At 72.2% G+C, this 50,538-nt stretch carries 49 protein-coding genes and 1 pseudogene; 24 read left to right on the plus strand and 26 right to left on the minus strand.

Annotation, left to right across the window (positions count from 1 at the left end; translation table 11 throughout):
* Positions 1–132: 132 nt before the first annotated feature.
* Positions 133–339: a DUF4177 domain-containing protein gene (locus ABZW17_RS32505; RefSeq protein ID WP_103353678.1), complete on the minus strand. Its 207-nt coding sequence runs from the start codon at positions 337–339 to the stop codon at positions 133–135.
* 99 nt (positions 340–438) lie between these two features.
* On the opposite strand from ABZW17_RS32505, the gene ABZW17_RS32510 reads away from it, so the two are divergent.
* The 3 genes from ABZW17_RS32510 to map all read left to right on the plus strand — a co-directional run bounded on the left by ABZW17_RS32510 (position 439) and on the right by map (position 4,030).
* Complete coding sequence (locus tag ABZW17_RS32510) at positions 439–1,293, plus strand: GNAT family N-acetyltransferase (protein WP_033261790.1); 855 nt, start codon at positions 439–441, stop codon at positions 1,291–1,293.
* 62 nt (positions 1,294–1,355) lie between these two features.
* The gene (locus ABZW17_RS32515; protein WP_354822753.1) at positions 1,356–3,149 is read left to right on the plus strand and encodes a penicillin-binding transpeptidase domain-containing protein; all 1,794 of its coding nucleotides are present in this window, start codon (positions 1,356–1,358) and stop codon (positions 3,147–3,149) included.
* A 23-nt stretch (positions 3,150–3,172) separates the two neighbouring features.
* A complete protein-coding gene (gene map / locus ABZW17_RS32520; RefSeq protein ID WP_354822755.1) occupies positions 3,173–4,030 on the plus strand; it encodes a type I methionyl aminopeptidase in 858 nt (285 codons plus the stop codon).
* Here the strand turns inward: map and ABZW17_RS32525 are convergent, their stop codons facing one another.
* From ABZW17_RS32525 to ABZW17_RS32545, 5 genes are all read right to left on the minus strand, one after another.
* Positions 4,031–4,834 carry an ABC transporter permease gene (locus tag ABZW17_RS32525; RefSeq protein WP_354822757.1) on the minus strand — a complete coding sequence of 268 codons (804 nt, stop codon included), beginning with the start codon at positions 4,832–4,834 and terminating at the stop codon, positions 4,031–4,033.
* Entirely contained in the window at positions 4,834–5,790 is a 957-nt protein-coding gene (locus tag ABZW17_RS32530; RefSeq protein WP_354822759.1) for an ATP-binding cassette domain-containing protein, read from the minus strand. The genes ABZW17_RS32525 and ABZW17_RS32530 overlap by 1 nt, the downstream gene beginning before the upstream one ends.
* Before the next feature lie 26 nt (positions 5,791–5,816).
* Positions 5,817–6,659 (minus strand): DUF4097 family beta strand repeat-containing protein, encoded by an 843-nt coding sequence (locus tag ABZW17_RS32535; protein ID WP_354822761.1) that lies wholly within the window; start codon positions 6,657–6,659, stop codon positions 5,817–5,819.
* A 55-nt stretch (positions 6,660–6,714) separates the two neighbouring features.
* Positions 6,715–7,206: a hypothetical protein gene (locus tag ABZW17_RS32540; RefSeq protein ID WP_354822763.1), complete on the minus strand. Its 492-nt coding sequence runs from the start codon at positions 7,204–7,206 to the stop codon at positions 6,715–6,717.
* An 81-nt stretch (positions 7,207–7,287) separates the two neighbouring features.
* The gene (locus ABZW17_RS32545; protein WP_354822765.1) at positions 7,288–7,971 is read right to left on the minus strand and encodes a FadR/GntR family transcriptional regulator; all 684 of its coding nucleotides are present in this window, start codon (positions 7,969–7,971) and stop codon (positions 7,288–7,290) included.
* Positions 7,972–8,019: 48 nt separating this feature from the next.
* Here ABZW17_RS32545 and ABZW17_RS32550 point away from each other — a divergent pair, with 48 nt between their 5' ends.
* On the plus strand, positions 8,020–9,237 hold the full coding sequence (locus tag ABZW17_RS32550) for an MFS transporter (protein WP_354822767.1): 1,218 nt from the start codon (positions 8,020–8,022) through the stop codon (positions 9,235–9,237).
* 7 nt (positions 9,238–9,244) lie between these two features.
* Here ABZW17_RS32550 and ABZW17_RS32555 read toward each other — a convergent pair whose 3' ends face one another.
* Positions 9,245–10,639, minus strand: a complete 1,395-nt coding sequence (locus ABZW17_RS32555; protein WP_354822769.1) for a mycothione reductase — start codon at positions 10,637–10,639, stop codon at positions 9,245–9,247.
* Positions 10,640–10,735: 96 nt separating this feature from the next.
* The gene (locus ABZW17_RS32560) at positions 10,736–11,578 is read right to left on the minus strand and encodes a M15 family metallopeptidase (protein WP_354822771.1); all 843 of its coding nucleotides are present in this window, start codon (positions 11,576–11,578) and stop codon (positions 10,736–10,738) included.
* A 165-nt stretch (positions 11,579–11,743) separates the two neighbouring features.
* On the opposite strand from ABZW17_RS32560, the gene ABZW17_RS32565 reads away from it, so the two are divergent.
* Genes ABZW17_RS32565 through ABZW17_RS32580 form a run of 4 tightly spaced genes read left to right on the plus strand, consistent with a single transcriptional unit; the run spans position 11,744 to position 14,447 of the window.
* Positions 11,744–12,568: a serine protease gene (locus tag ABZW17_RS32565; protein ID WP_354822773.1), complete on the plus strand. Its 825-nt coding sequence runs from the start codon at positions 11,744–11,746 to the stop codon at positions 12,566–12,568.
* A gap of 17 nt (positions 12,569–12,585) precedes the next feature.
* Positions 12,586–13,020, plus strand: a complete 435-nt coding sequence (locus ABZW17_RS32570; RefSeq protein ID WP_354822775.1) for a GNAT family N-acetyltransferase — start codon at positions 12,586–12,588, stop codon at positions 13,018–13,020.
* A 36-nt stretch (positions 13,021–13,056) separates the two neighbouring features.
* Positions 13,057–13,611, plus strand: a complete 555-nt coding sequence (locus ABZW17_RS32575; protein WP_354822777.1) for a TetR family transcriptional regulator — start codon at positions 13,057–13,059, stop codon at positions 13,609–13,611.
* Positions 13,608–14,447, plus strand: a complete 840-nt coding sequence (locus tag ABZW17_RS32580; RefSeq protein WP_354822779.1) for an NAD(P)H-binding protein — start codon at positions 13,608–13,610, stop codon at positions 14,445–14,447. Before ABZW17_RS32575 ends, ABZW17_RS32580 begins: the two co-directional genes overlap by 4 nt.
* Here the strand turns inward: ABZW17_RS32580 and ABZW17_RS32585 are convergent.
* From ABZW17_RS32585 to ABZW17_RS32595, 3 genes are all read right to left on the minus strand, one after another.
* Entirely contained in the window at positions 14,444–15,619 is a 1,176-nt protein-coding gene (locus ABZW17_RS32585) for an 8-amino-7-oxononanoate synthase (protein WP_354822781.1), read from the minus strand. The two genes, ABZW17_RS32580 and ABZW17_RS32585, sit on opposite strands and share 4 nt — an antisense overlap.
* 99 nt (positions 15,620–15,718) lie before the next feature.
* A complete protein-coding gene (locus tag ABZW17_RS32590) occupies positions 15,719–17,305 on the minus strand; it encodes a DEAD/DEAH box helicase (protein WP_354822782.1) in 1,587 nt (528 codons plus the stop codon).
* A gap of 323 nt (positions 17,306–17,628) precedes the next feature.
* A complete protein-coding gene (locus ABZW17_RS32595; RefSeq protein WP_354822784.1) occupies positions 17,629–18,594 on the minus strand; it encodes an RIO1 family regulatory kinase/ATPase in 966 nt (321 codons plus the stop codon).
* Positions 18,595–18,876: 282 nt separating this feature from the next.
* On the opposite strand from ABZW17_RS32595, the gene ABZW17_RS32600 reads away from it, so the two are divergent.
* Entirely contained in the window at positions 18,877–20,409 is a 1,533-nt protein-coding gene (locus tag ABZW17_RS32600) for an NAD(P)/FAD-dependent oxidoreductase (RefSeq protein ID WP_354822786.1), read from the plus strand.
* 6 nt (positions 20,410–20,415) lie between these two features.
* Here ABZW17_RS32600 and ABZW17_RS32605 read toward each other — a convergent pair whose 3' ends face one another.
* Entirely contained in the window at positions 20,416–21,303 is an 888-nt protein-coding gene (locus tag ABZW17_RS32605) for an MBL fold metallo-hydrolase (RefSeq protein ID WP_354822788.1), read from the minus strand.
* Between the two features lie 82 nt (positions 21,304–21,385).
* Between ABZW17_RS32605 and ABZW17_RS32610 the strand changes: the two genes are divergently transcribed.
* The 3 genes from ABZW17_RS32610 to ABZW17_RS32620 all read left to right on the plus strand — a co-directional run bounded on the left by ABZW17_RS32610 (position 21,386) and on the right by ABZW17_RS32620 (position 23,641).
* Positions 21,386–22,237 carry a LysR substrate-binding domain-containing protein gene (locus ABZW17_RS32610; RefSeq protein WP_354822790.1) on the plus strand — a complete coding sequence of 284 codons (852 nt, stop codon included), beginning with the start codon at positions 21,386–21,388 and terminating at the stop codon, positions 22,235–22,237.
* Between the two features lie 67 nt (positions 22,238–22,304).
* Positions 22,305–23,108: an SAM-dependent methyltransferase gene (locus tag ABZW17_RS32615; protein ID WP_354822792.1), complete on the plus strand. Its 804-nt coding sequence runs from the start codon at positions 22,305–22,307 to the stop codon at positions 23,106–23,108.
* A complete protein-coding gene (locus ABZW17_RS32620; RefSeq protein WP_354822794.1) occupies positions 23,108–23,641 on the plus strand; it encodes a TetR/AcrR family transcriptional regulator in 534 nt (177 codons plus the stop codon). Before ABZW17_RS32615 ends, ABZW17_RS32620 begins: the two co-directional genes overlap by 1 nt.
* Here the strand turns inward: ABZW17_RS32620 and ABZW17_RS32625 are convergent.
* Positions 23,638–24,192, minus strand: a complete 555-nt coding sequence (locus ABZW17_RS32625; protein WP_354822796.1) for a suppressor of fused domain protein — start codon at positions 24,190–24,192, stop codon at positions 23,638–23,640. The two genes, ABZW17_RS32620 and ABZW17_RS32625, sit on opposite strands and share 4 nt — an antisense overlap.
* An 83-nt stretch (positions 24,193–24,275) precedes the next feature.
* Between ABZW17_RS32625 and ABZW17_RS32630 the strand changes: the two genes are divergently transcribed.
* On the plus strand, positions 24,276–25,364 hold the full coding sequence (locus tag ABZW17_RS32630; RefSeq protein WP_354822798.1) for an FAD-dependent oxidoreductase: 1,089 nt from the start codon (positions 24,276–24,278) through the stop codon (positions 25,362–25,364).
* Here the strand turns inward: ABZW17_RS32630 and yaaA are convergent.
* Positions 25,351–26,097: a peroxide stress protein YaaA gene (gene yaaA, locus ABZW17_RS32635; protein ID WP_354822800.1), complete on the minus strand. Its 747-nt coding sequence runs from the start codon at positions 26,095–26,097 to the stop codon at positions 25,351–25,353. The two genes, ABZW17_RS32630 and yaaA, sit on opposite strands and share 14 nt — an antisense overlap.
* Before the next feature lie 55 nt (positions 26,098–26,152).
* Here yaaA and ABZW17_RS32640 point away from each other — a divergent pair, with 55 nt between their 5' ends.
* Complete coding sequence (locus tag ABZW17_RS32640; protein WP_354822802.1) at positions 26,153–27,106, plus strand: GNAT family N-acetyltransferase; 954 nt, start codon at positions 26,153–26,155, stop codon at positions 27,104–27,106.
* A gap of 6 nt (positions 27,107–27,112) precedes the next feature.
* Here ABZW17_RS32640 and ABZW17_RS32645 read toward each other — a convergent pair whose 3' ends face one another.
* Together ABZW17_RS32645 and ABZW17_RS32650 are read right to left on the minus strand one after the other, a co-directional pair.
* Positions 27,113–28,015 carry a 2-hydroxyacid dehydrogenase gene (locus tag ABZW17_RS32645; RefSeq protein ID WP_354822804.1) on the minus strand — a complete coding sequence of 301 codons (903 nt, stop codon included), beginning with the start codon at positions 28,013–28,015 and terminating at the stop codon, positions 27,113–27,115.
* Between the two features lie 291 nt (positions 28,016–28,306).
* On the minus strand, positions 28,307–28,660 hold the full coding sequence (locus ABZW17_RS32650; protein ID WP_354822806.1) for a VOC family protein: 354 nt from the start codon (positions 28,658–28,660) through the stop codon (positions 28,307–28,309).
* Between the two features lie 123 nt (positions 28,661–28,783).
* Here ABZW17_RS32650 and ABZW17_RS32655 point away from each other — a divergent pair, with 123 nt between their 5' ends.
* The gene (locus tag ABZW17_RS32655) at positions 28,784–30,532 is read left to right on the plus strand and encodes a proline--tRNA ligase (RefSeq protein WP_354822808.1); all 1,749 of its coding nucleotides are present in this window, start codon (positions 28,784–28,786) and stop codon (positions 30,530–30,532) included.
* 1 nt (position 30,533) lies between these two features.
* Complete coding sequence (locus ABZW17_RS32660; RefSeq protein ID WP_354822810.1) at positions 30,534–31,322, plus strand: hypothetical protein; 789 nt, start codon at positions 30,534–30,536, stop codon at positions 31,320–31,322.
* On the opposite strand, the gene ABZW17_RS32665 is transcribed toward ABZW17_RS32660, so the two are convergent.
* Entirely contained in the window at positions 31,319–35,290 is a 3,972-nt protein-coding gene (locus ABZW17_RS32665) for an NACHT domain-containing protein (RefSeq protein ID WP_354822812.1), read from the minus strand. The genes ABZW17_RS32660 and ABZW17_RS32665 overlap by 4 nt on opposite strands.
* Positions 35,287–35,757 carry a DUF4231 domain-containing protein gene (locus tag ABZW17_RS32670; RefSeq protein ID WP_354822814.1) on the minus strand — a complete coding sequence of 157 codons (471 nt, stop codon included), beginning with the start codon at positions 35,755–35,757 and terminating at the stop codon, positions 35,287–35,289. Before ABZW17_RS32670 ends, ABZW17_RS32665 begins: the two co-directional genes overlap by 4 nt.
* Positions 35,758–35,833: 76 nt before the next feature.
* Between ABZW17_RS32670 and ABZW17_RS32675 the strand changes: the two genes are divergently transcribed.
* Positions 35,834–36,508, plus strand: a complete 675-nt coding sequence (locus ABZW17_RS32675; protein WP_354822816.1) for a hypothetical protein — start codon at positions 35,834–35,836, stop codon at positions 36,506–36,508.
* Here ABZW17_RS32675 and ABZW17_RS32680 read toward each other — a convergent pair.
* Both ABZW17_RS32680 and ABZW17_RS32685 read right to left on the minus strand, forming a co-directional pair.
* Positions 36,486–38,609, minus strand: coding sequence for a DUF2156 domain-containing protein (locus ABZW17_RS32680; protein WP_354822818.1), 2,124 nt, complete (start codon positions 38,607–38,609; stop codon positions 36,486–36,488). The two genes, ABZW17_RS32675 and ABZW17_RS32680, sit on opposite strands and share 23 nt — an antisense overlap.
* 111 nt (positions 38,610–38,720) lie before the next feature.
* A complete protein-coding gene (locus ABZW17_RS32685; RefSeq protein WP_354822820.1) occupies positions 38,721–39,416 on the minus strand; it encodes a haloacid dehalogenase-like hydrolase in 696 nt (231 codons plus the stop codon).
* Positions 39,417–39,521: 105 nt separating this feature from the next.
* On the opposite strand from ABZW17_RS32685, the gene ABZW17_RS32690 reads away from it, so the two are divergent.
* The gene (locus tag ABZW17_RS32690; RefSeq protein WP_354822822.1) at positions 39,522–40,514 is read left to right on the plus strand and encodes an ABC transporter permease; all 993 of its coding nucleotides are present in this window, start codon (positions 39,522–39,524) and stop codon (positions 40,512–40,514) included.
* On the opposite strand, the gene ABZW17_RS32695 is transcribed toward ABZW17_RS32690, so the two are convergent.
* From ABZW17_RS32695 to ABZW17_RS32705, 3 genes are read right to left on the minus strand one after another with little or no spacing between them, the layout of a single operon-like run.
* Positions 40,452–40,862 carry a secondary thiamine-phosphate synthase enzyme YjbQ gene (locus tag ABZW17_RS32695; protein ID WP_354822824.1) on the minus strand — a complete coding sequence of 137 codons (411 nt, stop codon included), beginning with the start codon at positions 40,860–40,862 and terminating at the stop codon, positions 40,452–40,454. The two genes, ABZW17_RS32690 and ABZW17_RS32695, sit on opposite strands and share 63 nt — an antisense overlap.
* Before the next feature lie 17 nt (positions 40,863–40,879).
* Entirely contained in the window at positions 40,880–41,524 is a 645-nt protein-coding gene (locus ABZW17_RS32700) for a response regulator transcription factor (protein WP_354822826.1), read from the minus strand.
* 9 nt (positions 41,525–41,533) lie between these two features.
* Positions 41,534–42,823 (minus strand): sensor domain-containing protein, encoded by a 1,290-nt coding sequence (locus ABZW17_RS32705; protein ID WP_354822828.1) that lies wholly within the window; start codon positions 42,821–42,823, stop codon positions 41,534–41,536.
* Positions 42,824–42,898: 75 nt separating this feature from the next.
* On the opposite strand from ABZW17_RS32705, the pseudogene ABZW17_RS32710 reads away from it, so the two are divergent.
* Positions 42,899–43,295: pseudogene (locus ABZW17_RS32710) on the plus strand (transposase); the annotation flags it as partial.
* Positions 43,296–43,598: 303 nt separating this feature from the next.
* On the opposite strand, the gene ABZW17_RS32715 reads toward ABZW17_RS32710, so the two are convergent.
* Genes ABZW17_RS32715 through ABZW17_RS32725 form a run of 3 tightly spaced genes read right to left on the minus strand, consistent with a single transcriptional unit; the run spans position 43,599 to position 45,992 of the window.
* Positions 43,599–43,799, minus strand: a complete 201-nt coding sequence (locus tag ABZW17_RS32715; RefSeq protein ID WP_354822830.1) for a hypothetical protein — start codon at positions 43,797–43,799, stop codon at positions 43,599–43,601.
* A 7-nt stretch (positions 43,800–43,806) separates the two neighbouring features.
* Complete coding sequence (locus ABZW17_RS32720) at positions 43,807–44,913, minus strand: acyl-CoA desaturase (protein WP_354822832.1); 1,107 nt, start codon at positions 44,911–44,913, stop codon at positions 43,807–43,809.
* An 11-nt stretch (positions 44,914–44,924) separates the two neighbouring features.
* Positions 44,925–45,992: an FAD-binding oxidoreductase gene (locus tag ABZW17_RS32725; protein WP_354822834.1), complete on the minus strand. Its 1,068-nt coding sequence runs from the start codon at positions 45,990–45,992 to the stop codon at positions 44,925–44,927.
* Between the two features lie 94 nt (positions 45,993–46,086).
* Between ABZW17_RS32725 and ABZW17_RS32730 the strand changes: the two genes are divergently transcribed.
* The 5 genes from ABZW17_RS32730 (at position 46,087) to ABZW17_RS32750 (ending at position 50,403) form a co-directional block, all read left to right on the plus strand.
* Positions 46,087–46,746, plus strand: a complete 660-nt coding sequence (locus tag ABZW17_RS32730; protein WP_354822836.1) for a TetR family transcriptional regulator — start codon at positions 46,087–46,089, stop codon at positions 46,744–46,746.
* A 123-nt stretch (positions 46,747–46,869) separates the two neighbouring features.
* Entirely contained in the window at positions 46,870–47,982 is a 1,113-nt protein-coding gene (locus ABZW17_RS32735) for a Re/Si-specific NAD(P)(+) transhydrogenase subunit alpha (protein WP_354822838.1), read from the plus strand.
* A complete protein-coding gene (locus ABZW17_RS32740; protein ID WP_354822840.1) occupies positions 47,979–48,290 on the plus strand; it encodes an NAD(P) transhydrogenase subunit alpha in 312 nt (103 codons plus the stop codon). The genes ABZW17_RS32735 and ABZW17_RS32740 overlap by 4 nt, the downstream gene beginning before the upstream one ends.
* Complete coding sequence (locus tag ABZW17_RS32745) at positions 48,287–49,675, plus strand: NAD(P)(+) transhydrogenase (Re/Si-specific) subunit beta (RefSeq protein ID WP_354822842.1); 1,389 nt, start codon at positions 48,287–48,289, stop codon at positions 49,673–49,675. Before ABZW17_RS32740 ends, ABZW17_RS32745 begins: the two co-directional genes overlap by 4 nt.
* Entirely contained in the window at positions 49,672–50,403 is a 732-nt protein-coding gene (locus ABZW17_RS32750; RefSeq protein ID WP_354822844.1) for a lipoate--protein ligase family protein, read from the plus strand. The genes ABZW17_RS32745 and ABZW17_RS32750 overlap by 4 nt, the downstream gene beginning before the upstream one ends.
* The last annotated feature ends 135 nt before the right edge of the window (positions 50,404–50,538 follow it).

Here is a 50,538-nt window from a genome sequence, read left to right on the forward strand (position 1 = left end):
CGCCCCTCCCCCCGCCCCGGCCCGCCCGGCCGTCCCCGGCGGGGCCCGCTGGGTGTTTTGGGTTCCGGGGCTTTTCCGGCCGCCTTACCACTCACGACCGGCGTCGGGCTGCCGGGCGCGGGCGGCGGCGCCCTACTGCACCGGGCGCTCGAAGGTCACCAGCAGGCCGTCGACCCCGCCGGGCCCGACCCGCCCCTTCACCTCCGTCGCCGTGATCGCCTTCAGCTGCCAGCCGTCCTCGGCGTGGTCGTTCAGCAGCTTCTCCAGCTTGCCGCCCGACATCTTGCCGCCGAGCAGCTTCTCCCGGACCTCGACGACCTTGTACGTGTACCGCTGCATGCCCACCATCCTGCCCGCGGTCCCGACCTGGGCGCTTCATCTCACCGTGTCGACAGCCTCGCGTTCCGTTTACCGCCCGGATCTGGCACCCTGGAGCCCGTGTTGCGGCTTGCAGGTGCACGGCTGCTCGATGATCGGGACTATCCGGCGGTCCGTGCCGCTCTGGCCGCGGACCCCGTGGGCAGCTGCATGGTCAGCGCCCGGGTCGAGGCTGCCGGTCTCGATCCGTGGCGGCTCGGTGGTGAGCTCTGGGCCGCCGACAGCCGTCCGGTGCGCGCCGGACGGCTCCAAGGGCTGTGCTTCTCCGGGCCCAACCTCATCCCGCTGAAGGGCAACGCCCCCGCCCTGCGCTCCTTCGCCGACCGCGCCCTCCGGCGGCAACGCACCTGCTCTTCGCTCGTCGGCCCGGCCGAGCAGGTCCTCGGCCTGTGGGACGAACTCGAAGACGAGTGGGGCCCGGCCCGCGAAGTCCGCGACGACCAGCCGCTGATGGCGCTGGACAGCACCCCGCTCGTGGCCGCCGACCCGCTGGTCCGGCCCGTCCGGCCGGACGAACTCGAGCGGTACCTGCCCGCGGCCGTTGCGATGTTCATCGAAGAGGTCGGCGTCGACCCGCGCAGCGGGGACGGCGGCGCCAGCTACCGCGCCCGCGTCACCGAGCTCATCGGCGCCGGGCGCGCGTTCGCCCGCTTCGAGAACGGCGAGGTCGTCTTCAAGGCCGAGATCGGGGCCATGTCGGCGACCGTCGGGCAGATCCAGGGCGTCTGGGTGCACCCGGACCGCCGGGGTGACGGGCTCGGCACCGCCGGCACCGCCGCGGTGGTCAACCGACTCGTCCGCGGTCTGGGCCGCACCGCCAGCCTCTACGTCAACGCCTTCAACACCCCGGCCCTCGCGGCCTACCGCAAGATCGGCTTCAAGCAGGTCGGCCAGTACGCGACGGTGCTGTTCTAACCACTCTTCCGTGGCGGTGTTTCGAGGCCGGGACACCCGCTCTGACCAGGCATCATCCGGCCATGAGTGCACGTCGACGCCGCGGTGCGCTCGCGGTGCTGCTGCTCCTCGCCGCGACCACGGCCGGGTGCTCGGGCGACGGTCCCGAGGACGCCCTCTCCGCCTTCCTGGACGCCGTCGCGTCCGGGGACGTCGCCGCGGCGGCGGCGAACACCGACTCGCCCGAGGCCGCGAAGACCGTCCTGAGCCAGGTCCGCGGCGTGCTCGACCCCGAGTCGCTCGACGTCGACGACGAAGAGGTGAAACAGCCCGAGGGTGACGTCGTGACCGCGGGCTACCGGCTGACCTGGCACCTGCCGCACGGCCGCACCTGGTCCTACCGTGCCGACGCCCAGCTGCGGGCGGCCGAGGACGGCTGGCAGGTGCACTGGCAGCCGACGGTCGTGCACCCGCAGCTGGCCGTCGGCCAGACCCTGGGCATGCTGCCGCAGCTGCCGGAGACGGCGCCGGTGCTCGACCGCGACGGCGTGCCGCTGATGCGCCCGCAGACCGTGATCGGCGTGGTCGTCGACCCGCAGAAGACCGGCAACGCGAACGCCGTCGCCGGGTCGCTCGCCAAGGCGCTGCACCGGTACGAGCCGTCGGTGACCGGCCGGTCGGTGCTGGACGGGATGAGCAGGACCAAGCCCGGCGACGCCTACCCGGTGATCACCCTGCGCGCCGGGGACTACCAGCGCGTCAAGCCGGTGATCTACGACCTGCCCGGCGTCCGGTTCGCCAGCCAGGAGCGGCTGCTGCCGGTGACCCGCGGGTCCGGGCAGCAGGTGCTGCCGGGCATCCGCGCGCTGGTCGAGCAGCAGCTGGCCGGTGCGGCGGGCTGGCGGATCGTCACCCGCGACGTCACCGGCGGCGAGGTGTCCGAGCTCAAGGCCGAGGCGCCGAAGGTCTCGCCGGCCGTCACGAGCACGCTCAGCGCGAAGGTCCAGGCCGCCGCCGAGAAGGCCCTCGAACCCGAGCCGTACTCCGCCGCGCTGGTCGCGATCCAGCCGTCGAGCGGGGACATCCTCGCCGTGGCGCAGAACGACGCCGCGGACGAGGAGGGTTCGCTGGCCTTGTCCGGGCGCTACCCGCCCGGGTCGACGTTCAAGATCGTCACGGCGGCGGCCGCGCTGGCCACCGGGGACGTCGACGCCGGCAGCCCCGTGGACTGTCCCGGCTCCACGACGGTCGAGAACCGGGTCGTGCCGAACGAAGGCCACTTCGACCTGGGCCGGGTGCCGTTGAAGACGGCGTTCGCGCGGTCCTGCAACACGACCTTCGCCCGGCTCGCCGCCGGCCTCCCGGCGCCGGCCCTGACCGACACCGCCCGTTCGTTCGGCATCGGCGCCGACTTCGTGGTCCCGGGCCTGACCACGGTCACCGGTGACGTCCCGGCCAGCGATTCGGCCGTCCAGCGCGCCGAAAACGGCTTCGGCCAGGGCCGGGTGGTGGTCAGCCCGTTCGGCATGGCGCTGGCCGCGGCGACCGTGCAGGCCGGGAAGGTGCCGACGCCGTCGATCGTCAAGGGGCTGCCGGCGAGCACGCAGAACGTCGGCGACGCGCCTTCGGGCGAGGTGCTCGACGCGCTGCGCGGGATGATGCGCGAGGTCGTCACGGCGGGCACCGCGACCGGGCTGCGGGACATCCCCGACGTCGCCGGCAAGACCGGCACCGCCCAGTTCGGCGACGGCTCGCACTCGCACGGCTGGTTCGTCGGCTACCGCGGCGACCTGGCGTTCGCCGTCCTCCTGACCGACGCCGGTTCGTCCAAACCGGCGGTGCAGGCCGCGCACCGGTTCCTGACGGGGATCGGCTGAGCGGGCCGTCGTAAGGTGGAGGCATGTCCGTTCGTGCCCCGCTCGTTCCCGGCGTCCAGACGCCGCGCCGCGCCGTCCCCACCTCCATCGCCCGTCCCGAGTACGTGGACAAGCCGGCGCCGAAGCGGGACACCGGCAACGGCGTGCGCACGCCGGAGGTGATCGAGGCGATGCGGGTGGCGAGCCGCATCGCGGCCCAGGCCCTGGAAGAGGGCGGCAAGGCCGTCAAGCCGGGCGCGACCACGGACGACATCGACCAGGTGGTGCACGAGTTCCTGCTCGACCACCACGCCTACCCCTCGACGCTGGGCTACCGCCGCTTCCCTAAGTCGTGCTGCACCTCGCTCAACGAGGTCATCTGCCACGGCATCCCGGACTCGACGGTGATCGAGGACGGCGACATCTGCAACATCGACGTGACGGCCTACATCGGCGGCGTCCACGGCGACACGAACGCGACGTTCCTGGCCGGCGACGTCTCCGAGGAGGCCCGCCTGCTGGTGGAGCGCACCCGCGAGGCGACGCTGCGGGCGATCAAGGCGGTCCGGCCCGGCCGGCAGCTGAACGTGATCGGCCGGGTCATCGAGGCCTACGCGAAGCGCTTCGGCTACGGCGTGGTCCGCGACTTCACCGGCCACGGCGTCGGCCCGGCGTTCCACACACCGCCGACGATCCTGCACTACGAAGAGCCCTCCGTCGACACGATCATCGAGGAGGGCATGACCTTCACGATCGAGCCGATGATCACCCTGGGCACCATCGACTACGACATCTGGGCCGACGACTGGACCGTCACCACGAAGGACAAGAAGTGGACGGCCCAGTTCGAGCACACCCTCGTGGTGACGGCCGACGGCAGCGAGATCCTCACGCTGCCCTGATCAGTGGCTGGTGGCCTTCTTGTAGCAGCGCACCGAAAGCGGCACGAAGATCGCCAGCAGCAGCGCGATCCACAGCACCGACGCGAGCACGGCGTGCTGCATCGGCCAGGCGTCGTGCACCGGCATCGCCGCGCTCGTGTTGCCGAACAGCTCGCGTGACGCCTGCGTGATCGCCGAGACCGGGTTCCAGTCCGCGATCACCCGCAGGGGCGTCGGCAGGCGGCCGCTGTCGACGAAGGTGTTGGCCAGGAACGTCAGCGGGAAGATCGCCACGCTCGAGACGTTGTTGAACACCTCGGGCTTGCGCACGGCCAGGCCCAGCGTGCCCATCACCCACGAGAGTGCGTAGGCGAACGCGAGCAGCAGGAGCACGCCGGCCAGCGCTTCGAAGACGCCGGTGTGGATGCGCCAGCCGACCAGCAGCCCCACGAGCCCCATGATCAGCAGGCTCGTCACGTTCAGGATGAGGTCCGCGGTGGTGCGGCCGATCAGCACCGCCGCCGGGGACATCGGCAGCGATCTGAACCGGTCGATGATGCCCTTCTGCAGGTCGTCGGTGAGGCCGTAGCCGGTGACGATGCTGCCCATCGCCACCGCGAGGACGAAGATCCCCGGCAGCATGAACTCGCGGTAGGACATCCCGGGAATGTCGATCACGCTGCCGAACACGTAGCCGAACAGCAGCACGAACATCACCGGCATGAACACGATGGACCCGAGCAGGTCCAGCGACCGGACGATCTTGATCGAGTTGCGCTTGGCGACGGTCACGCCGTCGGTGACGGCCATCTGCACCGCGTTCATCACACGGCCTCCTTCACGGTCTCGGCCACCTCGTGACCGGTCAGGGACAGGAAAACGTCGTCGAGGGTGGGGCGGCGGACCCCGACGTCACGAACGTCGACGCCGTCCGCGGCCAGCAGGGCCAGGGCTTCGGTAAGCGCTTTCGCGCCGTGGGTCACGGGCACGGTGAGCCGGAACGCCTCGGCCTGCGGCTCGCCGCTGGCCAGCCGGGAAAGGGCGCGCCGGGCCACCAGGACGTCGTCGTGCGTGCCGACGGTCAGCTCGATCCGCTCGCCGCCGACGAGGTCCTTGAGCTCGTCGGCCGTGCCGCGGGCGATCACGCGGCCGTGGTCGACGACGGCGATGCTGTCGGCCAGCCGGTCCGCTTCTTCCAGGTACTGCGTGGTCAGCAGCAGCGTGGTGCCGCCCGCGACCAGCTCGGTGATGACGTCCCACAGCTCGGTGCGGGCCCGCGGGTCGAGCCCGGTGGTGGGCTCGTCGAGGAACAGCACCGGCGGGTTGGCCACGAGCGCGCCCGCCAGGTCGAGGCGTCGCCGCATGCCGCCGGAGTAGCCCTTCACCGGGCGGTCGGCGGCGTCCTCGAGGCTGAACCGGGCGAGCAGCTCCCGGCCGCGGGCCTTGGCCCGCTTGGTGCCCAGGTGGTACAGCCGCCCGACCATCTCGAGGTTCTCGGCTCCGGTCAGCTCCTGGTCGACGGCGGCGTACTGCCCCGAAGCGCCGATGTGCGAGCGCAGTTCGTGCGCGTCCTTCACGACGTCGAACCCGGCGACGGTCGCGTGGCCCGCGTCCGGCTTCTGCAGTGTCGTGAGGATCTGGACGGTGGTGGTCTTGCCGGCCCCGTTCGGCCCGAGCACCCCCAGCACCGTGCCCTCGGGTACCCGCAGCGACAGCTCGTCGAGCGCGGTGACCTTCCCGTACTTCTTGACCAGTCCCTCGGCCACGATGGCGTCCGGCATGGATTTCCCCTTGTCTCGTGGAGTGTTCAGGCCCGGCGGATGACGATGTCGCCGGTGTAGGAGTGGGCCTTGACCTCGACGGTCTCGGTGGTGCCACCCGGCCCGTCGGACGGCGTGAGCGTGTTGTGCACGGAACCGACCAGCGAGTTCAGCTCGAGCCACGCGGCACTGCCCTCGCGGATGCCGATCTCGATCTCCCCGACGGCGGTCTCGAGGACGACCCGGTCGCGCACGACCTCGCCGAGCCGGATGTCGCCGGCGGCGGTCTTGGCGTGCACGCCCGCGTGGGCGACGTCGACGAGGATGTCGCCGTTGGCGGTGTTGACCCGCAGGTCGCCGGTCACTTCGCCGACGCGGGTCTCGCCGTTGGAGTTCTTCAGCACGGCGCTGCCGTCGATCTCGCGGATCCGCAGCTGCCCGGAGCCGGTGCCGACCTCGGCGTGCCCGGTGGCCCGCTCGATGGTGACGTCACCGGTGGCGGTGCTCGCCTCCAGCCGGGCGCCTTCGTCCAGGTGGATGTCGCCGACGGAGGTCTTGAAGCGGCTGGGCCCGACCCGGCCGGTGACGCGGAAGTCGCCCATCGCGGCGGTGCCGGTGATCTGCGACCCGGCCGGCAGTGCGACGGTGACGTGCAGGGCACCGCCCTTGCCCCAGAGCTTGGTGACGTACTTCGGGCCCTTGACCAGCAGCTCGCCGGCGGCGAACTCGACGCGGGTCTTCGCGACGGCCTTGACGTCCTCGTTGTCGCCCGGGTCGGCCGGCATGATCTCGACGGTCGTTTCCGCGCTCTCGCCGGCGACGATCCGGACGTCGGCGACGCTGACGTCGATGGTGGCCGCGATCGGCTCGGGCGTGGGGAAAACAGGCATGGCTGCGCCCTCCTGGGGTGCTGGGAAAGTGTTCGAGCTGGTCAGAGCGGGTGGGTCAGTGGACCCAGCCGGTGTACTTCTCGCCGTAGGCGGACCGGCGGTGCGTGGTCCGGCTCGCGGCGGCGCCGAGTGCGTTGTTCGCGGCCCGGACGAGCCAGGCGTTGATCGAGAGCCGTTCCCGGCTCGCCGCTTCCTCGACCCGCTGCTTCAGCTGGTCGGGGAGCCGCAGGTTGATCCGGGAGACGGCGCCGTCGTCGGCCTCGGGCGGCGGCGGTGGTGCTTCGGCGGGTGCCGGTTCGGGTGCCGCCGGCACGGAAACCGCGAACTCCGCTTCGCGGCGGCGAAGGCGGACTTCGACGGAACCGGGAGCGAGGTCGCGGGTGATCTCGTCGGCCGCGGCCGACAGCGCGTCGAGCAAGGTGAGCCGGATGGCGGACTCCAGCGGGGAGGCCAGCCGCTCGGCCAGGGTGACAGCGTCCTCGCCGGCCGCCTCGGCGGCTACCGCGAACTCGCGGCGGAGGCTGTCCACGAAGGGCGTCAGGTCCATGGCACAAATATGGCACCACGGTGGTGCCACGACAACCCTGAAATGGCACCCTTAGGGGTCATCAGAGCGTGAATCCGCAGGTCAGAGGCGTTCAACGCGGGACAGTAGCTCGTCCAGGAAGCCACACGCCTCGGCGGCCGCGCGGTCCGGGTCGCGGTCGGCGATGGCCTCGGCGAGACCCTCGTGGCCGATTTCCGGCACGTGGTCCGCGCCCGGCGTGATGCTGGACGTCGCCGCGACGCTGGCCGTGATGACCTCCGTCAGCCCGCGGTAGAGCTCGGTCAGCAGCGTGTTGTGCCCGGCGCGGACGACCGCGCAGTGGAACTCGGCGTCCGTGCGGGCGAAGTCCTGCCAGCGGCCCGCGCGCAGGTCGGTCTCGCGGCGGGCGAGCAGGGCCCGCAGCCCGGCGACCTCTTCTTCGGTCCGTTCGACGGCCGCGAGCCGCGCGCCTTCGACCTCCAGCGTCCGCCGGACCTGCAGGACCTCGCGCAGCTCCGAGCCGCAGAGCCGGCGGATCGCGCCGGACACCTCGCTCGTGGCGCGGACGTAGGTGCCGTCGCCCTGCCGGACCTCCAGCAGCCCGGTGTGCGCGAGCGCGCGCACGGCTTCGCGGACGGTGTTGCGCCCGACGCCGAGCTGCTCGACCAGCTCGGTCTCGGTGGGGATGCGTTCGCCGATCGGCCATTCGCCCTGCGTGACCGCGGTCCGCAGCTGCTCGATGACCTGGTCGACGAGGCCGGTCCGGCGCGTGGTGGCCAGAGGCACAGGTTTATCCCTTCATCCAATCATCCTACGTATGCGATAGTAGCGGGCATGCCCGTCGAACACCGTGAACCCGACCTGGACGGCGCCGTCGGAGTCCGGACGCCGGGCGTGGTCGCCGCCGGGGCGCTGCTCGCGGTCGCCGTCGTGCTCACCGCGCTCAACCTGCGCCCGGCCATCACCGGCGTCGGGCCGATGCTCGCCGAAATGCGCGCCGACCTGGGCACCTCCGTCGTCTGGGCCGGCGTGCTGACGACGTTGCCGACGCTCTGCTTCGCCGGCGCCGGGCTGGCCGCGCCGCTGCTCGCGCGCCGGGCCGGGATCGGTGCCGCCATCGCGGTCGCGCTGGCGGCGCTCGCCGCCGGGCTCGTGCTGCGCGTGCTCGACGGACCCGCCGTGGTGCTCGGCGGCACGCTCGTGGCGACCGCCGGGATCGCCCTGATCAACGTGCTCATCCCGGTCGTCATCAAGGACTCGTTCCCCGCTCGCATCGGGTTGCTGACCGGCGTCTACACCGCGGCCCTGCAGGGCGGCGGCGCCCTCGGGTCCGCGGTGACGCCGCGCCTCGGCGACGCGCTCGGCGGCTGGCGCCCGGCCCTCGGCGGCTGGGCCATCCTGGCCGTCGTCGCGCTGCTGGCCTGGCTCCTCGCCGCCCGCGGCACCGGACGGCCCCCGCGCCCCGCCGACGGCACCGAAGCCGGCCGGTCGCTGCTGCGCAACCGGCTGGCCTGGATCGTCACCGGCTTCTTCGGCCTGCAGGCGTTCTACGCCTACGCGGCGATGGGCTGGTTCCCGCAGGTGCTGATGGACGCCGGCGTGCCGCGCGACGACGCCGGCCTGCTGTTCGGCCTGGTCTCCCTGATCGCCGTGCCGATCAGCCTCGTCGTGGCGCCGATGGCGGCCCGGCAGCGCGGCCAGAGCCCGTGGATCATCGGGCTGAGCGTGTTCGGCGTCGCCGGGACCACCGGGCTGATGCTCGCGCCGTCGTGGTCGCCCCTGCTGTGGAGCATCCTCGTCGGCCTGGGGATGAGCGTGTTCTCCCTCGGCCTGACGGTGATCGCGCTGCGGGCGCGGACCGGCGCGGACACCGCCCGGCTGTCCGGCATGGCACAGGGCTTCGGCTACCTGTTCGCCGCGCTCGGGCCGTTCCTGTTCGGCCTGCTGCACGACGTGGCCGGCGGCTGGACGGTCCCGCTCGGGATGCTGCTCGCCCTGCTCGGCGTCCAGGCGGTGTTCGGCGCCCTCGCCGGCCGTCACCGCTTCGTCTGAACCCGCGTCAGTCCAGGGGCAGGTTGAGCAGCGCGTTCTCGACCAGCTCCGGCATCGCCGGGTGGATCCAGTACTGGCCGCGCGCCATGCTCCGCGCGTCGAGGCCGAAGCTCATCGCCTGGATGAGCGGCTGGATCACCGACGACGCCTGCGGGCCGATGATGTGCGCGCCGAGCAGCTGCCCGGTCGCCGGGTCGGCCAGGAGCTTCGCGAAGCCCGTCGTGTCCTCCATCGCCCAGCCGTAGGCGATCCCGGCGTAATCCTGCTTCGAGACCACATAGGACACTCCGAGCTCGCGCGCCTTCTGCTCGGTCAGCCCGACCGACGCGACCTGCGGGTGGGTGAAGACGGCGTGCGGCACGAACCGGTGGTCGGCGGTGATCCGCTCGTCCGGGTGCAGCAGGTTGTGCTGCACGACGCGGGCTTCGTGGTTCGCGACGTGCTTCAGCTCGTGCGGCGACGACAGGTCGCCGAGCGCGTAGATGCCCTCGACGACGGTTTCCTGGTGGTCGTCGACCACGACGTGCCCACTGTCCATTGTGGTCACGCCGGTCGCCGCGACGTCGAGCAGGTCGGAGTTCGGCCTGCGGCCGGTGGCGATCAGGAGGACGTCGCCCTCGACGGTTTCCGCGCCCTGCGGCCCTTCCAGGTCCAGCGCGACGCCGCTCTCGGTCTTGCGCGCCCGGACGGTCTTGCGCTCCAGCCGGACGTCGAACCGTTCGGCGGCCAGCTCGGTGAAGCGCGCGCTGACGTCCTCGTCCTCCGAACGCAGCAGGCGGCCGGAGCGGTTGACCAGCGTCACCTGCACGCCGAAGGAGGCGAAGACGTGCGCGAACTCGGCCGCGATGTAGCCGCCGCCGAGGATGACGATGCGCTCCGGCAGCTCGTCGAGCCGCATCACGGTGTCGGACGTGTGGTAGTCGACGCCGTCCAGCCCCGGGATGTCCGGGATGACCGGGCGCCCGCCCGCGGCGAGCACGAACCTGTCGGCCGTCAGCACCTCGTCCGGACGGCCGTCGGTGAAGCTGACGCGCAGTTCCTTGCGGCCGGTGAAGCGGCCGGTGCCCTCGTAGACGTCGACGTTCGCGTTGTCCTCGTGGCTGCGGCGGTACTCCGCGCCGCCCGCGGCGATCGGGTCGATGCGGCCGAAGATGCGGTCGCGGATGTCGCGCCACCGCACGCCCTTCAGCTCTTCGTCGACGCCGTACTTGGCGCTGTGCGAAGGCGTGTACGCGACATCGGCGGCGTACACGAACATCTTCGTCGGGATGCAGCCGACGTTGAGGCAGGTGCCGCCGAAGGTGCCCTTCTCCACGATCGCCGTCTTCTTGCCGGCGAAACCCGGGCCGGGGATGGAGTTCCCCGATCCCGTCCCGACGATCACCAGGTCGTAGTGGGGCACTGCATCCTCCGCGGGTCCGTGTCCGGTCGATTCACCCTAGCCAACCGTCTCCGCGAGACGGGTGTTCCCTCCTGTGCTTAACGTCGTATTACGTGGTCAGTGGCCGGTCGCGGTGAAGTGCATCCGGTCGGTCGGGCTGTGCCAGCTCCCGCCCCAGCTCCACCCGATCGCCGCGAACGCGCGCACGGTCGCGTCGCCGGCCAGGACCATGCCGGGCCGCCGGCGCGCGCGGTCGACGTACGCCGAGGCCAGCTCGGGCAGCACCAGATCGCCCTGGGTGTACGGATTGCAGAACGGGTTGACGTCCACGGCGAGCCCGTAGGCGTGCGCCGACCAGGTCGTCTGCCCGCGGGCCGGGCGGCAGACGAACGCGCTGGTCGAGTTGCCGTCCCCGGTCGGCGGCGCGGTGAGCTCGGCCGGGCTGGTCACGCGCAGCTCTTCGAGCGGGAAGCGCGCCGCGAAGAGCTGTCCGAAGACCTTCGTGATGCCCGCCGCGCCGGAGGCGTTCACCAGCATTTCGCCGGTGTGCGCGCGGCCGTCGAAGCCCCAGAAGGACATCGTCAGGTAGCGGAGGTCGCCGGCCTTGACCGGGCAGGCGGGCTGCCAGGTGCTGCGCGCGAGGACGTCGGCGGGCACGGCGCTGATCGTCGACGCGTACCCGGTCCCGGCGGGCGGGGGAAGTACGTCTTTTGTCGGAAGTGCCCGGTTCACCAGTTCGGGTGGCGTCGGCTCGACTTCCCCGAAGCCGTCGGGCCGGAGGCGGAGCGGCCGGGCACCCACCTGCCAGGTGACGGCGGGAGCGCCGGACACCGGCGGCCGCGCGGCCGCGGTGCTCGGCGCGCGCGTGGTCGGTGCGGGTTCCGGTGGTGGGGCGGCTGAAGAGCACGCTGTCACGGCGAAGGCCAGGACCGCGCCCGCCGCCGTCGCTCTCCGCCGCATCCGGTCAGCTTGGCAGAACCGTCCGGAGCGCGCGGAGTCCACCCGTTCCAGTGACACCGTTTTGGGCCCCCTCGGATTAGGGTAATGAGCGCATGTCGTTCACGCACCGGAGTCGTCCGGGTGCCGAGTGTTTGCTCCGTGCTGTGCCGAAGAGGAGAACGTCCCATGGCCGTGAAGTCCCGTCGATCCCTGCTGCTCGCGAGCGGTGTGCTCCTCGCGGCCGCCGCGGTCGCCGTCCCGGTCGTGGCGGGCACGGCGGCGGCGGCCCCCGGGGCCGCCGGGTCCGGCAACCAGGCGCGGATCGTCGGCGGCAACCAGGCGTCGATCGCCGACCACCCGTACGCGGTGTACCTGACCGACGCGGGCGGCAACCAGTTCTGCGGCGCGGTGGTCGTGAGCTCCACGGCGGTCGCGACGGCGGCGCACTGCGCCAAGGCGGTGGCGAAGCAGGACATCCGCGTGGTGGCCGGCCGCGAAGACAAGCGCACCAGTGACGGCCAGGTCCTCGGCGTCTCGAAGGTGTGGGTCGACCAGGGCTACACCGACCCGACGCAGGGGGCGGACATCGCGGTGCTGACCGTCCGCGGCCAGCTCGACTACCGGCCGGCGAAGCTGCCTGCGAAGGACGATGCGCAGGTGTACGCCACGGGCACCCAGGCGACCGTGCTCGGCTGGGGTCGCGTCGCCGACGGGGGCGCCCGCTCCGACTACCTGCGCAGCGCCCAGGTCCCGCTGGTCTCCGACAGCGAATGCCGCTCCGACTACAACGTCTACGACCAGCGGAGCATGGTGTGCGCGGGCTACCGCGACGGCGGCGTCGACGCGTGCCAGGGCGACTCCGGCGGCCCGCTCGTGGTGGGCGACACGCTGATCGGCATCGTCTCCTTCGGTGACGGCTGCGCGAAGGCGGGCAAGCCGGGCGTCTACACGCGCGTCTCGGCGTACGCCGAAGAGGTCGAGGCCCAGGCCAAACCGCGTCTCCTCGGCTGAGCGTGCTAAGCAGGGGTATGCCGACCCTGCACGACGCGACCGGTCCGGAGCTGACCGCCGCCCAGCTGCACGACATCCTCCGCCTGCGCGTCGACGTGTTCGTCGTGGAGCAGAAGGCCGCGTACCCCGAGCTCGACGGACGTGACCTGCTCCCGGACACCCGGCACCTGTGGTTCGCGGACGCCGGCGGGGTCACGTCCTACCTGCGGGTGCTGCTCGACCCGGACGGCGTCCGCCGCATCGGCCGCGTGGTGACGGCGGCGTCCGCCCGCGGCCAGGGCTTGGCGGCCCGGCTGATGGACGCGGCCCTGACGGTGCCGGGCGAGTACGTCCTGGACGCCCAGACGTACGTCCAGGGCTTCTACGCGCGCTACGGGTTCGTCGCGGAAGGCGCGGAGTACACCGACGACGACGGGATCCCGCACATCCGCATGCGCCGCCGCCCGGCCTGATACGATACGGACCTGTTTCGTATTGAAAGGCGGGCCATGCCAGGACGACCTCGGGACGCCGGCCGCGACGTCGCCATCTTCGACGCGACGCTGAAGCTGCTGATCGACGTCGGCTACGACCGGTTGTCGATCGAAGCCGTCGCGGCGGCGGCCGGGGTGGGGAAGGCGACGATCTACCGCCGCTACCCGGGCAAGGCCGCGCTGGTCGCCGCGGCCGTCGACCGCCGCGCGGGCGGAACCCCACCCGACCCCTCGGCCGGCGACCTCCGCGGCGCCCTCCTGGACACCGCGACCTGGCTCGCGCGGGAAATCGCCGAGCAGGAAGCCGGGCTGCTCGGCGCGCTCTTCGCCGGGATGCGCGGTGACCCGGACCTCGCCGCGGCGATGCGGCGGATCCTGCACCGCGACCAGGCCGCGATGACCCGGCACCCGCTGCTGGACCCACGCGGTGCCGCGCTCTTCGCCGAGATCGTCCCGGCGCTGCTCGTCCACCGGCTGGTTGTAGCCGGCGAGCCGGTGGACGAGCCGTTCCTCGAACACCTCGTCGACGACATCCTGCTGCCCCTGCTGAAGGAGGAACGCCCGCGATGATCGTGGTCACCGGCGCGACCGGCGCCCTGAACGGCGCCACCGTCGAGCACCTGCTCACCCGCGTTCCGGCCGACGAGATCGGCGTCAGCGTGCGCGACGTCGCGAAGGCCCGGTCCTTCGCCGAGCGCGGCGTCCGGGTGCGGCCCGGCTCCTACGAAGACCCCGCCGCCCTGCGTACCTCGTTCGAGGGCGCCGACCAGGTGCTGCTGGTGTCGTCCAACGACCCGGCCGCCGACGCCGTCGCCCTGCACCGCACCGCGATCGAGGCCGCCGTCGCTGAGGGTGCCCGGCGGATCCTCTACACCAGCCACCAGAACGTGCGTCCGGACAGCGCGTTCGCGCCGGCCCGGGACCACGCGGCCACCGAGGAGATCCTCGCCGGTTGCGGCGTCGCCTGGACGTCGTTGCGCAACGGGTTCTACGCCCACAGCCTCGGGTGGCTGCTCGGTCCGTGGCAGGAGACCGGCGAGATCGCGGCACCCGAAGACGGCCCGGTCTCGTGGACCCACCGCACGGACGCCGCCGAAGCGGCCGCGGTGCTCCTCGCCGGAAGCCCGGTCGACGGTCCCGTCACCCTCACTTCGCGCACCGCCGTCACCTTCGAGGACCTCACCGCGATCGCCGCCGACCGCACCGGTCGCAAGGTCGAACGCGTGGTCGTCGACGACGGACAGTGGGTCGCCGATCGCGTCGCGGCCGGCGCGCCCGAAGCCATGGCCCGGATGCTGCTGACGTTCTTCACCGCCGCGCGGCGGGGCGATTTCGCGGAAACCGGCCCCCGGCTGGGCGAACTCCTCGGCCGGGAACCGCGACCGGTCGCGGACGAGCTGGCTTAGACCGTCGCGCCCCGCGGGGCGGTCGCGGTGATCACCTTCACCGCACGGTCCACATCGGACTCCGTGAGGTCGGCCCGCGCGGTCAGCCGCAGCCGCGAGATGCCGTCCGGCACCGACGGCGGCCGGAAGCACCCGACCCGGATGCCCTGCTCCGCACACGCCGCCGCCCACGCGACGGCCGTCTCCGCGGACGGCGCCTGCACCGAAATGACCGCGGCGTCCGGCAGGCTCGCCTTCAACCCGGCCGCCTTCAACGACATCGCCAGGTTGCCCGCGTTCTCCACGACCTTTTCCGCCAGACCGGGCTCCTCCTTCAGCGCGTGCAACGCCGCCAGCGCGGCCGCGGCGCTCGCGGGCGCCAACGCGGTGTCGAAGATGAAGCTGCGAGCCGTGTCGATCAGGTGCTTGATCACCCGCCGCGGCCCGACCACGGCCCCGCCCTGGGCGCCGAGGGACTTCGAGAGCGTCAACGTCGTGACGACGTCGGGCGCGCCCGACAGCCCGGCCGCGTGGACCGCGCCCCGGCCGCCTTCACCCAGGACGCCGAACCCGTGCGCGTCGTCCACCAAAAGCGCGGCGCCGTGCTCACGGCAGAGGCCGGCCAGCTCGCCGAGCGGGGCCAGGTCGCCGTCGACCGAGAACACCGAGTCGGTCACGACCAGCGCGCGCGGCTTCCGCCGGGTGGCGAGCGCGTGCTTGATCGCCGACGGTGTCGAGTGCGCGACCGCGGCCACGTCGGCCCGCGACAGCCGGCAGCCCTCGATCAGCGACGCGTGGATGTACTTGTCGGTGACGATCGCGGACTCGGACCCGGACAGCGCCGTCACCGCGCCGAGGTTCGCGGCGAAGCCGGAGGAGAACACCAGCGCCGCCTGCGCGCCGCAGAACCGGGCGAGCTCCAGCTCCAGCTCGGTGTGCAGCTCGGTCGACCCGGTGACCAGCCGGGACCCGGTCGACCCGGCGCCCCAGCGCAGCGCGGCGGCCGCGGCGGCCCCGGCGACGCGCTTGTCGCGAGCCAGCCCGAGGTAGTCGTTGCCGGCCAGATCCAGCTCGTCGGCCTGCGCGGGACGCGGCCGCAGCTGCCGCACGAGACCCGCGTTCGCCCGCTTCTCCGCCTCGGCGTCGAGCCAGTCGAAAACCTCGTCGGGCGGGGGCGTCGGCGGCGTAGTCACGTCCCGCAGTCTCCCATCCGGCCCCGTCGCCGCCGCCAAGCGGGCCCGGAAACGCCGGAAGCCCCGGACCGCGCGGTCCGGGGCTTCCGAAGGAACAACTCAGCTGTCGTAGCCGCGACGCGGGCCACGGCTCGGGCGGCCGTAGCCACCGCCGTTGCCCGAGCGGGGCTGACGGCTGCGGCCGCCGAAGCCGGCGGGACGGCCTTCGCGGTCGCCGCCGCGGTAACCACCCCGCTCGCCGCCACGCTCGCCACCGCGGTCACGGTCGCCGTGGCCGCGCTCGCCGCGGTAGGAACCGCCGCGCTCGCCACCCCGGCCACCGCCGAAGCCACGGTCACCGCGGAAGCCGCCGCCACCGCCACGGCGCGGGCTCTCGCGGCGCCGTTCGACGACCGGCTCGCCGCTGGGCTCGCGGGCGCCGGTGATGCGGGACAGCTCGGCGTCGCCCGGGCGGACCGTCGTCGACTCCGCGCGCACGCCGGCGCGGTCGGTCAGCCGGCGGACCATCCGGCGCTGGTCGTGCGTTGCCACCGTGACGACCACGCCGGACGCCCCGGCGCGCGCGGTACGGCCGGCGCGGTGCAGGTAGTCCTTGTGGTCGGCGGCCGGGTCGACGTGCAGGACCAGCGAGATGTCGTCCACGTGGATGCCGCGCGCGGCGACGTCCGTGGCGACGAGCACCGGGGTGTAGCCCTCCTTGAAGTCCGCGAGGACGCGGTTGCGCTGCCCCTGCGTCTTCCCGCCGTGCAGGGCCGCCGCGTTCACGCCCTGCTCGCGCAGGCGCTCGGCGAGGCGGTCGACGTGGTGCTTGGTGCGCACGAACATGATCGTGCGGCCCTCGCGGGCGCCGATCTGCGTGATGACGTCCTGCTTGTCCTGGTGCGAGACCTGGAGCACGTGGTGGTCCATGGTCGTCACGCTGGCGGTCGACGGCGCGACCGAGTGCGTGACCGGGTCGGTCAGGTACTGCTTGACCAGGCGGTTGACGTCACCGTCGAGGGTCGCGGAGAACAGCAGCCGCTGCCCGCCCGGCGGGGTGAGGTCGAGGATCTCGCGGACCTGCGGCATGAAGCCCATGTCCGCCATCTGGTCGGCCTCGTCGAGGGCGATGAAGTTGCAGTCGCCCAGGTGCGCGGTGCCCTGGCGGACGTGGTCCGACAGCCGGCCCGGGGTGGCGATCAGCAGGTCGACGCCGCGGGACAGGGCGTCCGCCTGGCGGGCGAAGGCCATGCCGCCGACGGCCGTGCGGCACCACAGGCCGAGCGACTTGGCCAGCGGGGTCAGCGAGTCGGCGACCTGCATGGCCAGCTCGCGGGTCGGGACCAGGATGAGCGCGCGGGGACGCTTCGGGCGGGCCTTGCCGCCGTCGAGCCGGGCCAGCATGGCCAGGCCGAAGGCGAGGGTCTTGCCGGAACCGGTCTGGGCGCGGCCCAGCACGTCGCGGCCGGCCAGCGCGTCCGGGATGGTCGCGGACTGGATCGGGAAGGGCTCGTTGATGCCCGCCTCGGCGAGCGCGCGGAGCAGCGGCTCCGGCAGGCCCAGCTGGGCGAACGTCTTGGTGGCCACGGTCTCGACGGCGTCGTCGCGCAGCATGTCGCCGCCCGCAGGCCGCTGGCGCGGCTGGTGGTCGGGACGGCCCGCGCGGGCGGACGTCGAGGAGTGGCCGGAGTTGAACGTGACTGTCACAAATGCCTCTCGGACGTGGTTCGTCGCAAGGGAGGCCCGGGCTGCCCGCGCGCAGGCAGGGCAAGATGGTGTGCGATGGGCGTTCACAGGGACGGACCCGGCACACCGTGTCATCGCTTGCCGACACTGCGCGCCGCTTGGGTTACGGATCACCGCGAGCCATTCGGTGGCTCTGGAGGCGACGGACACCAACTCATCCACGCCGCCGGTTGCGGTCTGTGTTCACTGTACCCGAGCCGGAGCTGGGACTACGCATCGAGGTCACCGGTTGTGGGCGGCGTCGCAGCCGTGTTCCGCACCACAGCCGCGACGCCGCCGCGGAATCACCCGATCCCGGCCGCGGAAACGAGCTCGGCCAGCAGTTCCCCGGTGTTCGTGACGTGCTCGCCGAGGCCGCGCCCGTGGAACCAGCCGGCCAGGTTGCGCACGTCCCTGGCCAGGAATTCGACGCCGCCGGGGTTGGCCACGACGTCGACGACCTGGGGCAGGTCGATCACCACCAGCCGGCCCCGGTGCACCAGCACGTTGTACGCCGAGAGGTCGCCGTGCGCGAGCCCCTCGGAGGCGAGCAGGTCGAGCACCGCGGTCGCCTGGAACCACAGGTCCCGCAGCTCGTCCGGGTCCGGGCGGAGCTGGGCCAGCCGGGGCGCGGCGGTGCCGTCGTCTTCGCCGAGGAACTCGAGCAGCAGTTCCGTTCCGTTGCGCTGAACGGGGTACGGCACCGGCGCGCCGAGCGTCCACAGGCGACTCAGCGCGGCGAACTCCGCCACCGCCCACTGTTCGGCGATGAGGTTGCGGCCGAACGCGCTGCGCTGCGCCATCGCGCGGTTCTCGCGGGACCGGCGCATCCGCCGTCCTTCGAGGTAGCCCGCGTCGCGGTGGAACAGCTTGTGTTCGTCGCTGCGGTACCGCTTCGCGGCGAGCAGCGTGCCCGGGGTGCCGGGCAGGCCCCGCCGCAGCAGGTGGACGTCGGCCTCCTTGCCGGTCTTGAGGACGCCGAGGTCGGTGTCGACCGCGGCGAGCTCGGTGACGACCCAGTCCGGCCGGGGGAGCGGGCCGTGTTCGGCGTCGTCCCAGGTGGACCAGCGGTCGGCGCCGTCGGGCAACTGCCGTTCGGTGTAGGCGTCGTCGCGCAGTTTCGCGAGCCGGACGCGTTCGCCTTCGGTCAGCCGGCCGCGGCGCGTGGGTTCGGGCTCTTCGAGCCGCCCGCGCCGCCGCGAACGCGCTTCGCGACGGCGGGAAGGGTGATCGTCGAACAGTTCCTGGTCTTCGAAGTCGTGCTGGCGCACTGGTGGGTTTCTCCTCGATCGGGGATGCCCCACCGGGCGCGTGGTCAGCCTCGGGGGGCGGGTGGGTGAGGGCGCGAAAAGGCCCGGACAGTCATCACGTCAGGCACCTCCCGTTCTCACCGCACCGGCTCCCTGCCGGGTTCGCTCAGGATGCCGGAGCGGTTCGCGGCGGCGCAACCGGATTTCGCGGAGGCGCCGCGAAAGGAGTATTTGTGACGTTTCCTTGAATTCGGCCCCGCGGCGTGGTCACGATGAAAGGGCAGGCGGACCGGAGGAGGGTGGATGCGGACCTACGACGTGGTGATCGTCGGAGGCGGGCACAACGGCCTGGTCGCGGCCGCGTACCTGGCGCGGTCGGGCCGGTCGGTGCTCGTGCTCGAACAACGGGAGGAGACCGGTGGCGCCGCCGTCTCGTTCCGCGCGTTCGAGGGCGTGGACGTCCGGCTTTCGCGCTACTCGTACCTGGTCAGCCTGCTGCCGAAGAAGATCGTGGCCGACCTCGGCCTCGACGTGGAGCTGCGACGGCGCCGGATGTCGTCCTACACCCCGTCGGGCGGCACCGGTCTTCTCGTCGACAACGAAGACGCCGTCCGGACGGCGGCTTCGTTCCGGGCGGTCACCGGGTCCACTTCGGACTTCCCGGCGTGGCAGCGGTTCTACGAGCTGACCGGGCGCGTCGCCGGGCGCGCGTTCGGCACGCTCACCGAACCACTGCTGTCCGAAGGGGACTTCCGCGCGCGGATCGGTGACGCCGAGGCGTGGTCCCTGCTGTTCGAACGGCCGATCGGCGAAGCGCTCACGTCGTTCTTCGGCGACGACACGGTGCGCGGCGTGGTGCTCACCGACGCGCTGATCGGCACGTTCGCCCCGGCGGACGGCGAGGACCTGCGCCAGAACCGGTGCCTGCTCTACCACGTGATCGGCAACGGCACCGGCGACTGGGACGTCCCGGTCGGCGGCATGGGCGCGGTCACCGGTTCGCTCGCGGCGGTCGCGTCGGCGGCGGGCGCGCGCCTGCTCACCGGCGCGGAAGTGCTCGCGGTCGATCCGGACGGCGAGGTGCGCTACCGGCGTGGCGACACCGAGTTCGCCGTCCGGGGCGGGCACCTCCTCGCCAACGTCGCGCCGGCGACGCTGGCGAGGCTGCTGGGCGAAGCGCCCCCGATCCGGCCGGAGGGCGCCCAGCTCAAGGTGAACATGGTGCTGACGCGGCTGCCGAGGCTGCGTGACCCGGACGTCGATCCGGCCGAGGCGTTCGGGGGCACCTTCCACGTCAGCGAAACCTTCACGCAGCTGGAGACGGCGTACCGCGAGGCGGCGGCGGGCCGGATCCCCACGCTGCCGCCCTGCGAGATCTACTGCCATTCGTTGACGGATCCGTCGATCCTCGGCCCGGCCGAACGCGCGGCCGGAAGGCACACCCTCACCCTGTTCGGCCTGCACATGCCGGCGCGGCTCTTCGAGGGGCGCAACGAAGAGGCGCGTGAAGCGGCGTTGCGCGCGACGCTGGCTTCGCTGAACAGTGTGCTGGCCGAACCGATCGAGGACTGCCTGCTGTCCGGGCCGGACGGAAAACCCTGTGTGGAAGCCAAAACCCCGCTGGACCTGGAAGCCGAGCTGGGCCTCCCGGCGGGGCACATCTTCCACCGGGACCTCTCCTGGCCCTTCGCGGAGGACCCGGCGCAAGCCGGCCGCTGGGGCGTGGAGACAGCGCACGAGCGCATCCTGCTCTGTGGCGCGGGAGCGATGAGAGGAGGTGGAGTCAGCGGCATTCCCGGCCACAACGCGGCGATGGCCGTGCTCGGCACGGAGTGATCCGGGTCAGGCGTCGTGTTCGGTGCACAGGCACGCGACGCCCGGCTCGATCCACTCCCGGCCGGCCCAGTCCGGGTGGCGCTCGACGAGCAGCGCACGGACCTCGGCGGTGATTTCGTCCACGCCCATCGCCGAGTCCCGCCGCTGCCAGGTCTCGTCGCGCAGTTCCCGCAGGTAGGCACGGACGTCGGTGAGCACCGCCCCGCCACCGACCTCTCCGTGCCCGGGAACCACCACCCGGTGCCCGGCGGCGGCCAGCCGGTCGAGGACCGCCAGCCAGCCGACGCCCGAAACGTCGGTGTCGTGCGGCGGGAACCACGGGAAGATCGCGAACTGCCCGGTCTCGGCCAGGTCGCCGGTGAACAGGACGCCGGCGTCCGGGACCTCGACGACCTGGTCGCCCTTCGTGTGGCCTTGTCCGGTGGGGCGCAGCCGGACGGTCCGGCCGCCGAGGTCGAGGTCGTACCCGCCGTCGTAGACGAGGTCGGGTGCGGGCAAGTGCACGCCCTCGAGGCGGCGCGCGACCACCTCGCCGAGGCCCCGGAACAGCTCCAGGTAGCCCGGGCCCTTGGTGGCCAGGTCTTCGGCCTGGCCGCGGTTGACCAGGTAGGTGGCTTCGCCGGCGAACACCTGCGCGCCGAACGCGTGCTCGGGGTGGAAGTGCGTCGTGGTCAGGTACAGGCGGCGGCCCTTCGCGACTTCGCGCGCGAAGGCGAGCACCTGCTCCGCGTTGGCGGTGCCGATGCCGGTGTCGACGACGAGGACGGCTTCGGTGCCGCCCACGACGCCGATGTTGGGCACGAGGTCGACCCGGTCGTTCGGGATCACCAGCAGGTCGGGGGCGATCTCCCGGGCGCCGGTGACGCGCACGGCGGGGTCGGTCAGTTCGGTCATGCCCCGATTCCACCGCCGTCCGGGCGCGGCCGTCCAAGACCGGTTCGGTGGCGCCGATACCGGGCGCCTATCGTCGCCGGTCATGGAGCTGCGCACGCTGCGGTACTTCGTCGCGGTCGCCGAGGAACTCCACTTCGGCCGGGCGGCCGCGCGGCTGCACATGAGCCAGCCGCCGCTGAGCCGGGCGATCAAGCAGCTGGAGACCGACGTCGGCGCCGTGCTGTTGCTGCGCTCCGCCGCGGGGGTCACGCTCACCCCGGCGGGCGCGGCGCTGCTGGCCGAGGCGCGGGTGCTGCTGGACCAGGCCGACCGGGCCCGCGTGCGCGTGGCCACGGCGGCGGGCGTCCCCACGCTCACCGTCGGCCTCCTCGGCGACGGTGACGACCCGGGTGCGGCTCGGCTCGCCGATGCGTACCGGCGGGCGCACCCGGAGGTCAAGGTGCGCGTGCGCGACGCCGACCTGACCGATCCGACGTGCGGCCTGCGCGCCGGGCTGGTCGACGTCGCGCTGACCCGCGGGCCGTTCGACGAGACGGGCCTGGCGGTACACCGGCTGCGGGCAGACCCGGTGGGTGCGGTCCTGCGCGCCGACGACCCGCTGGCCGGCCGTGACCGGCTGGCCCTGGCCGACCTGGCCGGGCGCCGCTGGTTCCGCTTCCCGGACGGCACCGACGCACGCTGGCAGGCGTACTGGCACGGCGGCGAACCCCGTGAAGGGCCGGTGGTACGGGCGGTCCAGGAGTGCCTGCAGGCGGTGCTGTGGAACGGCACCGTCGGGCTGATGCCGCTCGGGCACCACCCGCCGGGGGAGCTGGTCGTGGTGCCGCTGTCCGGGATGGCCCCGAACCCGGTCGTGGTCGCGTGGCGCGACGGCGACACCAGCCCGCTGATCCGCGCGTTCGCCCGGATCGCGACGGCCGCGTACCGCGGCTGAAGGGCGCCCCGGCCCTCGCTGAGGCATACCCATAGAAAAACGAACGTTCATTCATTATGCTGGCGGCATGCGCACCGCCAGCCGGACCGCCGAGCACGTCGCCCTGTTCCGCGCCCTCGAAACCCGGCGCCGCGACCGGCTCTTCGCCGACGACCTCGCCATCCGGTTCCTGCCGGCCCGCTACCGCTGGCTCGTGCGGTCCGCGGCCCTCCGGCCGCTCGGCCACGGCATCGCGCGGGTCATCGACCACCGCTACCCGGGCGGCCCGCGCACGTCCGCCGTCGCCCGCACCCGGCTGATCGACGACCTGCTCACCGAAGCCGAACCGGACCAGGTCCTGCTGCTGGGGGCCGGCTACGACAGCCGCGCCCACCGCCTTCCCGGCATGCCGATCACCTACGAGGTGGACCACCCGCTGACCCAGCGGGCCAAACGCAAGCGCGTCGCCGACCGGCCGCACGTCCGGTACGTGCCCGTCGACCTCGCCACCGACCGGCTCGTCCGGGCACTTGACGGATTTCCGGCCAAGCGCACGGCGGTCGTCTGGGAGGGCGTCACCAACTACCTCACCGAAGAGGCCGTCGACACGACCCTCCGCGACCTCGTCACGATCACCGCGCCGGGCAGCACGATCATCTTCACCTACGTCGACCGCGCGGCGCTCGACGCCGACACCGCCTGGCACCGGGTGGTGGCGAAGGTGGGCGAGCCGTGGACGTTCGGCTTCCGGCCCGCCGACGTGCCCGCCTACCTGGCCGAACGCGGCTTGGATCTGCGGGGCGACCTGACGGCGGAGGAAGCCGCCGCCCGCTACCACCGGGACGAGCCCGCTGCCGGGTTCTACCGGATCGCGTGGGCGGTGGTCCGGTAATGCCCAGGGTCAGCGAGGAGCACCTGGCGGGCCGCCGCCGTCAAATCCTCGAAGCCGCGGCCGCCTGCTTCGCCCGCAACGGGTTCCACCGCACGTCCATGCAGGACATCGTCAAGGAGTCCGGGCTGTCCGCCGGGCTGATCTACCGGTACTTCACCGGCAAGGACGACATGATCCTCGCGATCGTCGGCGAGTGGCACACGTCCCGGGCCGCCGGTCTGGAGGCCGCCGCCGATCCGTTCGCCGCCTACCTCGGCCTCTTGCGGGACATCGCCGCCCCGGACGCGGCGCAGCGGCGCAACCTCGGCATGCAGGCGTGGGCCGAGACCGTCCGCGAACCCCGGATCCGCGCCCTCGCCCGCCAAGGCGTCGACGACCAGCGGGAGGCGTTCGGGGACGTCGCGCCGGACGCCGTGATCCGGGTGCTCGTGGCCATCTACCAGGGGCTGCTGCTGCAGGCCTCGTGGGACGACGACCTGGACGCCGAGGCGTTCGTCGCCGCGGTCCGCGAACTCGTGCGGCGTGAGGCCTAGACCACCGGTGGGCGGCGGACGTCGTAGAGATCCCAGTCCAGCTGCCAGAACGCGTCGATGCCGTGCTCGCGGATGTACTTCCGCTCGGTGTCGTGCACCGGGTAGCAGCCGGCGATGCTGATCGGCGCGCCGCCGATGTCGATCAGCGTGTACTGGTGCGCGTCGAGGCCCGCGGGCGCCGAGACCGCGAACGCCGTCATCGCCGACTCCGGGGCGATCGGCTGCCCGAAGTCGATGGTGTCGCCGTAGACGAACGGGCAGGTGCCGCGCAGCTGCTCGGCGAGGTAGCCGATGGCCAGCGCCCAGACCGGGTCGTCGGAGCGGACGCTGATCCACAGCTCGGGTTTCACGCCGTGCCAGTCGGCGTGGTCGGCCAGGGAGAGGCCGTAGGTCGCGCCGGTCAGGTAGCGCGGTTCGGGTTCGTCGGCGTAGACGAACGCGATGACGTCGTCGAGCCCGGCCCGGGTCGACGGGATGGGCTGCAGCCGGGGCTGGGTGGACCCGGTCAGGGTGTCGAGATGGGCGACATACCGCTCGGCACGGCTCGGCATGGCGCGCAGCATACGACCGGCCGCGCCCCGGCGCGGCCAGGACCGCTGGCCCGGGCGCGGCAAGATCGGGCAGGGTGGGGAACATGCGAGTGCTCGTGATCGGCAGTGGAATCGGCGGCGCGGCGACGGCCTGGCATCTCGCGGGCCGCGGCGCGGAAGTGGTCGTGGCGGACGCGGCGCGGCCCGGGACGGCGACCGAGGCCGGCGCCGGGATCGTCAGCCCCTGGACCTCGCGCTGGAACGACGCGCTGTACCCGCTCGCGGCGGCCGCCGGCCGGTACTACCGGGAGTTCACCGCGGAGCTCGAAGGGTCGTCGTTCGAGGTCGTCGGCGGCATGATCGTGTCGGCCGACGACGCCGAGCTGGCCGAAGCACACGAGCGGCTGGCGTCCCGGGCGGCGGACGCCCCCGAGATCGGCGCGGTGCGGCGGCTCGACCCGGCGCAGGCCCGCGAGCTGTTCCCGGCCCTGGCGCCCGGGCTGGGCGCGGTGCACCTGGCCGGCGCCGGCCGCGTCGACGGGCACCTGCTGCGCCGCGCCCTGCTGGCGGCCGCCGAGCGCCGGGGCGCGAAGTTCGTCGAAGGCGAGGTCGCGTTCCGAGCCGACGGCACGGTCGCGAGCGCGGACGGCCCGCTCGAAGCGGACAGCGTCGTCGTCGCGGCCGGCGCGTGGAGCCGCGAACTGCTGGCCCCGCTGGGGATCGACCTCCCGGTGACGCCGCACCGCGGCCAGATCAGCCACTTCGACCTGCCGGGCACGAACACCGCGGCGTGGCCGGTCGTCCTGCCGCGCACCAGCCACTACCTGCTCGCGTTCGGCGGCGGCCGCGTCGTCGCCGGCGCGACACGCGAGGCGGACGCGGGTTTCGACTACCGCGTCACGGCCGCCGGCCAGCGCGAAGTGCTGGAGAACGCGCTGGCGGTGGCGCCGGGTCTCGCGGACGCGACGCTTGCGGAAACCCGCGTCGGCTTCCGGCCCGGCACCCCGGACGGCCTTCCGGTGCTGGGCCTGCTCCGGCCGGGGCTGGCGGTGTCGACGGGCTTCGGCGCGGGCGGGCTGACGAACGCGCCGTTCGCGGGGAAGCTCGTCGCGGCGCTCGCGCTGGGCGAGGACCCGGGGTTCGACCTGAGCCCGTTCGCCCCCGACCGCTTCGGCGGCCTCAGCCCTCGGTGACGAGGTCCAGCGCGTGTTCCCCGGCCCGCTCGACGACGAGGCCGGCCTTGGTGATCACCTTGACCAGCTGGTCCACAGTGGACGGTTCGGCCCGGGTCGCCGCCAGCACGTGCGCCAGCCGGCCCTTGTACGCCTTGTTGAAGTGGCTGACCGTCACCCGCTCGCCGCGGGCGTTTTCGGTGACGACCCGGACCGTCACCGCGTCCGGGCGCAGCTTCGCGAACGCCGAATAGGTGCCCGAGCGCAGGTCGACGACCAGGCCCTCGACCGCCTGCAGCACCGGCTCGAGAACCGGCTTCCACAGCCCGCGGACGGTACCGAGCGAAGGCAGCGAGTTGCCGCCCGAGAGCCGGTACGCCGGGATCGGGTCGGTCGCCGAAACCACGCCGAACAGCGAAGACGTCACCGCCAGCCGCCGGTGCGCCTTCTCCAGCCCGGCCCGGGTGAAGCTCTTGACGTCGAGCGCGTCGTAGAGGACGCCGGTGTAGCGGCGCAGGGCCGGCATGGTCGGCGACGTCCACAGCTGCGCGTTGCGTTCGACCTCGCCGCCTTGGCGCTCGGTCAGGCCGAGGGTGGCGATGCTGGCGGGGACGTCGGCGGCCAGCTCGACCAGCGCGTCGGCGAGCTTCGCGCGCGTCGAATTCAGCTCGGGGAAGGACAGCGCGCCGAGGTCGAGCGCGCCACCGCGGCCGCCGTCGGCCTTGGTCTCGGAAGGGGGGAGCAGCACCAGCACGCCCCGAGGGTAAATCGGGGTGCGCGGGCGCCGCCGTCCGGCCTAGCCTCCGGACATGGACCTGACCTGGCGCCCGTTGACCCTGGCCGACGTCGAGGCCCTCGCCCGCCTGTACTCGGCGGCCGAGGAGGTCGACCGGACGGGTGAGCACTTCAGCCCGGAGGACCTGCGCGAAGAGCTCGAAGGGCCCAACATCGACCTGCCCCGCGCCACGGTGGGCGCCTGGGCGGGCGACCGGCTGGTCGGCTACGGCCTGGCCCGCCGCCGCGACGCCGCCGACCCGGTCCACATGATCCGGCTCCAGTCGGTGGTGCACCCGCAGCACCGGACGGATGCGGTCGGCCGTCACCTGGCCGAGTGGTTCGCGCGCACGAGCCGCGAGGTCCACGAGCGCACGTTCCCGGGCGCGCCGCTCGAGCTGCACCACAGCAGCCACGAGAACGAGCGCTGGATCGCCGGCGTCCTGGCCCGCGCGGGCTACCGGCACCGCCGCACGATGGTGAACATGCGCGTCGGCCTCGCGGACCTGCCGCCCCAGCCGCCACTCTCCGACGGCTACGAGGCGGTGCCGTTCGCCTTCGAGTACGACCTCGCGGTGCTCGACGCCCGCAACGACACGTTCGCCGACCACTGGGGCAGCACGGTCTACGAGCCGGACGCCTGGCGCCACCTGGTCACCGGTTCGAAGGACTTCCGCCCGGACCTGTCGTTCCTGATCGTGGAAGACGACAAGGTCCTGGCGTTCGTCCTGAGCCACCACTACGAGTCCGAAACCGAGGCGACGGGCATCCGCGAGCACTACGCCACCTGGGTCGGAACGCGCGGGGCGTTGCGGGGCCGCGGCGTCGCATCGGGGTTGCTGGGGCACACGCTGCGGGCGGCGAAGGACGCGGGCTTCGACCGGTCGGCCCTGAACGTCGACGTCGACAACGCGCACCGGGCCCTGGGCGTCTACGAGCGCTGCGGCTACCGCGTCGACGACGAGTGGCACGTGTGGGTGCTGTCGTGACTGCCGTCAGGGTGCCACGACGTTGAGCAGCTCCTCGCCCCGCACGTAACGCCGCAACTGTTCCGCGGCGAGCTTCTTCGCCCGCGGGTAGAACGACGCGGACCCGCCGGCGATGTGCGGCGTGATGACCACCCCGGGAACCGTCCACAGTGGATGATCGGCGGGCAGCGGTTCCGGATCGACGACATCGAGCCCGGCCCGCAGCCGCCCGGACCGCGTCTCGGCGAGAAGGGCATCGGTGTCGACGGCGGTGCCGCGCCCGACGTTGACGAGAAGGGCGTCGTCGGGCAGGGCGGCCAGCTGCTCGGCGCCGATGAGCCCGCGCGTGGCGGGGGTGTCGGGCAGGATCAGCACGACGATGTCGGCCTGGGGCAGCAGCTCGGCGAGCTCACCGACCCCGTGCACGCCCGCATCCGGCCGAGCCCGGCTGGCGACCCGGGTGACAACGGCCTCGGCGGCGACGAGCTGCCGTTCGATGGCCTGCCCGATGGCCCCGTACCCGACGAGCAGTACCCGGCTGTCGGCGAGCGAACGGGTGTGTTCGCGCACCCACTCGCCCCGCGTCTGCTGCGCGAACCACCGCGGCAGGTCCCGCTGCGCGGCATGGATGAGGGCCAGCGCGTGCTCGGCGACGCTCAGATCGTGCAGCCCCCGCCCGTTGGCGAGCCGCACACCGGCGGGCAGCAGGGGGACGAGGGCTTCGACCCCGGCGGACAAGGACTGCACGACACGCAGCGACGGCAGTTCCTTGATCAGCTTCGGCGGTTCGGGGCCGCGGTCGTAGGGCAGCACGTAGAACTCGACCTGGTCGAGGTCATCGGGTGGAGAGCCGGCCCCGTCGTAGTAGGCGGCCGCGATTCCCTCGGGCACCTCGATGTCGGTCCAGGGGAGAAGCACGCGAGCACTCATGCGGCCTTTCTACCCGCTCCGGGCTGGGCCAGCCGCACAGGCGGCCGCGCTGACGATCGAGGCCTCGCGCGGGCGCGGCTCGGCTCCGGGCACGCCGGGGTCGAGCCGCGCCGGCGCATGGCCGCTGCGTTCGCGCGCGGCCCGCTCCGCCGCTCACCGGCCTGCGCGCCTGCCACGCCGGTTGCCGCTGCTTCTGCCCAGCCTGCTCGCGCCCGCCGCGGTCCGCCCCGCCGCCACCCGGCCCGCGAGCGCCGCCCGCCCTCGGCTGCCGTTGCTCCTCCCTCCCCTCCCTCAGTGCACCCCCGCCGACACGCAGAACTCGTTGCCCTCCGGGTCCACCAGTACCGTCCACGCCAGGCCCGGTACCTCGTGCTCCGCCACCTCCTTCGCCCCCAGACCCACGAGGCGCTGCACCTCCGCCGCCCGGTCGTCACCTCCGAAGTCCACGTGGACCCGGTTCTTGGCCGCCCGGGTCTCCGGGACCCGCTGCAGTCCCAGGGGGAGTCCTCCGCCCGCCGGTGGTGCGAGCACCACGAAATCGCCGTAGTCCTGGGCCACCGTCGTCTCGAGCGCTGCCGTCCAGAACTGCGCCAGCTCCCGGGGGTTCGCGCAGTCGATCGTGATCATGCCCATGTGGATCGCCATGTCCCGAAGCTAGCGGGCACCACCGACAAAAACCGGCCGCCGAGTAACCCGTTGGAGTCACGGCCGGGGTAGTGACTACCCTGAGCGGGACTTTCACACCCGCCCGGCGCAGGGAGCCCCGCAGTGATCACCAGGACTTCGTCGTTGTTCCTTCGCACGTTGCGCGAGGATCCGGCGGACGCCGAGGTACCGAGCCACCGGCTCCTGGTACGTGCCGGCTATGTCCGCCGGGTCGCCCCGGGCGGGTACTCCTGGCTGCCGCTCGGCCTGCGCGTGCTGCGCCGCATCGAGGCCGTCGTGCGCGAGGAAATGAACGCCATCGGGGCGCAGGAGATCCAGTTCCCCGCGCTGCTGCCGAAGGAGCCCTACGAGGCCACCGGCCGCTGGACCGAGTACGGCGACGGCCTCTTCCGCCTCAAGGACCGCAAGGGCGCCGACTACCTCCTCGGCCCGACCCACGAGGAGCTCTTCGCGCTCACCGTGAAGGGCGAGTACAGCTCGTACCGCGACTACCCGGTCACGCTGTACCAGATCCAGACCAAGTACCGCGACGAAGCCCGCCCCCGCGCCGGCATCCTGCGCGGCCGCGAGTTCGTCATGAAGGACTCCTACTCCTTCGACCTCGACGACGACGGCCTCGCCCGCTCCTACCAGGCCCACCGCGACGCCTACGTGAAGCTGTTCGACCGGCTCGGCCTCGAGTACGTCGTCGTGAAGGCGACGTCGGGGGCCATGGGCGGCTCGGCGTCCGAGGAGTTCCTCGCGGTCGCCGAAACGGGTGAGGACACCTACGTCCGCAGCACCGAGTCCGGCTACGCGGCGAACGTCGAAGCCGTCGTCACGCCCGTGCCGGCCGCTCAGCCGATCGACGGGCGTCCCGAGGCGCAGGTGCACCACACGCCGAACACGCCGACCATCGAGTCGCTGGTCACCTTCCTCAACGACGCCGGTCTGGGCCGCACGTTCACCGCCGCCGACACGCTGAAGAACGTCATGCTCAAGACGCGGCAGCCCGGCTCGGCCGAGTGGGACCTGGTCTGCGTCGCGGTCCCGGGTGACCGCGAAGTCGACATGAAGCGCCTCGAAGCGTCGCTGGAGCCTGCCGAGGTCGCGCTGCTCGAAGAGGCCGACTTCGCGAAGAACCCGTTCCTGGTCAAGGGCTACATCGGCCCGAAGGCGCTGCAGGACAACGGCGTGCGCTACCTCGCCGACCCCCGGATCGCCCCCGGCACCGCCTGGGTCACCGGGGCCGACAAGGTCGACCACCACGTCGTCGACCTGCTCGCCGGCCGCGACTTCACCCCGGACGGCACCATCGAGGCCGCCGAGGTCCGCGAGGGGGACGCGTCGCCGGACGGGCACGGCACCCTGGTCGCCGCGCGCGGTATCGAGATCGGGCACATCTTCCAGCTCGGCCGCAAGTACACCGACGCCTTCGAGGTCGACGCGCTCGGCCCCGACTCGAAGCCGATCCGGATCACCATGGGGTCCTACGGCGTCGGCGTGTCGCGGCTGGTCGGCGTGCTCGCCGAGCAGAACCACGACGACCTGGGCCTGATCTGGCCGCGGGTGGTGTCGCCGTTCGACGTGCACATCGTCATCGCGGGCAAGGACGAGACGGTCGCGGCCGGCGCCGAGAAGATCGCCGCCGACCTCGACGCGGCGGGCATCGAGGTCATCCTCGACGACCGCAAGGCCACGCCGGGCGTCAAGTTCGCCGACGCGGAGCTGGTCGGCGTGCCGACCATCCTGGTCGTCGGGCGCGGCCTGGCCAACGGCGTCGTCGAGGTGAAGGACCGGCGTTCGGGCGACCGCGAGGAGATCGCGGTCGACGCCGTCGTCGAGCACCTGGTCAAGCTCGTCCGGAGCTGAGGTGAGCCGGCGTTCCGAAGACGCGACGCCGGGCTACGAGGACAACGCGGCGCTGCGCGGGTTCGGCGGTTACGAACCCGCGGACGCCCCGCGAGCGAAGCCGAAGCGGATCCGGCCGAAGGCGAAGCCGCTGAGGTGGCGGCGGGCGCCGTGGTTCGGTCTGGTGTTCATCGCCCTGGTCGCGGGCGTGCTGAACGCGCTCGGCGCCGGAAAGCAGCACCCGGCGTCGTCCTCGCCGCCGCCGTCGCCGCAGGTGGCGACGCCGTCACCGCGGGCCGCGGTCCCGGCCGTGGTCGCGGGCTGGCAGTCCGTGGCGGGTCGCGACGGTTCCTACGCCTACGACGTCCCGCCGAACTGGCAGCCGGCGCCGGGCACCCAGCACGGCTGGGCCGGGATCAGGCTGATCACGAGCGCGTTCCTGGCCAAGTGCGGCGGAGCGGGCGTCACGACGGAGCCGTCGCCCGACCTCGAAGCGGCCGCACGCAAGGCGGCGACGGACCTGGCGACGGCCGCTTTCGGCGGAGTCATCCAGCTGGGCCCGGCGTCGGACGCGCAGGTCCCGAAGGCCGACGGCACCGGGGTGCCCGGCCGGCTCGTGGTCGCCGAGGTGACCCCGGCGGTGGCGGGGGAGTGCGCGCCCCGGCATGCGCTGGTGGCGGCGCTGGCGTTCGGCGGGAACTCGGGGACGGCCGGCGTGGTGGTGGCTTACGCGGACAGTGCCCGTTCCGGCCGGGAGGAGCTGGAGCGGATCGTCCGCAGCTACCGGTTCGTCCCGGCGGCGAACCGCTAGAGCGGGCGGCTTTCGTACGCTTCGAGGTCACCGACGATCCAGCCGTGGGTGAATTCGTCTTCCGCGGCCGTCGCGCCGACGACCGAACGGACGAAGAAGTCCTCCTGGGTCACGTCGATGTCGTCGTCGAGCATGGCGATCGAGTCGGGCCACGCGTCGGGGACGTGCTCGATGAGGATCTGCATCGGGGCGTTGCGCAGGTCGGCGTCGACACTCGAACCGGCGATCTCCAGTTCGGTCTCGGGAGGGAGCTTCTCGACGATGTCGAGGGCTTCGTCGTCGAGGGTGATGCAGCCGGTGAGGTCGACGTGTTCGAGGGCGGTCAGCGGGGTCAGTTCGCCGATGTCGGTGAGGAGGGCGCTGCTGCCCAGGGCGATGCTGCGGAGGCCGGTCATGCCGCCGATGCCGTGCAGGCTCTCGATTTCGGAGTCCGGGGCGTCGAGTATCTCGAGATTGGCGCATCCGGTGAAGGTGCTGAGGTCACTGAGGGGCCACCCGGGGATGCTGAGCGATCGCAGGGCGGAGAGGGAAAGTTCGGCGGTCTCCGTGCTCGGAAGTTCGAACCCTTCCAGCTCCAGGTTCTCGAGCTTGCCGAGGGTGTTGAGAGCGGCGAGGTTGGTCAGCTCGATGCCTCCGGCGGCACCGATGCGAAGGTCGGTCAAATGAGGAAGCGCAAGAAAGAAGGCGCAGTCGAGGACAATCCGGTCAGGACCTTCTTGCACGAAATACAAATCCAAGGTCGCGAGACTCTCGTTCCGCTGGTAGCGGATTCCGAAGGTCAGCGGGTCGTCGACCACGACGTTGGCGATCCAGAGGGATTGGAGGCCGGGCAGAGTCAGGAATCGACCGAGCAATCCACCGCCAACCGAGCACTCCAGGGTCAGCCGGGCCAACCGAGTGGTGGTCGCCGGCCCGTCGGCCACCCAGAGCCAATTCATCGAGATGGCGTGCACGAGGTAGTCGCGGCTGAGACGTTCGGTGAAGGGAATTCGAGTCGTGTCCCGCAGTTCCACCGATGTCGGTGCCTGGAGGTCGCGCAGCACCTGTTCCGCGTATTCCGCGGGGGGAAAGAAAGACCAGGCATCGATCAGGCTCTGCGCGAGCGATCGGCGAAGCGCGACCGGAAGGTCGATCAGGACCTTGAGCGCTTTCGGGCTGGCGATCCGGCCCAGCGCCTCCACACAGCGTTCGAGCGCGTGGTCGTTGTCCACCGCGGTGACCAGGAACTGCTCGATCAGCCCGACGCTGGTGTCCCCGCCCGCCACCAGCTTCAACATCGCGTCGCTGTTCAGCGGCGGCACCAGTGATCCGAGGTACGACTCCAGCCTGCGGGTCACGCTCCCGTCCACCCGCAGGCACGCGTCCACGCAGCTCATCACCAGGCTGTACAGCTGCTCCTGATCCTGCGGCGAGGCGCTTTCGGCCTTCGACAGCAGGCTGGCCAGCAAGCCGGTGGCTTCGACGGGCCGCGCCATGCCGACGGCCAGCGCGATCACTCCCGCGAACGAGGGATCGCCCGACCGGTACAGCAGCGCACCGAAGTCACCTTGATTGCTCATCCAGCGCGCCGCCAGGTACTCCAGGAACGTCCGGTGGGCGAAGTCGAGGACGCCGGTCGCCGGTTCGCGCAGGATGGACCGCTCGACGAGATCCTGCAGCGCTTCTTCCGCGGTGATCGTGTCCTCGCGCAACAACCGGAGCGTCTGCCCGACGTGGCTGAGGGCCTTGTCCTTCGCGATCTCCGAATGATCGTTGCGGATCAGCCACTGCGCCAGGTCTTCCAGCAGCGCGAGCCGTTCCTGTGGACCCAACGGCGAAATCGCGAGGTTGCGTTCCGTGTCCCGGCGCCCGGCCAGCATGACCAGCGCCGTCTCGTACAGCTCGAGGCGTCGCCGGGGCAGGCTGCTGACGCCCTTCCGGGCGTACGCGAGCGCGCACAACACCGCGCACAGCAACGGCGTGCGGGCCAGGTCGAGCAGCGCCGGGCTGTTCAGGATGTGCTCGGCGACGAGGTTTCCCTTCGCCCGGTGGCCGTCCTGCTGCTCCTTCGGCAACGAACTGCTCGTCGACACGTGCCAGCGCCGGACCAGCGCCGAAATCTGGTCCGGGCCCATCGGGTCCAGCTGGGCCGCGGCGAAGCGGCTCAGCTTCAGGCCCGGGTGGCTCAGCGCCGCCGGGCGGCCGCTGAGGATGAACACGTTGTCCGGGAACGTCGCCAGCAGGTCGTCCAGCCAGGTCTGGACCGCCGGGCGGCGTGTGCTCGGGAGCTCGTCGAGGCCGTCGATCAGCAGGATGGCCCGGCCGTTCGCCAGCAGGTCCGTGCACCAGCGCGCCGGCTTGCGCGCGCTCAGGCCCGCCGCCACCTCGTCCGTCAGTTCCTCGACCTCCGGCAGCGGCCGCTCCACGTAACGCCGGAGCCGCACGGACAGCGGGATCTTGCCCTTCCACTCCTCGAGCTGCGGCGGCAGCTGCGCGCGGGCCGCCGACACCGCGATCCAGTGCAGCAACGTCGTCTTGCCCGAACCCGCTTCCCCGATCAGCACCAGGGGATTGGCCGCCGCCAGGACGTTCACCACGTCGTTGCGGCGGCCGCCGGACCACGTGTGGTCGTCGTCCCACCGGCCGCCGGCCGCCGACAGTGCCACGAAGGCCGGGGTGAGGGCGTACCGCTCCACCGAACGGGCCAGGTCGATGCCGAGGATTTCCAGGTGGTCCAGGCGGTTGCTGACCGCGCGCAGGTAGTCCGTCGTGTACGCCGCCGCCGAGAGCTGGTCGTCGACCGCCTCGTTGCGGGCCCGCTGCCGGCGGGGGACGCTGGCGAGCGCCGTCTCCAGCGCCTTCGGGAGGTCGGTCTCGCGATCGAGCGCGCCGAACAGCGCGTCGCGGCGCAGTTCGGGGACGCCCAGGTACGCCCCGGCCAGGAACGCCGTGACGTCGGACAGGAAGTAGCCCTCCGCCGGGGACCGCGCCTCCCCGAGGAGCGGCCGCAGCGCCGCCGCTTCGGCCGCGTGGGACTGATCCACCAGCCGGAGGCGGGACGTGACCTGCCGGAAGAACCCGGTGTCGCTGACGCGGTAGGTGGCGGCGGCTCGTTCGAGGTGCTCCAGCAGCACGTCCTCGAGGTCCTCCAGCAGCCGGTCCGCCTTCCGCTTCTCCTTCCGGTCGCGGCCCAGCGCCGGGATGTCGTCGCGGGACGGCCACCGGTGCAGCCGCAGCAAGGCCGACAGCAGGGCACCGGCGACGGTTTCGACGGTGTGGCCGGCCGGCTGCTCGACCGCGTCGAGCAGGGCGAACGCGAACTCGGCGGCGTGGCGCGCGGCGACCTCCTGGCCCCCCGCCCGGTCGGCCTCCGCCTTGCCGGACAGCAGGTCGCTGATCCCGCGGATGACGCCGATCGAGACGCCCGACCGGGCCGAAGCGGCCTTGACGAACCCCAAGCCCTCCTGTTCGGTCGCCACCACCTGGCTGTAGTGGCGCCGGATGACGTCCGCGGTGGGGGCCTCGGCGTCCGCGACCACCTTGCCGCCCGCGGCGATCGGCTCGACGACGACGGCGAACCCGCCGGTCAGCTCGTGCCGCAGGTACCGGGCGGCCTGCACGAGGTCGTAGGACGCCGAGCCCACCTGGCCGCGCGGCAGGAAGACGTCGGCGCCCTCCTTGCCGTACTCGTAGCCGTGCACCTCGGTGGCGAACACGACGTCGCCGAGCGAGACGTCCTTGACGCCGCCCGCCACGCCGACGAAGAGCGCGACGCCGGGCGAGAAGTGCTGGAGCGCGCGTTCGGTCGAATAGCTCGCTTCTTCGTTGCCACGGCCGATCTCCGCGACGGCCACCCGCCAGCCGCCCGACGTCCCGACGAGGTACCGGCTGCCGTGGGCGTGCGTCTGCCAGACCGCACCGGACAGCCGGTCGGCGACCGCCGTGAACTCGACCGGCAGGGCGGTGAGCACGACCGCCGTCCGGGTCATTCCCGCGAATCCACGCCGGAAGGTGCGCGCAGGCGGTCCCAGTTCTTGCTGTCGCGTTCGATGGCCCGGTTCAGCTCGCCGTAGATGCGTTCGACGTCCTGTTTCAGCGCTTCCGGCGACGGGTCCTTGCTCGTGCAGTAGCGCAGATCCCGCGAAATGTTCTCCAGATCGCGGACCGTCTGCGTCCGCAGTATCCACAGTTCGCGGTGGGAGAAGAAGGCGTCGGCCGCCGCGAGCACGGTGATCAGCGCACCCAGGCCGAGGGCGATGTTCGCGAACAGGTCCGCGTAGCCGTCGAAATGCCGCAGGCCGAGCAGGACGCTGATCGTCGCCGACAGCAGGACGGTCGAGAGCCGCAGCCCGAACGCCTTCCGCTTGTCACGCTTGCGGCGCTTCGAGTATCGGCGCAGCTGCTGGTCGAGTTCGGAGCGCAGAAAAGCAAGCTCGCCGGTGGGCTCGTCGGGCACGACGTCGAATGTAGCACCGGCGCTCCGGTCGTTTTGCCGCTTCCGCCCGGCGCGCGGATTCGGCAGGCTTCGGTGCATGAGCGGGGATGAGGAACGACGGCTCGCCCGCGTGCGGGCCGTCGCGTTCGGGGTGCTGGGCGTGGCGGGGTTCGTGCTGCTCTTCGGGCCGTTGCTGGCCAAGGCCGGGAGCTGGCTGGTCGAACCGCGCGCGCCGGACTGGTGGGGCGCCTCCGGGCAGTGGGTCGGGGGCATCGGCACGATCGCCGCCGTCGTGGTCGCGTTGTGGATCGCCATCCGCGACGGCCGGCTCGCGCGTGAGGACCGGCGGGCACGCGACCTGCGCGAACGGCAGGAACAGGCCGCGAAGGTCACGGCGTGGATCGAGTACGCCGGCGGCCACGGCTACATGGTCGTGTCCAACGCGAACGCCGAAGCGATCAACCACGTCGTCGTCTCGTTCGACCTCGTGCACCACCTGCCGATGACCGGCTCCACCCTGCACCGCGGTCCGCAGATCGAGGCCGACGAATACCTGTACGCCATCCTGCCGCCCGGGAAGTGGCGGATGCCGATCCGCGAGGAGTGGCGGCGCCCGGACATGACCCCCGGGGTGATGCTGGCGTTCACCGACTCGCGCAACGGCCACTGGCTCCGCCTGACCGACGGCCGCCTGATCCCGAAGGACCAGGACGTCGTCGGCCGGCGGAAGATCCGGTTCCCGCAGCGGATCAGCGTGCCCGAGAGCTACTGACCAGCTTCGCCAGCTGCCGCAGCCGGACGTCCGGGAGGTAGGCCCGGCTCAGCGCCAGGCCGATCCGCGGCAGGTCGGCCTCGTCGCGGAAAGCCAGGTACAGCGGGACGTGCCGCGGCTGGAACTTCGCCTTGAACGCGTGCAGGGAGCGGAATCCGTAGTACGGCTCCATCACGCCGCCCAGTGACTCCAGCGCCCGGTCCACCGGGCGGGCCGCGAAGCCGGTGCTGCGGGCCAGGGGCGCTCCCGACAGCGAGACGAACCGCGCGCCTTCGTCGCGGAAGGCCAGGCACGCCGAGGCGATGAGGAACTCCATCACCGGGCGGAAACCGTGGGGGCTGCGGCGCATGACGTCGAGCGTCCAGCCGCCGATCGTGCCCGCGCCGGTGTGGACCGGGAGCCACGATGTCACGCCGTGGACCGTGCCCTCCGCGTCGACCGCCAGGCCGACCCGGGTGGCCGGGTCCATCGCCTCGTCGAGCCCGCCCAGGGTGAAGCCCATCTCCGGCATGGCCTTGCCGGACATCCACTCCTCCGACAGCGCCCGGACCTGGGCCAGGATCGGCTCGGGCTGGTCGGCCAGGCGGACCAGCCGGAACTCGATGTCCTGCTTGGCCGCCTTGTTCAGCGCCGACCGGACGTCCTGCCACGCCTTGCCGCGGAACTCCAGGCCGTCGAGGTCGAGCACGTTGTCCTCGGCGACCTGGACGTGCTGCCAGCCCAGCTCGCGCGTCGCCGCGACGGTGGCTTCCGTCGCCGAGAACACGCACGGCACCAGGCCGGAGTTCTCGCACATCAGCGCGAATTCGGTGACCGTGGCCGCCGCGGTGCCGTCCGGGGCGATCGGGTCGCCGAGTGCCACCGCGACCCCGGCGTGCCGGCGGTAGGCAAGGTAGGACCGGCCGTCCTCGCGGACGAAGTAGGTGTTGCGCGGCCAGGTCGTCATCCACGACAGCGTGCTGCCGCCGTGGTGCCCCAGCAGCGTGCGGGCCAGTGCCGGCCCCGGGCCCTGCGCGTGGCGCCGCAGCCGGCGTCGCGAAGGCACGCGGAAGGCGTGGCGCGCGGCGATCAGGACCGCCAGCTCGACCGTCCACAGCAGATTGTCCACGAAGAACAGCGGCAGGCCGGCGGTGTCGTAGTCCCCGCCGAAGACGTCGGCCACCCCGAGGGCCGTCGCGACGGCGAGCCCCTGCAGCGTCACGAACGCCGAGAGCCCCACGGCCCAGCGCCACGCGACCCGGCTGCCCTTGCGCAGCCCGTTGAGCATCGGTACCACCAGCAGGACCAGGACGCCGAGCTCCGGTGCCGACAGCGAAACGCCGTCGTCGGAGCCGAACGGGCCGTCGCCGGGCACCAGGAACATCACGATCTCGGCGATGGTGAGCAGCAGCAGGCCGGCGACCACCAGCACCCGCCACTCCCGCAGGTTGGGGCCCGCCTGCTCACCCGCGCGCCGCGCGCCCACCAGGCGCTTCCCGAGCGGGAGCGCCAGCAGCAGCGCGAAGAAGTGCACGAGGTCGGCCAGCGTGCCGACGTAGACGATCGCGACCCCGGCGTACACGCACAGCCCGGCCCGCAGCCGCAGCGCCCACGGCGGCCGCAGGGTTGCGCTGGCGATCGCCACCGCGGCGAGCGCGCCGCCGGAGAACCCGACGTCGAGGCTGCCCGCGACGCGCTCGGCCCACAGCCAGCCGGAGTTGCGGGACAGCGCCAGGAACTGCGTCGCGACGAGCACCGAGGCGAACTGGCCGCCGATGGTCACGGCCATCGCGCGCCGTGTTCCCAGCTGCCACTCGGCGAAGCTGGCGAAGAGCGCGAAGCTGCCGACCATCGGGAGGTAGTACCACGGGATGACGGCGAAGAACGGCCCGGTGAGCATCGTCCACCACCGGCCCGCCTCCAGCGACGGCAGGCCGTAGGCGACGATCGGGAAGCCCGCGCGGTCTTCGGCCGCGTTCCACAGCGCTCCGGTCGCGACGGCCAGCACCAGCATCGCGAGCGTGACGCTGCTGGTGAACGGCAGCCGCCGTCTCAGCACCGCGACCGTGCCGCGGATCCGTCCCCCTCCGGCGGGCTTGCCCGCCGCCTCTGTTTCGGTCATGCGGAGAAGTCTTGCGGGCCGGGCCCGCTCGTCACATCAGGCAAGGGAACGAGATTTCCCCTAGGGGTATCGTCCTTTCGGCTGAGGGTCGTCCCCCTCGAAAGGACGACGTCAGCCGAGCACCGCCCGCCGCACCGCATCGGTGTCGGCCAGGTCCGGCAGCACGGTGTGGGCGCCCTCCGCCAGCAGCTCTTCGGCGCTGTAGTGGCCGGTGGCCACGGCGACGGACACCGCCCCGTTGTCCACCGCGGCCCGGACGTCGTTCGGGGTGTCGCCGATGACGACCACCGCGTCGGCGCCGAATTCGGTGCCGTGCTTGGCCGCGGCCAGCCCCATCGCGTGCGGGACCAGGTCGGGGCGGTGCACCGAGAGCGTGCCGTAGCCGCCGATCTCCAGGTCGAGGTGCTCGTCGAGGCCGAACGCGGCGAGCTTGTGCCGCGAAATCTCCGGCAGGTTGCCGGTGACGAGCGTCTGGACGACGGCACCGTCGGCGGCGAACGCCGCCAGCGCCTCGGCCGCGCCCGGCAGCGCGCGGGCCGTCTCGGGGAAGGTGTGCTGGTGGCGTTCCGACTCCGCCACCAGGGCCTTGAACAGCGCCTGGACCGTCTCCTCCGCGGCTTCGAAGCCGTTCGCGGTGAGCAGGTCGGTCGTCGTGGCGCGCTCGGTCCGGCCGCCGAACACCGGGCGCACCCGCAGCGTCGCCCCGGTCGCGGCGGTGAACGCGGTGCCGTACCAGGTCGAGCCCAGTTCGGTGAAGTCCACGAGCGTGTGGTCGATGTCCCAGAGCACCAGGCGCTTCTTCGTCACGAACCCGAGGCTACCGGGGCCACTATTCAACACGTGTTGACTTCCCGGGGGCCGGGTCGTACCTTGGGGCGTAATTCAACGTGTGACGAATAAATGGAGGCAGTGATGACCCGTCCCGTCGGGGCCCTCGCCCTGGTCGCCGCCGTGGCCGGCGCCCTGGTGGCGGTGGTGCTCGGATTCCTCACCTTCGGCGCGCAGGCCACCGTCGCGCCCGACGGCGTCCCGGTCGCCGTGGCCGGCCCGCCGGAGATCGCCCAGCGCATCGCCGCCCACGGCGGCGGCCAGCTGGCCTGGACCGTCGCAACTCCGGGCGAAGCGCGGCGGCTGCTGGAAGACAAGAAGGTCTACGGCGTGCTGGAACTCGCCCCGGGGCCGGCCGCGACGGTCGTGACGTCGGGCGCGGTCAACCCGGCCGGCACCCAGGTCGCGCAGCAGGCGCTGACCGGCGCCGCGACCGCGCTGGCCGGCCCGCCGAAGCAGGAGGTGCTGCACCCGGCGGGCCTCGCGGGCCGGATCGCCCCGCTGGCCGCCAGCGCGCTGGCCTGGATCGGCGCTCTCGTCGCGGGGCTGGCGCTGACCCAGCTCGCCCGGCGGACCGGCCGCACGATCGGGGCCGGCGCCCGGTTCCTGCAGGTCATCGGGGCCGGTGTGCTGATCACGGCGGTGGTGGCCGGATTCTTCGCGCTGTGGGACTCGACGCTGCCGCTGACCGCGGACGTCCTCGGGTTCGTCTTCCTCGCCGCCACGGCCTTCGCGGCGCTTCAGGCCGGTCTGCTGCGGCTGCTCGGGCTGCGGGCGATGGCCGTCCTGGGGCCGCTGTACCTGGTCGCGCCCGCGGTGGCCGGGCAGGTGCCGGAGCTGCTGAACCCGGCCTACCGCGCGCTCCTGTGGTCGTGGACGCCGTTCCGGTTCTCCACGGAAGGCCTGCGCAGCCTGCTGCAGGGCGTGCCGGGCGCGCCCGACGTCACGACTGCCGTGTGGGTGCTCGGTGCCCTGCTCGCCGCGGGCCTGCTGGTGACCCTGTGGCCGGGCCGGTCAGCCCGCGAGGAGGCTGAACCGCACCTTGCGGACGGGGTTGTCGAGGTTGGTGTCCACTAGGCAGATCGACTGCCAGGTACCCAGGGCCAGGACCCCGCCCAGGACCGGGATGGTCGCATACGGCGGCACCAGCGCCGGGAGCACGTGGTCACGGCCGTGACCCGGGCTCCCGTGCCGGTGCCGCCAGCGGCCGTCGCGGGGGAGCAGCTCGTCGAGGGCGGTCAGCAGGTCTTCGTCGCTGCCGGCGCCGGTTTCCAGGACGGCCAGCCCGGCGGTGGCGTGCGGGACCCAGACGTGCAGCAGCCCGTCGGTCGCGTCGGCGTCGCGGAGGAAGGCTTCGGCCTCGTGGGTGAGGTCGTGGACGACGGCGGCGGAGCCGGTGCGGACCTCGATCTCGGTGGAGTACATGGCTCCCAGGGTAAGGCTCAGGAGTCGAGGTAGCGCAGCACGGCGAGCACCCGGCGATTGTCCCCTTCGGACGGTGGCAGGCCGAGCTTGCCGAAGATCGACGTCACGTACTTTTCGACGGATCCGGCCGAGAGGAACAGCTTCGCGGCGATCGCCGAGTTCGACCGGCCCTCCGCCATCAGGCCCAGCACCTCGCGTTCGCGCGGGGTGAGGCCGTCGAGGGCGTCGGTCTGGCGCGTCGCCGAGAAGAGCTGGCTGACGACTTCGGGGTCGAGCACCGTTTCGCCGTCCGAGACCCGGCGCAGCGCGTCGAGGAAGTCCGACACCTCGGCGACGCGGTCCTTCAGCAGGTAGCCGACGCCGCCCGCGCGGTCGGCCAGCAGCTGGGCCGCGTACTTCGTCTCGACGTACTGGGAGAACAGCAGCACCGCGCAGCCCGGGAGTTCGCGCCGCAGGGCGATCGCCGCCCGCAGGCCCTCGTCGGTGTGCGTCGGCGGCATCCGTATGTCCACAATGGACACGTCGGGGCCGTGGCTTTCGACCGCGGCCCGCAGCGCTTCGGCGTCCTTCACCGCGGCGACGACCTCGTGGCCGCGGAAGGTCAGCAGCTCGACGAGACCCTGGCGCAGGATGGTGGAGTCCTCCGCGATGACGATCCGCATGCCGCGACCCTAGCGGGGCAGCGGCACCCGCGCGGTCACTTCGGTCGGACCGCCCGGCGGGCTGGCGACGATCAGTTCGCCGTCGACCGTCCGCAGCCGTTCGGCGACGCCGGCCAGCCCGCCGCCGGGGACGAGCCGGGCGCCGCCGCGGCCGCCGTCGGACACCCGCAGCCACAGCGCGTCCCGCTCCTCGGTGACCTGGACCAGCGTCGTCCCGCCGTGCTTCGCGGCGTTCGTCAGCAGCTCGGCGGCGCTGAAGTAGACGATGGTTTCCAGCGACGGCGGCGGCCGGCGCGGCAGGAAGACCGCGACCCGCGCGTCGATCCCCGACGTGGCGACCAGGGTGGCGAGGGCGACGTCGAGCCCCGCGTCCAGGGCGGCCGGGTGGATGCCGCGGGCGAGGTCGCGCAGCTCGGTCAACGCCTGCTTCGCGTTCGTGTGCGCCGCTGTGACCAGCGCTTTCACTTCGGGGAGGTCGACGTCGGCCAGCTCGTCCTTGGCCAGCCCGAGCTTCATGGCCAGCGCGACGAGCTGGGCCTGCGCCCCGTCGTGCAGGTCCCGTTCGATGCGCCGCAGCCGCAGGGCGGCGTCCTCGACGGCGGTCGCCCGGCTCGCCTCGAGGTCCCGCACCCGTCCGGACAGCTCGCGTTCGCCGAGCAGCCCGACGACCATCAGCCGATCGAGCGCGACGAAGGCGTGTGTCACCCACGGAAGGGCGACGAGGACCAGCAAGCCGGACGCCGACCAGGCCAGCGCACCCGGCCAGTGGTCGGCGCGGATGCCGAAGGTGGGCAGGTCGTGTTCGCCCAGCGGGAACCAGAAGAGGCCGAAGGTGGTGGCGGCGAGGCCGTAGAAGGTCCCGGAGATGACGGTGCTCAGCCCGGCGAAGGTGAGGGGGAGGCGCAGGAGGAGGTACCCGGCGGCGCGCCAGCCGGCCGCATCGCCGACGCGCGCCTTCACCCAGCTCCAGAGACCGGGCTTGAGTTCGGGCAGCGCGGGAGCGGGGACGCTGACGCCGAGCAGGGCTTTCGCGAGCCGCCGGTGGGCGGCCCCGAGCCCACGGGCGTAGAAGACGGCGCCGGCGAGCACGAGGAAGCCGAGGAGGACGGGAGTCAGCCAGAGGCCGAGCGCGAGGACGAGAAGGAAGCTGAGCAGCGAGACGACGGTGAGCGGGCCGGCGAGGCACAGCCAGAGGTATTCGGCCCAGAAGTCCCGCGCGGCGAGCGGGCCGAAGATGCGGCGGAGGGGATGGAGGCTGGTCACGGATTCAGTCTCGCCCGGGGCGGCGGGCGGGCCCATCCGGTTTTCCCCCGAGTGGGGCCGGGGAGGCCCCCGTTTCAGCGGGAGGGATCTCGACCGGCGAGGGAGGCTCGGGGCGACGAGGCCCTGGCCGAGCTGGAGGTGCTGGTCGGGGACGACGACCTGGCCGGCGAGGCCACCCGGATCACCACCCGGATCCGCGTGGCCGGCGAGACCACCCGGGTCAGCAACCGGATTCGCGGGCTGCTCACCGGCATCCACCCCGCTCGGGAGCGGGCCATCGGCCCGAAGGCCAGCCACCCGGCCGCGCTGGAAATCCTCTCCCGCTGCGGCGGCACTTGGCCGCCTACGCCGGTATTGCCCCGGTCACCCGCAGCTTCGGCACCGGCATCGAGGGCGAGCGCCCCGCTCGGACCGGCAACCGGCAGCTCAGCGCGCGTTCTTCCTCGCCGCGTTCGCGGCGCTGGCGGACCCGGTCAGGCGGGCTTGCTACGACCGCAAGCGAGCCGAGGGCAGTCGCGCGATAGTGGCCCGGGTGCGGCCGGGGAGGCCCCCGTTTCAGCCGAGGCAGGCGCCCGGCAGTGGCGCGGCCGCCGGTTGCGGCTGGGCTTGGACACGGCCACTCTTGCCGGCGGGCGGATCCGCGCGCACGGCACCCACTACCGCCGCCCCGAACCAACACCTGACCCGGCCGCGGGGGCGCCCCCCGTCTTCCACGCTACCGGCGGCCACCGACAGTCCGGCGCCCGCGCCGGCCGCGCCCCACGAGTCATCCACAACCCGGCCGGGCTGTGGATGACTCGTGGGGCGCCGCTCAAGGCGTGTCCGGGTCGTCCTCCCGAGCGCGCTGGGCCGCTTCGCGCATCTCGATGACGTCGGTGAGCCAGTCGCCCGTTTCCTTCGCGACGTCGCGGATCGCGCCCGTGATGATCGAGACGATGTTGCCGACGTGCGTCGCCGCTGATTCGGTGATCACCTGCAGGGTGTCCTTCTCTCGTTCGAACTGGCCCACCATGTCACCCTCACGCTGCTCGGAGCTGCCGGTCGGGTTCCACGGTAGTCGGCGACGGCGACGAAGGAAGGGCCAGCTTGACGATCTTCTTCGCCACCGACCACAGCTGCCTGCGCAGCGGCCCCGTGTGGTACGGCAGGCCGTACTTCTCGCAGATCGCGCGCACCTCGCCCGCGATCTGCGGGTACCGGCGCGCCGGGATGTCCGGGAACAGGTGGTGCTCGATCTGGTGCGACAGGTTGCCGCTCAGGATGTGGAACAGCGGGCCGCCGGTGATGTTCGCCGAGCCCAGGATCTGGCGCAGGTACCACTGGCCGCGTGACTCCGACGCCGTCTCCTCCTCCGTGAAGCTCTCCACGTCCGCCGGGAAGTGGCCGCAGAAGATGATCGCGAACGCCCAGAGGTTGCGGGTCAGGTTCGCCGTCGCGTTGCCGAGGAACGTCAGCGGCGCCAGCGGGCCCGTCAGCAGCGGGAACAGGACGTAGTCCTTGCCGACCTGCCGGGACGCCTTCCGCACGATCTTCTTCAGGACCGGCACGTTGTCGGCCCAGGTCCGCGAACCGTTGACCACGTTCTCGACCTCGAGGTCGTGCAGCATCACGCCCCACTGGAAGAAGATCGCCAGCAGCGTCGCGTACACCGGGTTGCCCAGGTAGTACGGGTGCCAGTTCTGGGCCTGGTCCATCCGCAGGATGCCGTAGCCGACGTCGCGGTCCTTGTCGACGATGTTCGTGTACGTGTGGTGGATGTAGTTGTGCGAGTGCCGCCAGTTCTCCGCCGGCGCCACCGTGTCCCACTCGAACCGCTGCGAGCTCAGCGCCGGGTCGCGCGTCCAGTCGTACTGGCCGTGCATCACGTTGTGGCCGATCTCCATGTTGTCCAGGATCTTGGCCAGCGACAGCGCGCCGACGCCGGCCAGCCACGCCGGCGGGAAGAACCCGGCGAACAGCAGCGCCCGGCCGGCGACCTCGAGGCCGCGCTGGGTCTTGATGACGTTGTGGATGTAGTCGACGTCCTCCTGGCCCAGGTCGTCGACGATCCGCTGCCGCAGCGCGTCGAGTTCGCGGCCGAACTCCTCGACCTGTTCCGGGGTCAGGCGGTCCTGCAGACCGGTCATGGCAGTTCTCCCTAAGCGTCGATCTCGACGTCCCCGACCGGGACGGAGATGCAGAGCTGGATTTCTTCGTCTTCGTCGCCGGAAACCTCGCCGGTGCGCGCGTTGCGGACGCGCCCGGCCGTCTTCCGCTGGGTGCACGAGAAGCAGATGCCCATCCGGCAGCCGTGCTCCGGCGACAGCCCGGCCTCCTCGGCCTGCTCCAGCAACGGCTTGCCGGAGTTGGCGCACTCGCGGCCGCTGCGCTTGAACCGGACCTGGCCCTCGGCCGCGGAGGTGTCGAAGGTCAACGCCGGCGGCGTGAACTCTTCGGTGTGCACGCGTTCACCCAAGTGCTCGCGCACCGCGTTCATCAGCGGCGGGGGGCCGCAGACGAACGCTTCCGCGTCGCGGAACCAGGGCGCGACCCGCGAAAGGTGCTCCGGCGAGAAGAACCCGTTCAGGTCGCCACCCTTCGAGTGGGTGTGGGCGTGCACGACCCGCAGCCCCGGGTGCCGGGCGGCGAGTTCGGCCAGCTCGGTGCGGTACAGCGCGTCGGCCGGGCCGTTCGAGTACTGCACGAACACGATCTCACCGGGGTGCCCCTCGTCGACCAGGGTGCGGGCCATCGCGAGCACCGGCGTGATCCCGCTGCCGCCCGCGATCAGCAGGAGGCGGTCCGGGCGCACCGCCGGCAGCGTGAACCCACCGTCCGGAGTGGACAGGTTCAGCACCGAGCCGACGCCGGTCGCGCGGTTCAGGTGGCCGGACACCAGGCCCTGCTCCTTGACCGTGAACTCCAGTTCGCCGTCGTACTGCGAACCGCACGGCGAATAGCAGCGCGTGCGCCGGACGCCGTCGATCTCCACCTGCACGCGGACGTACTGGCCGGCGGTGAAGCCGGGCCACGCGCGGCTGGGCCGCACGGTGAGCGTGACGCTGTCCGGCGTCTGCTTGCGCACCGCCGTGACCAGCCCGCGGACCTCGCGCCGGACCAGCATCGGGTCGACGAGTTCCAGGTACCGGTCCATCCCGTGCGGCGTCAGCAGCGCCTCGGCCAGCGAGGCGAGGCCGCGCACCCGCCGGGGGATGAGCGCCGTCATCTCCGAACCTCCTCGGTTACAGTGAACGACTGTGCACTCAACAGTGCACTGCAGGAGTGGACAGCCTGTCAACGCGAGACCCCGAGGATGTGACGTGAGCAACGCGGTGGACACCCGTACGCTGGAACCTGTGTCCGAACCACTGACGCCGGTGAGCCGCCAGGAGCGCAAACTGCGCACCCGCCAGGCGTTGCTGGACACCGCCCTCGAGCTGCTGGCCGACCGGCCGTTCGCCACGCTCTCCCTGCGCGAGGTCGCGAAGGGCGCCGGCATCGTGCCGACGGCCTTCTACCGGCACTTCGCCTCGATGGAGGAACTCGGTGTCGCGCTCGTCGAGGAGACCACCCGCACGCTGCGCGGCATGATGCGCTCCGCCCGCACCGATCCCGACACCTACCAGGGCATGATCAGCGCCTCGGTGGCCACGGTGCACCAGTTCGTCCGGGCGAACGAGGACCATTTCCGGTTCCTGACCCGCGAGCGCTACGGCGGCGGCCCGCTCGCCCGCGCGATCGGCGTCGAGCTGCGCCTGTTCTCCGGCGACCTCGCGATCGACCTCGCCCGGTTCGCGCCGCTGCGGTCGTGGAGCACCGAAGACCTGCACATGCTGGCCGACTTGATCGTTTCCGTGATGCTGACGACCATTGTCGAACTGCTGGAGGCCCGCCCGGCCGACGACGCGAAAATCACCGGAACGGCGGAAAAACGGCTGCGTCTGGTGCTGCTCGGCGTTCCGCACTGGAAATCGGCCTGAACGTTTCACGCACGACGTTCGTACTTCCCGGCACAACGTCGAGACTTGCGACTCACGTCACTGGGGAGTGTCGGTCCGGCGTGGTACAACCCTCGGATCGTGCCTCGCCGATGAGGAGGTCGTGTGACGGACAGCGAACAGAGTCAGCAGCTCACCGTGGGTGTGGTGGCCGAATCACGCCCCGGGGAGCGGCGGGTGGCCCTGGTGCCCAAACTGGTCGGGCGGCTCGTGCAGCGCGGGCTGCGCGTCGTCGTCGAACCGGGTGCCGGCGCCGGTGCGCACCTGAGTGACGACGCGTACACCCAGGCGGGCGCCGAACTCGGCGACGCGTGGGGCGCACCGATCGTCGTGAAGGTCAACCCGCCTTCGCCCGGGGAAGTCGCGAAACTGAGCCGGGGCGCCGTGCTCGTCGGCTTCCTCGATCCCCGCGGCAATCCGGAGGGGCTCGCGAAGCTCGCAGATGCGGGCCTGCGCGCGTTCGCGATGGAGGCGGTCCCGCGCATTTCCCGGGCCCAGGCGATGGACGCGCTGTCGTCGCAGGCGAGCATCGGCGGCTACCGCGCCGTGCTGCTCGCGGCCCAGAAGCTCCCGCGGTTCTTCCCGATGCTCACCACCGCGGCCGGCACCGTTCCGCCGGCCAAGGTGCTGGTGCTCGGCGCGGGCGTCGCCGGGCTGCAGGCGCTGGCCACCGCGAAACGGCTCGGCGCGCAGACCACCGGCTACGACGTCCGGCCGGAGGTCGCCGAGCAGGTCAAGTCGCTCGGCGCGCAGTTCCTCGACCTCGGCATCGAGGCGGTCGGCGAAGGCGGGTACGCCCGCGAGCTGACGCCGGAAGAGCGCGAGGAGCAGCAGCGGCGGCTCACCGAGGCCATCACGAGGTTCGACGTCGTGATCACCACCGCGCTGGTCCCGGGCCGCAAGGCGCCGACCCTGGTCACGGCGGACGCCGTCAAGGGCATGCCCGCCGGATCCGTCGTGGTCGACCTCGCCGGCGAGACCGGCGGCAACTGCGAGCTCACCAAGCCGGGCGAGGATGTCGTGGAGCACGACGTCACCATCTCGTCCCCGCTGAACCTGCCCGCCGAAATGCCTTCGCACGCCAGCGAGCTGTACGCGCGCAACGTCGTCGAGCTGCTGGAGCTGCTCGTGACGAAGGAAGGCGCACTGGAGCTGAACTTCGAAGACGAGATCGTCGCCGGTGCCTGCGTGGCCGGGCGCGAAGGGAGCCCGTCATGAGCCCGCTGGTGCAGAACCTGGCGGTGCTCGTGCTCGCCGGGTTCGTCGGCTTCGCCGTCATCTCGAAGGTGCCCAACACGCTGCACACGCCGCTGATGTCCGGCACCAACGCCATCCACGGCATCGTGCTGCTGGGCGGCCTGGTCGTGCTCGGCCTCGGCGTCGACGGCGTGTTCAACAAGATCCTGCTGGTGATCGCGATCGCCTTCGGCACGATCAACGTCGTCGGCGGCTTCCTGGTCACCGACCGGATGCTGTCGATGTTCAAGGCCAAGAAGCCCGTGCCCGGTGAGGAGGACGAGAAGTGACCGACTTCATCGCGATCCTCTACATCATCGCGTTCGCCCTCTTCATCTACGGCCTGATGGGCCTGACCGGCCCGCGCACCGCCGTCCGCGGCAACTGGATCGCCGCGGTCGGCATGGGCATCGCCGTCATCGCCACGCTGCTCACCCCCGGGATGGGCAACTGGGTGCTGATCGCGCTCGGCGTCGGGATCGGCGTGGTCGTCGGCGTCCCGTCGGCGCGCAAGGTCAAGATGACCGCGATGCCGCAGATGGTGGCCCTGTTCAACGGCGTCGGCGGTGGCGCGGTCGCGCTCATCGCGTGGGTCGAGTTCAACTCCACCGGCGGCTACGCGCACGAGCCGGCGTACATCGCGATCGCATCCCTGTTCGCCGCGATCATCGGGTCGATCTCGTTCTGGGGCTCGAACGTCGCCTTCGGCAAGCTCCAGGAGCTGATCAGCGGCCGCCCGATCACCCTCGGCAAGCTGCAGCAGCCGGTCAACGCGCTGCTCCTGCTCGTCGCGGTCGGGTGCGCGGTGCTCATCATCACCGGCGGCGACAGCGAGCTGCTGATCATCGGCCTGCTCGTCGCGGCGGGCATCCTCGGGCTCACCGTGGTGCTGCCGATCGGCGGCGCGGACATGCCGGTGGTGATTTCGCTGCTCAACGCGTTCACCGGGCTCTCGGCCGCGGCGATGGGCCTGGCGCTGGACAACACGGCCCTGATCGTGGCCGGCATGATCGTCGGCGCGTCCGGCTCGATCCTGACGAACCTGATGGCCAAGGCGATGAACCGGTCCATCCCGGCGATCATCGCGGGCGGCTTCGGCGGCGGGCCGGCGGTTTCGGCCGGCGGCGGCACTAAGGAAGCCCGCCCGGTGCGTTCGACCAGCGCGGCCGACACCGCGATCCAGATGGCGTACGCGAGCAAGGTCGTCGTCGTGCCGGGCTACGGCATGGCCGTGGCGCAGGCGCAGCACACCGTCCGCGAGATGGCGAAGCTGCTGGAGAAGAAGGGCATCACGGTCGCGTACGCGATCCACCCGGTCGCCGGCCGGATGCCCGGGCACATGAACGTGCTGCTCGCCGAGGCCGACGTGCCCTACGAGCAGCTCAAGGAGATGGACGAGATCAACTCCGAGTTCGCCCAGACCGACGTCGCGCTGGTGATCGGCGCGAACGACGTCACGAACCCGGCCGCGCAGACCGACCCGAGCTCGCCGATCTACGGGATGCCGATCCTCAAGGTCAACGAGAGCCGGTCCGTGATCGTCTTGAAACGCGGGATGGCCTCGGGCTTCGCGGGCATCGACAACGACCTGTTCTACGATCCGAAGACCAGCATGCTCTTCGGGGACGCCAAGTCGTCGGTGGGCGAGATCGTGGAGGAACTCAAAGCGCTATGACGACCGGGTCGGATGTTCGTGCGGCGTTCACGGACCCGGCCGAGAATCTCGCGTTCGACGAAGCGCTCCTCCGGGTTGCGCCGGAGTCACCCGTGGTGTGGCTCTGGCGCAACCCGGTTTGCGTCGTGGTGGGGCGCGGGCAGCGGATCGCGCGCGAAGTGCGCGTCCCGGAGTGCGAGCGCGACGGCGTCCCGGTGCTGCGGCGGGCCAGCGGCGGCGGCACGGTGTTCCACGACCCGGGCAACCTGAACGTGACGCTGGTCCTGCCGGGCCCGGCCGACCGGCCGCTGGAGGCGCTCGGCCAGGTGATGAGCGCCGCCGTCGACCAGCTCGGGCTGGTGCCGCGGATCGGTGACCGCGGCCTGTTCGTCGGCGAGGCGAAGCTGTGCGGGTTCGCCGTCTTCCGCACCAAGACCGGCCTGCTGGCCCACTCGACGCTGCTGGTGGAGACGACGGCCGGGCTCGTCGGCCGCTACCTGACCGGCGCGCCGCCGGACCCGCGGCCGCTCGACTCCCACCGCAGCCCGGTGGCGTCGCTGGCCGAGCACGGGCTGCGGCCCGGGTTCCCGGCGGTCGAGGCCGCGGTGCGGGCGGCGGCGTCGCAACTGCTGGGGACGCTCGTGCCCCGCCCGCCGTCCGCGGCCGAGCTGGCGCGGCAGCGGACGTTGCTGCACACCCGCTACCGCTACCCCTCCTGGCACGCCGACGGCGCCCAGCGCGCCGCCTGAGCCGTCCCCGGACGCGCTGCCGCGGCTGGTGGGGGGGGGGGGTGGGGGGGGTATGACGACCCACAAAACCACACCCCCCCGCGGGCGGCGGCGGGGATGGGTGTATAGTCGGGGCCCGGGGGGGTGGGGGGGGGT

Origin of the sequence: Amycolatopsis sp. NPDC004625 (genome assembly GCF_040609695.1) — a bacterium.
Classification (GTDB): domain Bacteria; phylum Actinomycetota; class Actinomycetes; order Mycobacteriales; family Pseudonocardiaceae; genus Amycolatopsis.

What these genes read in the sequence shown, in the direction of transcription:
- ABZW17_RS32690 (WP_354822822.1), top strand. Translation starts at nt 39,522, where the DNA reads ATGACCCGTCCCGTCGGGGCCCTCGCCCTGGTCGCCGCCGTGGCCGGC.
- ABZW17_RS32615 (WP_354822792.1), top strand. Translation starts at nt 22,305, where the DNA reads ATGCGCACCGCCAGCCGGACCGCCGAGCACGTCGCCCTGTTCCGCGCC.
- map (WP_354822755.1), top strand. Translation starts at nt 3,173, where the DNA reads ATGTCCGTTCGTGCCCCGCTCGTTCCCGGCGTCCAGACGCCGCGCCGC.
- ABZW17_RS32620 (WP_354822794.1), top strand. Translation starts at nt 23,108, where the DNA reads ATGCCCAGGGTCAGCGAGGAGCACCTGGCGGGCCGCCGCCGTCAAATC.
- ABZW17_RS32665 (WP_354822812.1), bottom strand. Translation starts at nt 35,290, where the DNA reads ATGACCCGGACGGCGGTCGTGCTCACCGCCCTGCCGGTCGAGTTCACG.
- ABZW17_RS32750 (WP_354822844.1), top strand. Translation starts at nt 49,672, where the DNA reads ATGACGACCGGGTCGGATGTTCGTGCGGCGTTCACGGACCCGGCCGAG.
- ABZW17_RS32570 (WP_354822775.1), top strand. Translation starts at nt 12,586, where the DNA reads ATGCCGACCCTGCACGACGCGACCGGTCCGGAGCTGACCGCCGCCCAG.
- ABZW17_RS32560 (WP_354822771.1), bottom strand. Translation starts at nt 11,578, where the DNA reads ATGCGGCGGAGAGCGACGGCGGCGGGCGCGGTCCTGGCCTTCGCCGTG.
- ABZW17_RS32725 (WP_354822834.1), bottom strand. Translation starts at nt 45,992, where the DNA reads ATGACGGCGCTCATCCCCCGGCGGGTGCGCGGCCTCGCCTCGCTGGCC.
- ABZW17_RS32640 (WP_354822802.1), top strand. Translation starts at nt 26,153, where the DNA reads ATGGACCTGACCTGGCGCCCGTTGACCCTGGCCGACGTCGAGGCCCTC.
- ABZW17_RS32600 (WP_354822786.1), top strand. Translation starts at nt 18,877, where the DNA reads ATGCGGACCTACGACGTGGTGATCGTCGGAGGCGGGCACAACGGCCTG.
- ABZW17_RS32645 (WP_354822804.1), bottom strand. Translation starts at nt 28,015, where the DNA reads ATGAGTGCTCGCGTGCTTCTCCCCTGGACCGACATCGAGGTGCCCGAG.
- ABZW17_RS32705 (WP_354822828.1), bottom strand. Translation starts at nt 42,823, where the DNA reads ATGGGCCCGCCCGCCGCCCCGGGCGAGACTGAATCCGTGACCAGCCTC.
- ABZW17_RS32675 (WP_354822816.1), top strand. Translation starts at nt 35,834, where the DNA reads ATGAGCGGGGATGAGGAACGACGGCTCGCCCGCGTGCGGGCCGTCGCG.
- ABZW17_RS32525 (WP_354822757.1), bottom strand. Translation starts at nt 4,834, where the DNA reads ATGAACGCGGTGCAGATGGCCGTCACCGACGGCGTGACCGTCGCCAAG.
- ABZW17_RS32720 (WP_354822832.1), bottom strand. Translation starts at nt 44,913, where the DNA reads ATGACCGGTCTGCAGGACCGCCTGACCCCGGAACAGGTCGAGGAGTTC.
- ABZW17_RS32630 (WP_354822798.1), top strand. Translation starts at nt 24,276, where the DNA reads ATGCGAGTGCTCGTGATCGGCAGTGGAATCGGCGGCGCGGCGACGGCC.
- ABZW17_RS32700 (WP_354822826.1), bottom strand. Translation starts at nt 41,524, where the DNA reads ATGCGGATCGTCATCGCGGAGGACTCCACCATCCTGCGCCAGGGTCTC.
- ABZW17_RS32540 (WP_354822763.1), bottom strand. Translation starts at nt 7,206, where the DNA reads ATGGACCTGACGCCCTTCGTGGACAGCCTCCGCCGCGAGTTCGCGGTA.
- ABZW17_RS32505 (WP_103353678.1), bottom strand. Translation starts at nt 339, where the DNA reads ATGCAGCGGTACACGTACAAGGTCGTCGAGGTCCGGGAGAAGCTGCTC.
- ABZW17_RS32680 (WP_354822818.1), bottom strand. Translation starts at nt 38,609, where the DNA reads ATGACCGAAACAGAGGCGGCGGGCAAGCCCGCCGGAGGGGGACGGATC.
- ABZW17_RS32610 (WP_354822790.1), top strand. Translation starts at nt 21,386, where the DNA reads ATGGAGCTGCGCACGCTGCGGTACTTCGTCGCGGTCGCCGAGGAACTC.
- ABZW17_RS32530 (WP_354822759.1), bottom strand. Translation starts at nt 5,790, where the DNA reads ATGCCGGACGCCATCGTGGCCGAGGGACTGGTCAAGAAGTACGGGAAG.
- ABZW17_RS32515 (WP_354822753.1), top strand. Translation starts at nt 1,356, where the DNA reads ATGAGTGCACGTCGACGCCGCGGTGCGCTCGCGGTGCTGCTGCTCCTC.
- ABZW17_RS32605 (WP_354822788.1), bottom strand. Translation starts at nt 21,303, where the DNA reads ATGACCGAACTGACCGACCCCGCCGTGCGCGTCACCGGCGCCCGGGAG.
- ABZW17_RS32625 (WP_354822796.1), bottom strand. Translation starts at nt 24,192, where the DNA reads ATGCCGAGCCGTGCCGAGCGGTATGTCGCCCATCTCGACACCCTGACC.
- ABZW17_RS32535 (WP_354822761.1), bottom strand. Translation starts at nt 6,659, where the DNA reads ATGCCTGTTTTCCCCACGCCCGAGCCGATCGCGGCCACCATCGACGTC.
- ABZW17_RS32695 (WP_354822824.1), bottom strand. Translation starts at nt 40,862, where the DNA reads ATGTACTCCACCGAGATCGAGGTCCGCACCGGCTCCGCCGCCGTCGTC.
- ABZW17_RS32740 (WP_354822840.1), top strand. Translation starts at nt 47,979, where the DNA reads ATGAGCCCGCTGGTGCAGAACCTGGCGGTGCTCGTGCTCGCCGGGTTC.
- ABZW17_RS32715 (WP_354822830.1), bottom strand. Translation starts at nt 43,799, where the DNA reads ATGGTGGGCCAGTTCGAACGAGAGAAGGACACCCTGCAGGTGATCACC.
- ABZW17_RS32575 (WP_354822777.1), top strand. Translation starts at nt 13,057, where the DNA reads ATGCCAGGACGACCTCGGGACGCCGGCCGCGACGTCGCCATCTTCGAC.
- ABZW17_RS32650 (WP_354822806.1), bottom strand. Translation starts at nt 28,660, where the DNA reads ATGGCGATCCACATGGGCATGATCACGATCGACTGCGCGAACCCCCGG.
- ABZW17_RS32550 (WP_354822767.1), top strand. Translation starts at nt 8,020, where the DNA reads ATGCCCGTCGAACACCGTGAACCCGACCTGGACGGCGCCGTCGGAGTC.
- ABZW17_RS32565 (WP_354822773.1), top strand. Translation starts at nt 11,744, where the DNA reads ATGGCCGTGAAGTCCCGTCGATCCCTGCTGCTCGCGAGCGGTGTGCTC.
- ABZW17_RS32580 (WP_354822779.1), top strand. Translation starts at nt 13,608, where the DNA reads ATGATCGTGGTCACCGGCGCGACCGGCGCCCTGAACGGCGCCACCGTC.